The organism is Metalysinibacillus jejuensis (assembly GCF_003057615.1).
Taxonomy (GTDB): Bacteria; Bacillota; Bacilli; order Bacillales_A; family Planococcaceae; genus Metalysinibacillus; species Metalysinibacillus jejuensis.
Window position 1 is genome coordinate 1 of record NZ_QAFW01000013.1, and the last position, 56,321, is coordinate 56,321.

The following is a 56,321-nucleotide window of genomic DNA, read 5'->3' on the forward strand; positions in this document are numbered from 1 at the left end:
GCAATGAGATGCCCTTATCTTGAGGATTGTTCAAAGCAGAAATGAATTGCGAACGGTACATCACTCAAGAATCCCACCCGTACATCGCAAGGTGAAGGGCTTGCGGCTTTAGCCGTGGGAGTCTCAACTATTTTATTTATGATTAACCCTTCCAACAAAAAAAGTGCCAAAACCGTAGTTTTAGCACTTTTTCTTATTCTGCAAAATAAACAAAGCCTATTGCTCCAGGACCTGTATGGGTAGATACAATTGGTGAAGTAAATTGCACTCGCACATTATCATAACCTGTTGCCTCAATTTTTTCCTTTAATGGTGTGCCCATTGTTTTCATGCCATGGGCGTGCGAAATTGAAGCCATTTTTACCGTTTTACCTTCTGTATCTTCAACAAATTGTTTAAACAGATGGTTAACGACTTGTTTATGACTGCGTACTTTTCCGACAGGGTTATAAGCACCGCCTTCTAAGTTGGCAATTACTTTTATGTTAAGTAATGAGCCAATAAAGCCGCGGCCTTTACCTATACGTCCACCTTTTACAAGATTATCTAGCGTGTCTACAATAACATATAAATACGTATTATCACGCACAACTTCAAGACGCTTAATCATTTCATCAAGCGTTGCACCTGCATCACGTAAGCGCGCTGCTTCAAGCAACTGAATACCTAAGCCGCTTGCAATAAAACGTGAGTCAATGACAGTAACGTCTGCTTCTGACATTTGAGCAGCTTGGCGCGCTGACTCAACGGTACCACTCATACCACCTGTCATGTGGATTGAAATAATTTGGTCTCCGTCTTTACCTAGCGCATCATACACCTCTTTAAATTTGCCCGGTGCTGGCTGTGAGCTTTTTGGTAGCTCTTTCGATACCGCCATTTTTTCCATAAATTCTTCTGGCTGAATATCAACGCCGTCCGTATACGTCTGGTTATCAATTTGAATCGATAGCGGTACGACGTGAATGTTATTATCGGCGATTTCTTGTGGCGTTAAGTCGCTCGTAGAATCCGTCACGATATGAATTTGTCCCATTTTCGACACATCCTTTTCCTTACCATTATACCATTTGCCTAGCTAAATGAAATCATGACAATCGTAACTTTTTTTTACGTATCTGTCGATGATATGCTCTAAGTGGAGGTGGTTAGATGTTTAATCCATATCAAGATGGTGATCAACATGAAGAATACTGGAATGCGCTAACACATGGCTTAGGCTTTATTAGTAGTATTCCTGCGCTCGTAGTTTTAATAATAAAAAGCACAACGCTCTTACAAATGACCACAACTATAATTTTCGGTGTCTCTCTCATATTATTATTTTTAGCTTCGACTTTGCTACACAGTATGCCTTTTCGTTATAAATACCTTTTTGCTAAATTTGATCATGCTGCGATTTATATTTTAATTGCAGGCACGTATACGCCGTTTCTCTTACTTGCAGTAGGTGGTAAACTTGGGCTTATCCTACTCGTTACGATTTGGACACTCGCCGTACTGGGCGTCTTTATAAAATTCTTCTTTTTTACTAAGTTCGAAAAACTCTCAACTTTCGCTTATATCGCAATGGGCTGGTTAATTATTTTTGCGGCAAAGCCTGTTTATAGCCATTTAGGTTTTGAAGGCTTTGTGATTCTTGTAAGCGGAGGGCTATGGTTTACAGTAGGTACTATTTTTTACGCTTGGCGTTCGCTACCTTACAATCATGCGATTTGGCATCTGTTTGTTATTATGGGATGTGTGACGATGTATTACTGTGTGCTTGTCTATTTATTATAGGGCTTACTTCACAAATGCCGCGTGAAAACGTATACTACTAACAGAAGGAGGTGAATCATTTGTTGCTGTCATTTTTTACAGACGCACTCTTTACCACAACGGACTTTTATATGTCCATGATGCTGTTATTTATTGTGCTTACGTTAACACTTATATTAACTTCGCATGCCACACAGCTTGTGTATACCCAGCATATCGCTGTGCACAACACGACTACACAACAAGTAGCAAGCAATAGCACCCCGCTGATTTACAATGCTGATGTAAAAAGCTGGCTGGTGTTAACCTTTAAACGTAGTGCACAGCCTGATGATGAAGCCGACAGCTCTTACTCTTAATCCATAATTAAGAGGAGGCTACATCATTGACGAACAAATTATTCACTAAACAAACGGTACTTATGCTGTTATTGCTAAGTACGACGGTAGTATTATCAGGTTGCGGAGAGGCTGGGGTCTTTCATGATTATTTTGTGCACCCCTTCTCTTTTTTAATTGTTAAACTGGCGACCTTTTTTGGCGGTAGCTACGGCTATGCCATCATCGCCATTACACTAGGCGTACGCTTTATTTTATTGCCGCTTGTGATTAAACAAACACGCAGTAATAAAACGATGCAACAAAAAATGAAAGTGCTTAAACCTGAAATGGACGAGGTAATGGCAAAATATAAAGGTGATAAAACGCCTGAATCTCAAATGGCTATGCAAAAGGAATTAAGCGCCCTTTACCAAAAACACGGCACTAGCCCGTTTGCCGCAGTGAGTGGCTGTCTGCCGCTACTCATTCAAATGCCTATTTTTATTGCGCTATTTTATGCCATCCGTCAAACGCCAGAAATTGCGACACACTCATTTTTATGGTTTGAGCTAGGCAGTCGTGACACGCCGCTTGCGGTTATTACGATTATGATGTACTTCATTCAAGCACGTATTAGTCTTATTAATATTGCGCCTGAACAACAAAAACAAATGAAAATGTTAATGTATATTACACCGATTATGATGGGCATGATTGCCTTTACTGCGCCGTCTGCTCTAGCTCTTTATTGGTGTGTAGGTGCTATGTTCCTTGTTATCCAAACACTTATTATTAAACGCTTAACATAAATGGCTGCTCACTGAGGTGAGCGGCTTTTTTTATCAAAAGGAGGTGGCAGCTATGCCATTTTTACAAACTGCCGCGATTGGCACACTCGGCGGCATACTCTTTACCGTACTCCACTTGCCTATCCCGTGGTTGCTCGGCCCTATGCTTGCCGTCATGGTAAGCGCGCGGTTATTGCCGTTTAACTTGCAGTGGGATAAGCGCATACGTAACGCAGGGCTAATTGTTATTGGCTATGTCATTGGGCGCTCGCTTACACCTACCGCCCTAGCCGAAATCTTTAGCCAATTTTGGCTCATGCTCGTCTTTACCGCTTCACTTGTAGCGTTGTGCATTGGTATTGCGTATATGATTACTAAACTCTCAGGACTAGATTTTAAAACGGCACTACTTGGTACGATTCCAGGTGGTATGACGCAAGCGCTTGTCATGGCAGAAGAAACAGAAGGTGTAGACGTTGCCATTGTGACAATGACACAAACCGTGCGCTTACTTATTATTATTTGCAGTGTGCCTATTATTGTAACCGTTATGCCACGTGAGCCACTCACAGTAACAGAAGAAGTATTTCATTTTACACCAAGCTTTGTAGGCTATATGCTAACGGCTACCATTGCGGCACTACTCGCTGCACACTTTCGCTTTCCTACGGCGTACCTCATTGGGCCTGCACTTATTACCGTTATCCTGCAACTCATCTTGCCAAGTGAGCCGATGCCAGCTGCTATCATCCACGTAGCGCAGCTCGCAATGGGCGTAAATGTTGGGCTTATGCTAAAGCCCAGCGACGGCAAACAAAAAGGAGCGCTCCTTTATGCGCTCCTTAGTGGCAGTATTTTATTTGTGGCGGCAAGCTTGCTCGCATTACTGTTTTACCAATTAACCGATGTCTCAGCCGCCACTAGCTTACTTGCCCTTGTCCCAGGTGGGCTTGATCAGATCGGCATGGTAGCACACGCTGTAGGCGCAGACTTACCGCTCGTATCGGGCTACCAAATTTTTCGGTTATTTTTTGTGTTACTTATTGTACCTTTTATTATGCGGGCCATTTTTACCCATATTGATAACAACCACACCTCAACTTGAGATGTGGTTGTATATTTTTCGGGCAAACACTGCAAGCAATACTAACAGTGTAACAAGTTGTAACGCACGAAACAGCCCGCCAACATTTGCTGTCGTTAACACAAACGCTTTGCCGAACACTTGTTGACGTTGAATAGGACCAAAATTGCGTGAATCAATGGAAACGCTACGGTTATCCCCGAGCACGAACCATTCATCACGCTCAACGACATAAGGCAACGCCGTTAACATCGTCTTATCAACATTTCTTTTTTCAGGCAATCCGTCTACATATAGTATACCGTGTTCAAAAGCAACCGCTTGCCCTGTCGTCGCCACTACCCGTTTTAAAAGTGATTCACCACCGAGACAGGCCCCCGTAAAAGTTACACCGTCGTGACAAAAAGCAACTAAATCATCCCGCTCAATCGACGTAAATGGCATGACCCAAATTAAAGAGCCTGACGGAACAGTCGGCAACATCGAATCACCTTTAGTTGGCGTAACGCCCCATGCACTAATGAGCCAAAGTAGCGCGACTACGTATAAAACCTTATTTTTCATATACCGTATACATAAACGTATAGCCTTCTTTTGTGTCAATTGGTGCTTGTTGTGCCACTTGTGTAAATTCATCATAACTCGGGAAGTAGGTGTCGCCTTCAAAGGCATAATCAATTTTAGTAATATAGAGGCGGTCAGCTAGTGGTAAACTCGCAGTGAAAATTTGCTCGCCTCCAATAATCATTACTTCTTCGACGTTCCCTGCTAAGCGCAGTGCTTCTTCAAGTGTAGAAGCTAGCTCAATACCTTCCGCTTCGTATGCTTTGTTGCGTGAAATGACAATATTTCGGCGACCAGGTAGCGCTCGACCAATAGACTCAAACGTTTTACGTCCCATAATCATCGGCTTACCCATTGTTGTTTCTTTAAAATATTGTAAATCTCCTGGTAAATGCCACGGCATTTTGTTATCATTACCTATTACACGATTTTTATCATGTGCCACAATTAACGAAATCATCACGTCACCCCTTAATTTGTTGTACAATGAATATCATACTATAAGAAGGACTGACGAGACATGCATACACTACAAATCCCACAAAAATTTATGGATACCCTTCCGCTGATCACACGCGAAATGGTGAACGGTGAACTACCAACAAAAGAAGGTACACTATTTAAACTCGTAGATAGCCAAGGCAAGTACGTTGCTACAGCTTACTACGGCTTACAAAACAAAGGTGTTGGCTGGGTACTTTCTGAAGAAAACGAAGCAATTGACGAAGACTTCTTTACGCGTAAGTTCCGCGCTGCATTTGCTGAGCGCAGTGAGTTTTACGACAGCTTTGACACAACAGCATTCCGCGTCTTTAATGGCGAGGGCGATGGTATTGGTGGCTTAACGATTGAGTTTTTTGACGGCTACTATGTCATTAACTTTTACAGCGAGGGCATTTACGCTTTCCGCCATTTCATTTATGAGGCCATCGAAAATGTAGCGGACGTTCGTGCCATTTACGAGAAAAAACGTTTCGACACAAACGGGCAGTATATTGAGCAAGACGACTTTGTGCGCGGTGAGCCAGGCGACTTCCCTATTATTATTAAAGAAAACGGCATGAACTTTGCGGTTGATTTAAATGACGGTGCGATGACGGGTATTTTCCTTGACCAACGTAATGTACGCCGTGCGATTCGTGACAACTATGCAGAAGGTAAAGAAGTGCTGAACACGTTTTCTTACACAGGGGCATTTTCCGTAGCTGCAGCACTTGGCGGCGCTGTTAAAACAACGAGTGTCGACGTAGCTAAGCGTAGCCTACCTAAAACGATCGAGCAATTTAGCGTAAACGGCATTGACTACGAAGCACAAGATATTAAAGTGATGGACGTCTTCAGCTACTTTAACTACGCGAAGCGCCATAACTTATTATTTGATTTAGTTATTTTAGACCCACCAAGCTTTGCCCGCACAAAAAAGGTAACCTTCTCATCGGCGAAGGACTACCCTAAGCTACTGGCTGAGGCAATTGCGATTACAGCTAAAAACGGTGTAATTGTCGCATCAACAAATAACGCAAGCTTTGATATGAAAAAATTTAAACAAATGATTGCCAAAGCCTTTGACGGCAAAAAATACCGCATTTTAGAAGAACATCAACTGCCAGAAGACTTCTCGACACTACCTGAGTTTAATTATCTTAAAGTTGTGTTTTTACAAAAGTTAAAGTAAGGAGAGGTAGTTGTGAAAGACAATAAACTAGACATTGACATTATGAAAAGCGTGTGGTTTCATCCCACATTAACGACTCGCCAATTTTTAGATAAAAACTCTTGGTGGACAGCAGCCTTTATTGTAGCGCTTAGTAGCCTATCACAAATGTTTATGACATATTTTAATTCAGCAGATGACCCTAACGTCAAATCAATCTATGAACTCGGCTGGTTTAGCTTTTTGATAGGCCCATTACTCGCACCAATTGCATTTTGGCTATCATCATTTACCATTTGGCTAATTTCTCGTCTATTTCGCGGTAAAGCAACCATTCGTCAAACGTATTTAGCAATGGCTGTCCCTGCGCTACTCTCCATCCCTTTATTACCTATACTCGCTGGATGGTTTGTCGCATCACCTGAGTCCTTCGTTGATCCGTATCATTATGGCAACTTCGACTTATTTGCTAGCATTGTCGCCCTCTTATTAATTACTATTAATATGTGGTCATTTTTCACTAGCATTGCGGCAATTGCAGAAGCTAATAAAATTGGTAAATGGGCCGCATTTTTCGTACTTATTATTCCGATTTCATTATTAATCGTAGTGATTTTAGTCATTTTATCGCTATTTTTTGTAGCAGTTATATAATACACAACAACACCACTGAAAAATCAGTGGTGTTGTTTTTTATGTTATCCGTTTTTTTAGTGAAGGAAAATCGCTAAGCACAGCTTGCGCACCCGCCCACTCCTCTTGGCTACCATAGCCATAACTTGCCGCATAAGCCGTTAAACCATTAACTAAAGCACCTTCAATATCTGAGCGGCGGTCACCCACAACACTCGCCTCTGTAATGCCTTGCTCTGTAAGTAATAAACGCATCAGCTCCCCCTTATCACCAGAAGCCACACGATCAATACTATAAATCGCAGTTATATATGGCGTTAGCTCAAAATGCGTCACAATTTTATCGAGATACGGCGCATTACCATTGCTGACGATATAGAGCGCATGGTGCTCGGCAAGCGTCGCTAAAGTGTCACGCACCCCTGGATACAATGCACCTTGCGTCGTAATCATTTCATGTAAGTGTTGTTGAAACAATGTGTTACTTGCTACATGTTGCGCTGTCGTATGCGCTGGGCATAGCGTTTGCCACACTACCGGAAGCGGTACGCCCATAATTTTAGTGTAGGTATCAAATGGTGTTGCCCCTTGCCAAAGACCCGCCGCACGCAGTTCACTGAATGTTGCGTCTAATGCTGGCGCAAGAACTGTGTTTGTATCAAATAATGTGCCGTCCATATCAAATAAAATTGCCATCATATCCTCCTAAATTAGACGAGGGGCACGCCCTCTGATGTGAGAACGTACCCCTCTAGTATTTTATAGGTGCTACCTGATCTATTATTTGGATTTACTCGTATCAACTCAATCATCTGAGGAAAATAATAACCTAACCGCGGTAATGTTTCACTGTGCCTTCTCGACTTAAGCAACGCAAACCCTACCTGCTTTTGCGTCCTTGCAGCCCCAAAGCTACGCCAGTGTGAATAAGTGTCGTCAAAGACATATGAAAATGCCAATTGATAGCACCTAAAATAGCAATACTCTTAGTATACCACAATTTCGCCAAAATGAAACTTAGAAGTCTCACGAATATGTGGAATAAAACCAAATTGCTCAAAATAAGGTGAGCGGAAGTGCGCCTTTAACACAACGCGCTTGCGTGCCACCCGCTTGGCCTCATCCACCCAGTCTTGCGTCAGCGCTGTATGCTCCCCTGCTTCGCGCAGTGCGCTAAAATTAGTAGACTCCGCAATTAGCCCATCAAACATTGGGTCAAGGTACACCACATCAAAACACTTATTAGGCTGTGTACGTAAATACGCAAGCGCCTCACTCGCCACAACCTTAATATCGCGCATACAAGCAAGAAGTGGGGCATCTTGATAATCATAGTGCTGCATACCTTCACGCACCACAAAAGCAATCGCCGCATTCGCTTCAAGCCCTGTAACGTGTGCACCTGCAAACTGCATTACGAGCGCATCTGCCCCAAGCCCAAGTGTACAATCAAGCACTGTATCCCCTGGCGTTATTTTAGTCGCTTCAAGCAATGTTTCTGTTTCGCCCCGTGCTAGGCGCTTAACTCGAAACGCTGCCGTATTGGGATGAAAGAACAGCGGCTCTGTCGCCCCAAGTGCAAAATACTCATAACGCGCCTTACCCGCTACAAGCACCGCACAGCCATACTCACGTTGTAAACGTGCCACCGAACGCTTTTTTCGCACAACAAAACGCACAGCAAGGGCATTAGCCGCATACTGTGCGTAAGCTGTCGTGACGTCATCAGGACGCCCCGCCGTTGTAACAATTAGTTGCATGTTTGTTCAAGCACGCCAACCAAATGCCCTGTAATTTGCGCTGGGTCAAAGCCCTCAATTTGCTCACGCGGAATAAAGTACGCTAACTGCCCATCTTTTAATACTGCCATAGATGGTGAGCTTGGCGGTACTTCTTCAAAGTAGCTACGCATTGCTGCTGTTGCTTCGCGGTCTTGCCCCGCAAATACGGTAACTAAGTGGTCTGGCTTCACTTGTTCCACTGCCGCGCGTGCTGACGGACGTGCTAAACCTGCCGCACAGCCACAAACGGAGTTAATCACAACAAGCGTTACACCTTTTGCTTCTGGTAAAAATTCGTGTACTTCTTCAGCTGTTGTTAGCTCTGTAAACCCTGCATCCACTAGCTCTTGACGCATTGGCTTTACAACTTCTTTCATATATTCATCGTACGCATTCATGTTTTCGCCTTCTTTCTTTTTCATTCACAAAGCCTAGTATAACAAGGATTACAGGCGATATCTAGTAAGGCGACTTTCGCATTCTTTCATCCTTTTTCGGGCTTTTTGTGACTTTCCCGTGACTTTTTGTGACTTTTATGTGATTTTTCCGCCCAAAAAGTCACATCCAGTTATTTACTTATTTCAGAAATAACAAAAAATACCTTTACTAAATTTCTGCTATTTTTAGGGTAACAAAAAGTTTTGCTTCTACCGTACCATTGACAGGTTATTACTATTCCCCCCAAACTAAAGATGGTAAATTTAAACAACATAGAGAGGAAGTTGAATGATGACCTTAGTACTTTTAGTAATGTGCCCGTTTCTTTTTATTTACCAAAAGGAAACCTTTTATCGCACAAAAAATGTGATAGATTATGCGTTACTGCTTAGCTATTTAGTACTGTTAGCGCTTTATACCATTAACACAGCCTTTTACCACGTGCTATCTGACACTGTAGTTTTTAGCCTAGTACCGCTCCTTACTATGTTAATTTTTAGTCGGTATTTACCGCAAAAAAATAATGCGAGATGAAATTAATCACCTCGCATTACATTTACTTTGTTGGACGGCTTGTATAAAAAGAGAGTAGCGCCACTAAACAAAGTGCTGCTAACAATGTCCAGACATTAAAAAATAAATCATTGGTATAAGGATTAAGATAACCGATTTTTTGTTCAAAATAAGGTTGTGCCATCTTATTAAAGGTACTAATTTTATAGCAAGTGTACCCTAGTAACACAAGAAATAAAGTCGTATACCCCGCAATAAAGCGCTGGCGGTTGACATGATATTTCGTATGCAACTTTTCAAAGACTACTACCATCGCAAATAAAAAATATAAAATAATAGGCATCGCAAATACGATGAAAAATAAAGCGGGATTGCCATTGCTCCACATTTCATTTGTACCTGCAGCGTCAAAAGTTGACGTGAAATGTTGGGTAACCCAAATTGCACCTACTGTGATAATCCCTGATAAAACGACACTAATGGTAAAAAGTAGGCGCATGATTTCCCCCTTTATGGCGTCTTCGTTAGTTGTAAAAACGCCTCAACATCTTTTACGGCTAAGTCTACACCTTTTTGCCAAAACGCAGGCTGTGTAATATCTTCTCCTAAATGCTTCATCACAAGGTCCTCTACGTTCATTTTACCTGTATCACGAAGGAGTGCCATATACTGCTCCTCAAACGCTGGGCCTACTTGTTTTGCTTTCGCATAAATGCTTAAAGAGAATAAATAGCCAAACGTATACGGGAAGTTATAAAACGGTACGCCTGAAATATAAAAGTGCAGTTTTGACGCCCAGAAATGTGGGTGCGTCGTTGCTAGTGCGCCTCCGTATGCTTCTTGCTGGGCTTCGGTCATTAATTCATTTAAACGTTTAGCGGATACAATGCCGTCTTTGCGTTCTTCATAGAAGCGTGTTTCAAATAAAAAGCGTGATTGGATATTCATAAATAAAGCAACTGAACGCTGTACTTTATCTTCAAGCAATGCGATTTTTTCGTCGCCTTGTGCAGCTTCAACTGCGGCATCCGCAATAATCATTTCGGCAAAGGTTGATGCTGTTTCTGCCACATTCATCGCATAGCTCGCATTTAACGGATGCACAGGGCGCAGCGCGTATGAATGAAAAGCATGCCCTAATTCGTGCGCTAGTGTGGATACATTACTCATCGTACCCGCATAGGTCATAAAAATACGTGATTGTTGGTCAAGTGGTGAGGTGGTACAAAAACCTCCAGGACGTTTATTTGGGCGGTCAGCCGCTTCAATCCAAGATTTTTCAAAGGCTTGGCGCGCAAACCCTTCAAGCTCAGGTCCAAATGCGCGGAAGTGTTGTAAAATAAAATCCGCCCCTTGTTGAAAATCAATTTGTGTCGTGGTATCTGCAATAGGTGCTTCTAAATCGGCCCATGTCATTTTTTCTTTACCTAGTAATTGTGCTTTATGCTGTAAAAACTTAACGAACGGTGCACGTGTGTTAGAAATAGCACCCCACATCGCATCAAGTGTAGCACGCTTCATACGGTTAATGCGGAGCGGCTCGGCTAGTACATCATCCCAGCCACGTTTTTTGTATGCGGTTAAACGGAAACCTGCTAAATGATTTAGTGTATGGGCAAAAAATTGCTCCTTGTCCGCAAACGCTTGCTCAATCACTGCGTCTACTTCTGCACGTACTGCCGCATCAGGATGGTTACGTAAATTACTTACTTGACCAAAAGACAGCGACTGCTCTTTACCATCCACTGTCACACAAAATGTCATGTCAGCAATAAGTAAATCATACATTTGACTCCACGCTTGATCCCCATTCGCGCGTAAACTTGTAATAAGGTCTTCCTCTTCTGCAGATAATAATAATTTCGTTTGCGTACGTTTTTCCGTTAAAATAAAGGCAAAGTCAGCTAAAGCAGGTGCTTTACAGTATGCTTCAAATGTCGCATCATCAAGTGTTTCAATCACTTTATCAAAACGGTACGTTAACTTTGCCATTTGCGCGTATAACGGCGCCATGTTGCCATAAGTAATCTTTGCTTGCTCATCTGTCGTATCTTGTGCCGTTAAACAAGATAGCATCACGCTAATTTTACGCATATTCACCATTACTTCTGTAATCGCAGCTAAGCCCTCAGCAATTGTTTCTACCGTTGGCTGTTGCTCTACAGCCTCTACAGCTTGTTGTAATTGCGTAATAAATGTCGGGATTTGCGCAATATGCTCATGAAAAGCAGGCGAATCACTCGTACCTCCCGCATAAAGCGTAGTTAAATCCCAAATGTCTGAATACGTTGTCATGTTATTACCTCCTAATGATGTATCTGTATGTAGTGTACCGCTTCGGCAAATTATTTCATAGTTCTAAATATTCCTCAAAAAATAATACCTTACAAAAAGACTTATTCTCGCTCGCTGGCACCCCAAACGAAAGTAGTAAGATTCTTGTCGCATATAGCGCAAAACAAAAAGACGCTGATTCAAAATAGAGCCAGCGCCTTGTTATCGTAAATCAAGTAGAGATCAATATTTCCGAAGTTAACTACATTTTTGAGAGAAATTTTTCTTTGGCTTACCATCTTTTCAGCATCTCACATTTGGAAAGTTTGCTCGACTAATGCACAGTACTCTTGGTAAGGTTTAGTTTCACTTAATTGTGTAAGTGACGTGGCAATCGCGCTATAATACCAGTGCTGTGATGCCTTATCTGCATTAAATCTGTCCCATAATGCCTCGCCTTGTTGTTCATAATCACTGGCGATAGCTCGCATATTAGATAATTTATCTGCTAATGTCGCAATCTCTACGGATTTGTTTGTATTAGCTTGTAAAAAATCGATGGTCGCTTGTTTGCGTTCACGCCAATTTTTTGTTTTATCCTCACTTTGACTCTGCACTAAATCTGCAATGGTTTCATTGAATACTTCTTTTAATGTGGCGTAGGATACATAGGCATCCTCCATTGTATCGTGCAGTATGGCAGCACATACGACATCACTGTTAACGCGCCCGTCTTCAGTCGCCAAACTTGCGGCAATTACGCCCGCTTCTAGACAGTGTAAAATATAGGGGATGTTTGTCCCCTTCCTTGTTTGGTTGGCATGGCTTACTGTCGCAAAAGTAATGGCTCTATTGATCATAGTGTTCAACTCCCTTTCGCATCATTTAATTCTTTGATGGCCTGCATAATATGCGCTTCCATCATGTCATCGAATGCTAGTGTCGCACCTTCTTTAGTGCCATATGATTTGCTGTGGAAGATGATGTAGCGATTTTAAACGATACAATAGTTACTCATGACTATTTTTTTAGACAGCTACTTCGTCAGATTTACCGAGGATAGCCAGGTGCACTTCCTGCTATTGTAAACGACAATGTATAGTACAATTTTAATAGCTCTTACAGCAAGGTGGGAAAAACAGACGGTAGAAACATTCGGCAATCCTTTCCTCTATACATTTAAAAAACCAGCCTCAGTGCTAGTCATCACTACTTTCGACACATTTTCGAATTAGGTAGCGACTAACTCTCCGATTACTAGGCCTAACAACTTTATCTTAGTAACAGAAAAATCCATGCGCTTGCTCACACAGTTATAGCAGTACGCATGGTCAACTAGCCCTTTCTATGCAGTTAACAACTCCCTTCTTATTAACCATTTATTGTGAATTGCTTTATGTATATACTAGAGAGAGGATAAGAAGGAGGTTGAATAATGTTAGCTCAACGAGTAGGACTACTACTAACTGTCTTAGTATTTCTTGTCGCCTGCCAACCTCAAATGCAACCGATGGTTAAAGAAGAAGAGCCGCTTCCTACACTTCATTTAGAGCGTGAACATTTCGAAAAACGATTAGCGTCTCACACAGAGGCAACGCTTTTAGCATTAACATGTGAGGATCACGTAGACGTTGCATCATACCGTATCGCTGATGATGCATCACTTTCGGTACATTTACAAAAAGGCACGCCAACCATCAAACATATTACACTTTTCACCAACGGTAGTGACCGTAGCTTACATCATGTCGCACTCGCCGTTGACCCTGAACTTACGCTTGTAGCAGCCGCTTCGATTTTACAACAAGCTGCCCTTGCAAGTACCCAACATAATGGCATTACATATCAGTTGCACCGAAGTGAGGAAGGGCTCACACTTACAGTCAACTGAACGAGCAATTTTATACTTATACTTCTCGAAACCTTTCTTCTTCCTACTGCGTATGGTTAAGTAAGGAGGGATTTGATGAAGACATTAACGAAAAAACGAGCGAAAGCATTTGCGATTGATATGGCAATTGCTACAGCTGTTACAGGCGTAGTAGAAGTACTATTACGCAAAAAAGTTAAAAATGAGTTTATTCATGTCGTTGTTACACCTAGCTTAGTAACATATGGGCTTGAATATTTACAACTCAAAAACAGCGGTCAAACAATTGGCTACAAACAGCAAGGACTTAAACTTGTTAGTGAGGACGCCGCACCACTCAAAAGCTGTAATATTATAAAGCGTATGCTGTACCGAGATTATGTAAGTGGCTTTCATTTTTTAGGGGCTGCGCAAAATTTTGCGCAATATGACGGTGCTGTATTACCTCATGACGCTAAAACACACTGCTATGTGCAACAAAAAAACGACTAAACATTTAGTCGTTTTTCCAATGCGTATTAATAAATTCATCTCGCCCTGATTGTGCGCGGTCTGCTTCATAAGCAGCCGCTTCTTTTTTATAAAAATCTTGATGGTAATCTTCTGCGGGATAAAATTTTTCGGCCGCTCGAACCGTTGTCACAATTGGTTTTGTAAAGCGCCCACTTGCAGCAATTTGCTCCTTAGATGCTAAAGCGAGTGCCGCTTGTTCATCGGTGTGTACAAAAATCGCCGTTGTGTATTGTTCACCGCGATCTTGAAACTGCCCACCGGCATCTGTTGGATCTACTTGTGCCCAGTAAATGTCTAATAACGTAGTATACGAAAATATTGTGGGATCAAATTCAATCTGCACAACTTCTAAATGCCCCGTATCGCCACGCTTTACTTGCTCATACGTAGGATTTTTAAGCTCGCCACCCATATAGCCTGACGTTACGCTAAAAATACCTTCATAGCTATCAAATGGCTTTACCATACACCAAAAACAGCCGCCCGCAAATGTTGCTTTTTCTCTCATTTTTTCACACTCCCTTTGTATAACCTGCTCTTTTATTTTACACTTAACGTTGGAGGTGGCGCTATGCCTTATTTACTTGTTGGTACTGGTGGTATGATTGGTGCTGTATTACGTTACGGTATAAGTTTTATCTTATTACCACCATACGCCACAATTGTTGTTAATCTACTCGGTGCTTTTTTACTCGCTTTACTTTTAACACGTACAAAGCGCTCATTATTTTTTGGTACAGGCGTACTCGGTAGCTTCACAACATTTTCTACGTTTAGCTATGAAGTAACACAGTTATCATATATCGGTGCGATAAGCTATATTATGACGACACTCATTGGTGGTCTACTTGCGGCAACGTTAGGACAGAAAGTAGGTGCGCGCCGTGCTTAGTGTAGCAATCGGTGCTTTTTTTGGCGCCATCACTCGTTTTTGGCTAAGCGAACACCTTACTAAAGGTACGTGGCTCGTTAATAGTAGCGGCTCTTTTTTATTAGGTGTGTCATTACTACTTCGCCCAATTTGCTCGCTATCGGCTTTTGTGGGAGTTTCACTACTTTTTCTACGTTTAGTGTGGAAGTCATAACACTTTGGCAACAAAATAAAAAGCAAGCACTATGCTACGTTGCCTTTACGACAATACTCAGCATAATTGCTTGCCTAGTTGGGTTATTGATCAAACCATAAAGGCGTTGTGTCTTCTTCATCGCCATTGTAATTAATCGTAATTTCCTCGCCTGCTATAATATCTTTGCGGGCAAAGAAGTCAAACGAATGGTTGTCAAAATTAATATCATAGCGTGCATTGGCATCATACGCATGATTAAATAACATACCGTAGCCAAGTAGCATCGCTGTATGATTTTGTCCATATTCAAAAGCGTAATCTGCAAGCAAGGTTTTTTCAATATGCTCATGCTCGGCATTAGGGTAAGCAATTACAGGTGCTTGATGTAGCATTGTACCTTTTTTAATAAATTGCGTCGCAAATACACCACGGTTAAATTCGCCATCACTTAGTGTTGATGTTTTAATTTCTATCATTATAGTCTCCATTCGACAGTAAAATAACGTACAGTGTATTGTCTCATGTTTTTTACAAATTGTATAGCAAACAAGCAACCCCGGCACGCGGAGTTGCTTGCGTATTAAATATCTTGAATGTTATCGAAGTTCACCTTTTTCATATCTAGCTCCGGCTCTTCTTCCTCTTCAGGTACATCTTCTTTTGCAATATACTCGATAGCTACCTCACCATAATCACTTACGTCAAGGCCATGCGCAGACAAGTCTTCTGTCACTTCGTCGTCGTCAATACCATCTCCGAACGACTGCGCTTCAATATCCACAATACAATTCGGATCAATTTGACTTAAATCTATCATTGGCTCTTCCTCAGCAATAGCAGGTACATCTTCTTTCGTTAAATATTCAATCGGTACTTCCGTGTAATCACTGACATCTAAACCATGTGCTGATAAATCTTTTGTTGCAACTTCATGAGCTACCCCATCACCAAATGACTTAGCTTCGATATCTGTGAAATCATCACTTTCATACTTTGTATACGTACCGTGATAATCATGCTCTTCTACCGTTTGCATCATATCAGCTGCGAAACTATCATCTGCAAAGTCAGCATAGTTATCCGTGTGGTAAAGATCTTGCTCTAATGATGTAAATAAAATCGTACGCTTGCGTAACACCTTACCATTATCCGTTAACTGAATAACGCATTTACCACCACTCGGTAAAACGGCCAACTTATCAAAGCGCTGTTCAGCTTTATATAATAAATGTGCGCGTGGTACGATAGGTAACATCGCATCAAAATTCAGTTTTGGCGTTTGACGTAACGCTGATGACCAAACTAACTCTTGATCTTTAATCACTTCAAGTACAGCATTGCTTAGTTGCTCACCTGTACGAATGACGAATACAATATTCGCATGATTTGCCTCATCCCCTGGTTGGATGCGATGTAGTAGTAGTTCTTCTTCTTGAATTACGTCACACATATAAATAAATGTAGCCATAATTCTCCCCTCCTCAAAACACTGTCATAAATTTTTTTAATTTTCTACTCAATTCAAGTATAGTGCTTTTATGGCAAAAAATGAAGTAACATCGCCTAGAGCATAAAAAGAACCGTCTGAAGTCCCTAATAATAGGCACAACAGACAGCATTTTTTAACGTAAAGCATCAATGCGCGCTCGGTCAAAACTCCCAGAACGCAACATATCAATTTCAATTTTATACGGTGCTTGCTTTGATTTTGGATTATCAGTAAGGGCAACATAAGGCGTTTCTAGGATTTTAGGTACCGATTCGAAAGCATTATGATGCACAATTTGGTGCAGTGTGTCAAAGCCAATATAACCAAAACCAATATTTTCGTGACGGTCTTTACGTGCACCACGCTCATTTTTAGAGTCGTTAATGTGTAATACTTTAATGCGCGCTAACCCTACTGTTTTATCAAACTCAGTCAAGACACCGTCTAAGTCACCAACTAAATCATAACCTGCATCATGCGTATGACACGTATCAAAACATACCGACAAACGCTCATTATGCGTAACGCCATCAATGATTTTAGCTAGCTCATCAAATGAACGACCACACTCTGTTCCTTTACCTGCCATTGTTTCTAGCGCAATTTGTACAGGAAAATCTTGTGAGAGCACTTCGTTTAAGCCCTCAATAATTTTAGCAATCCCCGCTTCCGCACCAGCACCTACGTGCGCACCTGGGTGCAACACAATTTGGTCGATGCCTAGTGCTGCGGTACGTTCGATTTCGCTTTGTAAAAAATCAACGCCTAAGCGAAACGTTGCAGGCTTTGTTGTATTGGCAATATTAATAATATACGGGGCATGCACGACAGCTTTTTGCATGCCATGCTCTTGCATATGAAGCAGCCCTGCTGGGATATTAAGCTCCTCAATCGGCTTGCGTCGTGTGTTTTGAGGCGCACCTGTATAAATCATAAATGTGTTAGCACCGTAAGAAAGAGCTTCCTCACTTGCACCTAACAACATCTCTTTACCACTCATCGAAACATGAGAACCTATTAACAATTCACTCGCTCCTTATTTACCGCGCGCACGTTTGCGGCGTTCCTTACGTTTAATTTCATCCATTTTCCAGCCCATTTTCTTTTTATACGCTGGCTTCACCTTTTTCGGTTTGCGCACTTTTGCTTTAGCAATTTGGTCAATTTCATTCACTTGACGCACACGGTTTTTACGTGCATGACGGTCCTTAAGCTCCACAAATTCACCGTTAACGATATCTTTGTGTTGAAGCGGAATACCCATTTTATCTAAGCGTGCTACTGCATCCTCATCTGATGGCTCAAACAATGTAATGGCTGTACCTTTGTTACCAGCACGCGCCGTACGACCAACGCGGTGAACAAAGAACTCTAAGTCGTCTGGAATTTCGTAGTTAATGACATGTGAAATCCCTTGAATATCAATACCACGTGCAGCAAGGTCTGTCGCTACAATATATTGGAATTCAAGATCACGAATTTGCTTCATTACTTTACGACGATCACGCGGGCTTAAATCACCATGAATTTGGCCTGCGCGTATCCCGTTTGAATTTAAGAAGTGTGCTACACTCTCTGCCGTTTTACGCGTATTTGTAAAAATAACGGCTAAATACGGATTAATCGTTTGTGCAACTTCTAATAAACGTGCATTCCGTGATTTTGAGCGTGTTGGCACAAGATAAAAATCGATATTTTCAGCGACAGGGCGCTTGTCCTTCATATTAATATGTGTTGGTGCTTCCATATATTTTTTAAGGAAAGGTTGTAATTTCTCAGGGATTGTTGCTGAGAATACATACATTTCAAGATTTTCTGGCATGCTTGACGCAAAGCCGTCAATTTCTTCGATGAAGCCCATATCAAACGCAAGGTCTGCTTCATCTACAACTAAAATATTCGCGGTATGCACATGAAGTGCGTCTTCTTTTACTAAATCGCGAATACGACCTGGTGTCCCTACAACGATTTGAGGTTGCACTGTTAATTTTTCGATATCACGTTTTTTGTCCGTACCACCGATATATAGTTTAGTACGAATGTCCGTGTGCGCTACTAATTGGTTAAGCGCCTCGTAAATTTGTTGAGCTAACTCACGGGTTGGCGATGTGATAACCGCTTGTACCGTTTGCTCATCTTCGTTAATACGCTGCACAATAGGTAATAGGAAACTATGCGTTTTACCTGTACCTGTATGTGCTTGTCCGATTGCACTCTTACCTTTTAAGATAAGCGGGATAATTTCCTTTTGAATTGGTGTTGGCTCTGTAAAGCCTAACTCAGCGATAGCCTCTTGTAAAAAAGGCTTGAACTGGTAATCTGTGTATTTTGACATTGTAATGCCTCCTGACTGTTTCATTATTGTAACACGTTTATACGCATTCGCCTATTATACATCATATGTCAAGCATTGCTTTCTTTGTACTATTAACTAGGGTCCGTTATAATAAGGGCATGTAACTATGAAAGGGGCACCATCATGCAAGTAATTAAAATTAATCCTCGTGGCTATTGCTACGGTGTTGTTGATGCAATGGTTATTGCACGCAACGCAGCACTCGACAAAAGCTTACCTCGTCCAATTTATATTTTAGGGATGATCGTCCACAACAAACATGTTACGGATGCATTTGAGGCGGATGGCATTATTACGCTAGACGGCGAAAATCGCTTAGATATTATTCGTCAAGTAGATAAAGGCACTGTTATTTATACAGCACACGGTGTTTCACCTGAAATTCGTAAAATCGCGAAAGAAAAAGGCTTAGTAGCTATCGACGCTACGTGCCCGGATGTAACGGTAACACATGACTTAATTGCCGAAAAATCAGCAGAAGGTTATGACATTATTTACATCGGCAAAAAAAATCATCCTGAGCCAGAAGGTGCAATTGGCGTAGCGCCTGAACATGTTCACCTTGTACAAAATCCGGAAGATGTAGCCGCACTTCAACTTGCGAACGATAAATTGCTCGTAACGAATCAAACGACAATGAGTCAATGGGACGTGGCCCACATTATGGAACTCCTAAAAGAAAAATATCCGCATATTGAAGTACACCAAGAAATTTGCTTAGCGACACAAGTACGTCAAGAAGCGGTAGCTAATCAAGCAGGGGTTGCTGACCTTTTAATCGTCGTAGGTGATCCGATGTCTAATAACTCGAATCGTTTAACTCAAGTATCAGAAGAAATCGCACATACTAAATCGTACCGCATTGCAGATGTAGGTGAGTTAAAGTTAGAATGGTTACAAGGTGTAAATACAATTGCTGTCACAGCAGGTGCTTCTACACCAACACCTATTGTTAAAGAAGTGATTACTTTCCTAGAACAATATGACCCAACAAATCCAGCAACACATAACATTGAACGTACGGTTGCACTTGACCGCATTTTACCAAAAATTAAAACGCCAAAACCGGTTGAAAAAATCTTACCAACCGACTAATACCAACTAGGTGAGCCCCTGCGCTCACCTCTTTTTTTATTTTTATCGCTCTTCTACTGCTAGGCCTTGTACTTAATTCCATGTTTTCACCACACCTAAATAATGGATACGATTCTAAAAATTTTAGTATAAATTATTATTACTTCCCCATTATAGGAAATTACACTACACAAAAAGTAGTAGCTTATGTAGGTCAACGAGATATTAACTATCATTTCAAATCGGATAGAAAGTTTATAGCATTTAAGCAAAGTGGTAGCACTAATTCCGCCTATAATTTTTCATATTTAACAATTAAAGAGCTCATTCCTGCTCTTTGGGCATGCGTATTATCTGTATTTATTGCCGTTAAAAATATTTTCTTTTGGTAAGCAAAAGCCGCTACGGTCATTTCCGTAACGGCTTTTGTGTTATTTATTTTTGACGCCATAACTTGCTTGGCCAATAAGCAATTTTTCCAAACGCTGCTAACAGCGCCGGTACAAGTAATGGACGTACAATAAATGTATCAAGCAAAATACCGAGTGCCGTTACAATACCAAACTGCACGAGCAATTGAATTGGCAATGAAGCTAATACTAAGAAAGTACCCGCTAAAATAATACCTGCCGATGTAATGACAGCTCCTGTAGAAGCTACACCATTTTCTATCGCTTGATTATGACTAACGCCGCTATGACGATTTTTCCAAACTTCAGAAATCATAAATATATTGTAGTCATTACCTAAAGCTACGATAAATACAAAGCTATAAAGCGGGATAGCACTCGCCATCGCTGACTGTCCAAGTACATAGTGAATAATTAACCAACCTGCGCCAAGTGCAGCGAAGAAAGATACCACAACAGTCGCCATTAAACTTACCGCAGTAATTGGTGCACGTAAATATACAATGAGTAATACTAAAATAATGATAATCATCGTTGGTTGAATAAGCTTTTCATCTGCTTCTTGTACATTTTTAGTGTCCACTTGCTCACTCGTTTCGCCGCCTAACCAAAAAGCTTCTCCTACAAGTTGTTTCATATCTTCTTTCATTTGTACAATATCTTCCATCGCTTTTACAGCGTACGGATTCTCTTTTAAGTCAACGCTGTATAATTGATAGCCTTCAGCAACTTGTGGCTTCGCTACTTTTCCAACGTAAGGTAGTGCCTCTAACTGCTGTGTTAAATCTTTATCTGACTTGACAATTACACTTACCGGAGCAAGCTCACCAGCCGTGAAGTGCTCTTCAATAATACTAAACCCTTCACGCGACGGCATATCTTCTGGGAAGGAAGAGATTAAGTCATAACTGAACTCAATTTTAGGCGACATTGCTGCAAGCCCTGCTAAAATCAACACAGTTACCGCCATTACGAGCCAGTGACGTTTTACAGTAAAACGCCCAATTTTACGCATAATACGATGAGGTGGCGCAAGCGGTTTATAAGGTTTACCTTTTTTCGCTGCGTGTGCACGTGCCATCTCTTCGGTACGAGGGATAAATGGCCAAAACGCATAACGACCTAATAGCCCTAAAATTGCAGGTAGTAAAGTTAATACAGCAATTGCAGTAATTAAAATACCAAAGCTAAACGGGATAGCAAAACGATGAAATGCACCGTAATTTGCTAAAATTAAGGTTAACAAACCAATTACTACAGTTGCTGCACTCATAATAATGGCTCCACCTGCCGAGCGTAATGCGATAGATAAAGCTTTTAATTTATTAGGCTCTTCTAGCAATGTATCACGGTATTTTGTAATTAAAAATAAACAGTAATCCGTACCAGCACCGAATAATAATACAATCATAATGGATACAGCTTGCGCGTCTTTCGTAAGCCAACCCGCTTCGGTCATCGCGCCCAGCAATGGACTTACGACTAAAAAGGCAATACTTACTACTAAAATCGGGATAATAGCGAGTAAGGGTGAACGATAAATCACGAGTAATATGACTAAAATGATAATAACAGTTGCTGCCATTAGCTGAAAGTCTGCTGATTTAAACAAGTCCGTCGCATCAATCGAAATACCAACAGGCCCTGAATGACGCGCGTGTAACCCCTCATCTGTTAATGGCGTATCAAAAGGATTAACGTCTAATGTATCACTAACTTGTTTAGTAATTGCACTAACACTTTCTTTTAAGTTAGCTGTACTCGTATTTTCATCAAAAAATATAGGTGTTACGAGCGCTTTACCATCTTCAGAGACCGAACCCATCAATGCTTGTGGTGGAATGGTACCAAGTGGTGGAATAAATTTTTGACCTGCTACAGGATTTTCGTCTAACGTATTGTATAAGGTTTGGATAATTTGAATATCTTCTAGCGTCAAACCTTCCTCACGTTGCCACGTAATTAATAACGGAATACCTGTATTGCTTGAAAAATACGTGTCTTTTAAAGCCGCTGCTTGCATGGACATTTCTTCTTCTGGTAAATTTACCAACGCTACATCTTCTATACTATTAATTTGTGGAAAAAGTTTACCGAGTAATAAAGCTAATGCGATCCATAGACCGAGTAAAACAATACGCATCGGTTTACGTTCAAATAATTTTGTCACAGGCGGTGCCTCCTTTTTTCTATCTATCAACATTGTACAAAAGTTATACAACGTTTGACAAGTAAAGATTTTTTTTGTTGAATAGAGAGACAGATCTATAAAGGTGAGGAGATACGATGCACAAAGAAGTCACATATACAATACAACAAGTAGCACAAAAAACGGGACTCTCTAAGCAAGTAATACGCAAATGGGAGACACGCTACAACGTTATACAACCCGCACGTCTTGCCAATGGTTACCGCACTTATACCGAAGCAGAGCTGACAATTTTACAACGTACCCAACAATTTGTGAAAGATGGCTATACGATTGCAGAAGCAGCTGAGCGTGCTAAACAGACGATGTTAAGTGCTTCTCAACCGTTTTCCACACTTACTGCACATGATTTTTTGCAAGCGCTTGAGAGCGTCGGCGCGCGCGCAGATGAGCAACAACTTATGCAACTTTTGCATAAAGCACACCATACGCTCGGTTTGCTAACGATGATTGACACAGTAATCGTTCCCTTTTTATTACGCGTCGGTCAACTTTGGTGTGACAGAACATGGACAGAATACCAAGAAGCGATTAGCAGCCAAACCATTCGTGATTTTTTAGCGAATGCTCGTAGGCAAATTTTTGTAGCTGAAGATGCACCACTTATTATCGGTAGTTGCTTACCGGAAGAGCGCCATGAAATTCCTATGCAACTTTTGCTTTTACGCTGTGCACTTACCGGTTATAAAACATTAATGCTCGGACCTGCCCCTGCGCCGCGCGCGATTGAACAAGCTGTACAACAAAAACTACCTATAGCTATACTACTTAGCGTGTCTACACCTACTAGCGAGGCGATACTCGCACCACTTGAACGCTTTGCACGCACAACGGATGTCCCTTTCTTTTTAGGTGGACATGGCACCGATCACTTACCTATATCGTTAACGCATATTCACGTTAATAACCATCTACACTCTATTCTTAGTAAAATAGCAACGGTATCGTGAACTACTCGTCACTTAGCTAAACCTAACGATTATTAACGCTTGAAGTGGAAGCTTCTTGGGAATAGAGCATGCGTATGAGCGTATTTTTTCACTCATAGCCGTGTCTTTTATGGTTTTTTAACATATCTTTAGGGTTCACGTCTTCGATACAGATACTATCGTGATTTTTGATAAGTGCTGTACTTATTCAGAAAGTCCGTACGCTGATTGGCCACTTTAGGTTTTTGTTTTTGATAATTTTTCGCTTCAAACAGCTTCATTATCAATTACTGGTCTTCTATATTTTGTAACCAGTACAAGATGATAATAAAGGAGGCGTACTGAATGGTTATTTGCCTCTAGCGCCATGTTATATCAGCTCTTTTCTTATATAAACTGATTATAAATAAAACAGCACTTTGCTTTAATTTTCGGCTTTCGAATTGCCAAAGATAACCCTCATACGAACCGGCATTCATCACCACCTGTAGAGGATGGGCGACTTCTGCCTAAATCAGTTAAAAAAAGTTGGGGCGACCGTAACAATCGCCCCAACTTTTTATGTTAAATCGTTTCATGGTAAGGATTAAGGTGGATAATAGCATCATGTACATCTGGATGCGCTTCAATTAATGCATGCTTCACTTCTTTTGTAATTGTATGCCCTTGTTCTACTGTTAAATTTGCATCTACACTCAAACGCACATCAAGCACGACGTAACGACCATGTGTACGCGCATAAATTCTATCAACTTTACGTACATTAGGATTTTGATAAATCGTCGCCTCAAACTGTGCTACATGCGTTGGGTCTAGCACTTGCTCCATCATTACGACTGATGATTCCTTCGCTAGTGAGTAACCCATCTTAATCACAATAAACGCTACAGCGATACTAGCGATGGCATCTGAATATACCAAAAAGCCAATATCAAAGCGATTACCAATAATCGAAGCTGCGATACCAATTAATGCTGCAATGGAAGAAAAAGCATCTGAACGATGGTGCCATGCTTCACTAACCAACGCAATACTATTAACACGTTTACCAAGACGATATTTGTATTGGAATAGCGCCTCCTTTATTACAATCGAAATAACAATAATAACGAGTGCAGTAGGTTTAGGAATAACAACCTCTCCTGAAATAATTGACTTCACTGCCGAAATCGAAATTTCGACACCTACTAAAATTAATAGGAATGCCACAATAATCGAAGCAATTGTTTCAGCCTTACCGTGACCGTATGGGTGCTCCTCATCTGGTGGCTTTACAGCAACTTTTACGCCAAATAAAATTACGATAGAGCCGACAATATCCGAAGCAGAGTGCAAAGCATCCGCTAACAGCGCCTTACTATTTGCTAAAAAACCAAAAACACCTTTTAGTACGGTTAAAAAGATATTTGCAATAATACCGATCCACGTTGCGCGTACAATTTGTTTATTTACGTCCATATGCTCGCCCTCTTTCTTTTGGTGAATGTATCGTAACAAATGACACCCGTGTAGGTACATAGAAAAAATGTTTCCCTCAGACCAAGAAATTTACACATTCACATATAGATGTAAAAAAAGCCTTTTATACACTACTTAAAACTTAACCTAGTAGTTATAAAAGACTAATTAAAGAAACCTTTTTTTTCCTTAAAATTAAGGCTATTCACTTATTTTTGTTGCTACATTAACGACTTTAAAAAATGAAGGTGCTTCAGGACTGCCTTCTACATAGTCATAAAACAGCGAATACGTGCGTTCATACGTAATATTTTGCACTTTCCCGTCCTTAACATGTTCTACGCGTTCTACCGCATGTGCCTCATAGTCTGTATCGCCAATCTTTTTCATTAGGGAAACTTCTAAAGATACAGGATTTTCCGCAATACCTTGTCCGTGTAAAGCTAGTACATCTTGCTCTACTTGAATGTTATAATCTGTACCATGCATAATAATACCATTCATCAACGGCTGAATCGTACCCGTATTAACAGACTCAGCATAAGCAGTAGAAAAATTATTGACCGTCTCTACAATCAAAGTCTGTTCCCTTTCTTCGACACCTTCTATTGTGGTATCTACTTGTTGCTGTGATGTTTCATTGTCTGCAGGTTGTTCAGTTGTTGGTGTTTCTGACGTTTCTGGTGTTGCAGGCTCCTCAATAGGTGTTTCGGGCTCCTCTTGCTCTGGCGCTACAGGTGTAGCTTGGTCATTACATGCTGCTAGCAAGAGTGCTAAACTAGATAATGCGATTAATTTTTTCATTTTTTATCACCTCACGCCTAGTATAACATGCGAAACTTTTTTCGTATTGTGACGTATACCTATTAAAGGAAGTGACATATTATGTACCATATTTACAAACATCAAATCACTGACGCACAAGGCGCTACAGTTGGCTTTATTAAGCCTATACCTTTCACTAAACTGCAATTGCTTGGTAATGTTGCCTCGCTTATTAGTACACAACTATTGCTACCACGTAGCTATGCAAGCTATGATGCTACTGGCAATGAAGTAAGTCGTACGGTTGCACCTGCTAACTTTTGGTCATCCAAACGCACACTTATTGTACAAGATACCCTATTACCCATCACTAGTGAGGTAGATACACTCGGACGTGTAACGCATCACTTTATGCTGCAAGGTGTTAATTGCCATATTGACAGCAATTACAAGGAGGAGTACCACCTCTATATAGGTGAACAATGCGTGGTACAATTTAAAAAAGCGAGCAGCGGGCTCGATGTCACATGTTACACAGAAGACGAGACGTTACTTCTATTATTTGCGAGCCTGTACTTCACCATTTATCAAGGAGGAATTCAATGACAACGTTTACTGCACCTTATAGCACTACGAATCCCGCAAGACAGCTATACGACGACCAAGGGCAATGTGTTGTACATATTAAGCCTACACCGCTCCCTTTGTCTAAACAAATTGTCAGTATCGCCGCATCATTACTACAAATGCCCTTACTAACATCCTTTACAAGCTATGATGCTGAGGCAAACCCTATTTTTACGTTGCGTCATAAGTTACTATCTTATGAATTATTTGTGCATGCGACAAATGAGTTAGTCGTCGTTACCGATTATCAAATACAACTCATGGAGTCAGGGCGTAAATTTACGATGGCAGACGTGCCATTTAAGGTAGAGCTTGATCTTGCCTATAACGCAACTCTATATTGCCGCGATAGTGCGCTCGTACGCTTGCAGACGTTTGATAACGGCTGGCAACGCGAGCGTGATACGTATACGCTTGAACCTGAAGCGGATATGGTATTTGTTCATCTTTTAGCACTACTTGCTACAACTTTTAAAAGATAAAAAGGGAAACCGCAAACGATGCGATTTCCCTGTAGTTTATTTTTTACATTGGATATCATAACTACGTGTAAAATAGTTACCCTTTTCTTTAACGATCAGCTCGCCACCCTCACCGGCACAACGCTCTTTCATTTGTTCGATTTGTTTTTCATAATTACTATTACGATAAATGGTCATGACTAAACCTACAATAATAAATATTGCACCGATTACCATCCAACCTTTACCTACGTTTGGATTTCTTTTCATTATCCTACCCCTCACACAAATTGAAACGGCTCAGTGTTTACTGCCGATTCAATAAATTGTACGTCGAGCTTTTTGGCTTCAACTAACGTGGTCATTTTTTGTGCCACACCTTTAATCATAACTTTCTCTACATGATGCCCTGGGTCAATAATATTTAAGCCAATCGCTTCGGCATCTTGTGCGGTATGGAAGTACATATCCCCCGTCATAAAGACATCCGCTCCTGCAAATTTCGCTGCGTTAATATATTTATTACCGTCACCGCCAACAAGTGCCACCTTGTGCACTTGCACCTCTGCGTCACCTACCATACGAACACACGGCACATCAAGTGACTGTTTAACATGCTCCGCAAAGTCACGCAAGGTCATCGGTGCTTCGAGTTTACCTACACGTCCGATACCTTGTACGTTCATTTCACGTGCCATTTCAAATAAATCATAAACCGGTTCTTCATAAGGGTGAGCATTTAACATCGCCTTTACTACACGATTTGTCATACTTTTAGGAAACACTACTTCAATGCGTTGTTCCGCTTCAGTATGTAGCTCACCAACCTCACCGACATGGGGGTTAGCCCCTGCTAATGCACGGTAGCGCCCCTCACCTTGTGTCGTATAGCTACACGAGTCGTAATCGCCTAATTGCCCTGCTCCTACCTTTGCTAACACCTCACGTAAGTCAGCTGCTTGTGCAAAAGGAATGAAAACGGCAAGTTTCATCATTGGCTCGCTATACGTTTTTTCGAGGAATGTAGTATCCGTTAAACCGAGCGCCTCCGCTAATAAATCATTAACGCCACCTGCTGCCACATCTAAATTAGTATGCGCCGCATAAACGGCAATATCATTTTTAATCAATTTTTCGTAAAGCTTACCTGCTGGTGTATCTGTGCGAATGTGTGCAAGCTTACGGAAAATTGGTGGGTGATGCGCAATAATAAGCTCACAGCCTTCTGCAATGGCTTCGTTAACAACAGCGTCATTAACATCTAGCGTCACTAAAACACGCGATACTGGTTTATTTAAAGTACCAATAGCTAAACCTATCGGATCATTATCCATACACGCTAATTTTTTAGGTGCCCACTGTTCAAATAATTGAATAACTTCATGTCCATTTGTTGCCTTCATTGTAAAACCTCCTCAGCTAATGCTATTTTTTGCTGAATGTCAGCTCTCTTAGCAACAATCATTGGCGTTTGTTCTACATTAGCCGTACTTTGTAAAATTTTTTGCCATTGTGCAAGTTCACGTAGCCACTTTTTTCGGAATGGCGCTTCTTTTGCTTGCAATAAATGCGGCCCGAACAATAATTCAGCTTCATTCAGTTGCATATCTCCACGCTGCAATACTAACACTTCATAAATTTTACTATCCTCTTCTAAAATGGCTTCTTCTAAAAGCGCGAAGCCATTTTTAATTGCCCATTGACGCACCGCTTTAGCGTGAATATTCGGCTGTAAAATCAAGCGTGTTACACGCGTTAAACTCTCAGGATTTTTTGTTAAAATATCAGCAATTAAAGGTCCACCCATACCAGCAATCGTTACAGTATCTACACCATCTGTCGGTTGCACAGCCGCTAGCCCGTCCGCTAACCGAACCGTAACTTTGTCCGTTAACCCTTCTTGACGCACTTGTTTAACAGCTGATTCATAAGGCCCTTTTACTACTTCTCCTGCCACTGCTCGCTTCGCAATCCCCTCATGCACTAAATAGCATGGTAGGTACGCATGGTCACTGCCAATATCGGCAACTACTGCGCCTGTTGGTACATAAGAAGCGACTTTCGCTAGACGCTCTGATAGTTTTTGTGCATTCATTTTTTTACCCTCACTTACATTGTTATGCCTCTACTTTACCATAAAAAAAGCGTTGCCTCACGAGGAGACAACGCTTTTTGTTAATTATTTAAGTGAAGATACGTATTCAGCTACAGCTTCAATTTCAGCTGGATCTTGTAAAAGACCTGCTGGCATTGCGCCTTGACCGTTTTTAACAACGTCTTGAATGTGCTCAGCATCTAAACCTGCAATTTTAGGGTTTGTGCCTTGACCAGCTAAGTCACCACCGTGACAGCCGATACAGCTTTGCTTAGCAAGTGCTTCGCCGTCCACTTCAGTTGTTTCTGCGCCGCCCTCATCACCTTTAGCAGCTTCTTGTTTTTTACCAGCGCCATCTAAAGATAAGAAGAAAATAATTGCGATACCCATAGCCATAATTAATAAATAAGGTACGATTGGACTGTTTTTCATTGTGTTAACCTCCCTCTATCAGTTCATAAAGATATCTATAAAAATTATAGAATCATTCAACACTTCATATTGTACTTCATTCATAGGAAAACGAAAAGCCCTATTCGTGAAGTTTTGTTGATACTGTAACAAAGTTGTCATTAATTGCGAATAATTTGTGAAGTTTTATAGTACTAAATATACCCAATATCCTATTACAATAATCCCCGCAAGTGCACCAGATAATGTGAAATAAAGTAATTTGCGCTGAATACCCGCTAGTAACCATAGCGCACAGTTAAATAATAGGGCGATAAATAACAACGTATCGTTTTTAGGAAAATACGTTACACTTAAATAAATCGTAATCGCAAAGATGAGCAAGGCTGCCATAATATGATAAACAACCGCTAACGAAGGATGCTTTAACGCAATAACGCTAGCTCGAATAAATAAAAAGGCCGTAATAGCGGCCGCTATAATCGCGTATATCGCTGTATATGTAGTTAATGCAAACATTGCTATAATGGAGAAGATAGAAAGAATGGCTAAAAAGAAAGTCATAATACCATTGGTGCGCTTTTCTTTAGCGAGAATCGCTTGTTTTGCTTTCTTTTCTTTCTCCGTCTCTTCATGTTCTCCTTCTGTATAAAGCGTTGCTAAAAAATCACAGTAATGCTCAGGCAGTAGTTTATTTTGTTTCCAAAATAAAATTTCATTTAAAATAATTTGTTTTCTCGGCTTTGACATACTATCAATCTCCAAACGTCCTACACTCTTTTTCTATACTATTACTATTTTATGCGATTTCACATCTTCTATCATGTTCCAAAAGCATTATATAAACATGAGCATTAAGTCCCTCTCTTTACAATTGGTTAGAAGCGGTGTACTGTGTGGAAGAGATTGTTTAAAGGTAGGTTTTTTTGTGAAACAAATAGTATTTTGGCGTATCGGCTTCTTTTTACTCGGTATCATCATTTTAGCACTAGGCGTGACCTTAACGATACGTGGGCAAACTTTCGGTGTTGGCTCTTGGGATGTGCTACATATCGGATTGTTTAAAACGGTGGGGCTAACGATTGGTTCATGGTCAATTATTTTAGGCATTGCGATTTTAATTAGTATTGGCATAATCACTAAACGTTTTCCTAAGATTGGCACGTGGGTAGATATGGTGCTAACAGGCGTTTTTATCGACATCTTTAACTGGTTACTACCTGTCGCTACGACAACGGCGATACAACTCCTCGCCTTTATTCTTGGGTTAATAGCAATCGGCTTCGGCGCTGGCATGTATATTGCAGCTGATCTTGGTGTCGGCCCTCGAGACGCGCTTATGATGCTGCTTACAGAGTATACACCGCTAAGTGTAAGTACGGCGCGCACCATTATGGAAGTAAGCGTTGCCCTTATTGGCGTAATGCTTGGCGGTCCACTCGGCATCGGCACAGTTATTATGGCCTTTGGGCTTGGACCTATCGTGCAATGGGCACTAAAATTTAATGAACGTCTTTTCGAACGTATTACAGGCCAACCTGCATTGCAAAAAAAAGGAGTCGCATCATAGCGGCTCCTTTTACTTATTCTAGGAAATCTTTCAAACGTTTGCTGCGAGACGGGTGGCGTAATTTACGAAGCGCTTTTGCTTCGATTTGACGAATACGCTCACGTGTTACACCAAATACCTTGCCTACTTCTTCAAGCGTACGTGTACGGCCATCATCTAATCCAAAACGTAAGCGTAATACGTTTTCTTCACGGTCTGTTAATGTATCAAGCACATCTTCTAACTGCTCTTTTAACAGCTCATACGCTGCATGATCTGATGGCGATTGTGCTTCAGAGTCCTCAATGAAGTCGCCTAAGTGCGAGTCATCTTCTTCACCAATCGGTGTTTCAAGTGATACAGGCTCCTGTGCGATTTTTAGGATCTCACGTACTTTTTCAGGCGTGATGTCCATTTCTTCACCGATTTCTTCTGGTGTTGGTTCGCGTCCTAAATCTTGTAGTAATTGACGTTGCACACGAATTAATTTATTAATCGTTTCGACCATGTGTACAGGGATACGAATCGTACGCGCTTGGTCAGCAATCGCTCGTGTAATCGCTTGACGAATCCACCATGTAGCATACGTTGAAAACTTAAACCCTTTACTGTGGTCAAATTTTTCCACCGCTTTAATTAAGCCCATATTACCTTCTTGAATTAAGTCAAGGAAGAGCATACCGCGACCAACGTAACGCTTGGCGATAGAAACGACAAGTCGTAAGTTTGCTTCTGCTAAACGTTTACGTGCCTCATCATCACCTTGTTCAATACGTTCAGCAAGCGCTACTTCTTCCTCTGCAGAAAGTAAGTCAACGCGCCCAATTTCTTTTAAATACATACGAACAGGGTCATTAATTTTGACGCCTGGGGGCACACTTAAATCGTTTAAGTCAAACTTTTCTTCACTAGATTCTTCTTTTTGCAAGCTTTCTTCTTCAAATTTCTCTTTCCCGATAATTTGAATGTCTTGGTTTTTTTCTAAATCCTCCGCAAAATGAAAAATATCCTCGTTTTCCAATTCATAAGGCGCTAAACCTTTAGCTAACTCATTCATTGAAATTTCGCCGATTGATTTTGCCTTTTTTGCGATAATTTTCTTCGCTTCATCTAATGAAATTTCTACTTCTACCTCTTTTGAACGTTCAGACTTGTTCGCCATAAACCTTCCTCCTTCTAAAAATCGCTCCGCCTACAGCTCACGGAGTTGTTTTTGCAATGCTACATACTGCTTAGCCAGCTCAATGGTTTGCGCGAAATCTTGCATTCTTTCCGCTTCTACAGATGCTTGCTTTACTTCCTCAAGCTCCCATTTTATGCGCTCTTTACGCAAGCAACGCAAACTGTCAGCCACCTCTTCTTGCCTGCGATCTTCGTTTGTATCAAACGTCGCTGCTTCTACTACAATCTTACGTAATTCACCTTCATCAAGTTGCATTAAAAAACGTTGGTAATCGGGCGCGTTTTTTTCATAAAAGGCGAGTAAATGAACAAATACCGCATTATACGCATCGCGTAAAAAAGGCGCATTTGTATTTTCACCTGTCCGCACATCATAAACCACCGTAGCATCTGCTAACATATGTGCTAAAATAATACGCTCTGCTACATCGCCGCTCGAAGTAATCTTCGTGGCTGGCGGTGTGAAGTTTGGCACTGCTTTCACTTCTGTAGCAGTTTGCTCTGCATCACGTGCTAACTTTTGATAGTCTGCATAAATTGCTTCTTGTGAAATATTCGTCTCTTGCGCTAATTGCCGAATATATAAATCTCGTTCCATAGGCGACGAACCTTTCGCTAACACAGCTAGCACTTCGTGAATATACTGTAAGATGTCGTTTTCATAAGCGAAATTTTTACCTTTACGTGCAGCGTACTTAACAAAGGCTAGGTATGCTTGCGGTCGCTCAATGATTTGTTCTACAAAGGCCGCAGTACCATACTTTGTAATATAATCATCTGGATCTAAACTATCAGGTAAAATCGCAACTTCTACTGCTAATTTTTTTTGTTGTAAAAGCACCGCCGCGCGCTTCGTTGCTTCTAAACCAGCTTGGTCACCATCATAACAAATCGTGATTTGTTCAGCTAACCGCTTCAATTTGTGACAATGCTGATCTGTTAGCGACGTGCCCATCGTAGCTACTGCATTTGTAACGCCTGCCTTAGCTGCCGCGAGAACGTCCATAAAGCCTTCCATTAAAATAACACGACGCGCCTTACGAATACTAGGTCGTGCACGGTCTAAATTGTACAAAACCTCACTTTTATAGAAAATGGGTGAGTCTGGACTATTTAAATACTTTGCTTCTTCATCACTCGTAGGTAACACACGACCTGAGAAACCGACAACTTTACCTGTGTCGTTACGAAGCGGAAACATAATCCGCTCACGAAAACGGTCGAAATAGCTACCGTCATCACGCGCAATTACTAACCCACCTACTGCCATTTCTGCTAAATCAAAACCTTGTCGTTCCAGTAAAATGACTAACGCTTCCCAGTTAGGTAATGCATAGCCAATTTGGTACTCTTTAATCATCTCATCGGAAAAGCCGCGTTCATGTAAATAATGTAATGCCGCTTCGCCGTCTTCTGTATTGATTAATAAGTGATGGAAAAAAGAAGCCGCAAATTCATGCGCCTCTAACATGCGCGTTTCTTCAGCTGAAACTTGCTTAACTGGCGTAATGCTTAGTTCGCTACTATCAATCGCAATGCCCGCACGTTCTCCAAGCTTTACTACTGCTTCAGGAAACGTAATGCCTTCAATATCCATCACGAAGGTAATCGCGTTACCCCCTGCACCGCAACCGAAACAACGGTAAATTTGCTTATCTACAGAAACAGAAAAAGACGGCGTTTGCTCCCCGTGGAATGGACATAAGCCAAACCAGTTACGACCACGTTTTGTTAGCTGCATATACTCGCTAATCACATCGACAATATCCGATTGATTGCGTACATCTTCAATCACATGTTCTGGTATTTTTGCCACAGCACTCACCTTCATATTTACTAATTTCGCGATAAATTTAAAAAAACCTTTATTTTTTCAAAAAAATAAGGAGAAATTTTAACTTATCTATTATACGAGATAACCACTTTTTACGCCACTAAAAAAAACGACCTAGCCTTGGCTAAGTACGTTTAATCGTTTGCAAATGACGTATAATGCGATTGGCAGTTTCCTCTACTGCTTTATTGGTAACATCAATGACATGACAGCCAATGCGTGCTGTTATTTTTTCGAAAAAAGCGAGCTCTTGTTCAATGCGCGAATGTTTGGCATACATGGCGTCATTATTTAAACCGAGCGCCATCAATCTTTCTTGTCGAATATAGTTTAATTTCTCCGGAGAGATGACAAGTCCTACACATTTGGCAGGGTCAATTTCAAACAGCTCTTTCGGCGGCTCTACTTCAGGTACAAGTGGTACGTTCGCCACTTTATACCGCTGATGCGCCAAATACTGTGAGAGCGGCGTTTTAGACGTGCGCGATACACCAATTAATACGATGTCGGCTTGTAATAATCCGCGTGGATCACGACCATCATCATACTTTACCGCAAATTCAATCGCTTCAATTTTTTTAAAGTAATCATCATCTAATTGATGTAAAATACCAGGTTTTTCAAGGGGAGCCTCGTCAACTACAATGTCCATTGCATCGATAACAGGACCGAGGACATCTACAGCTGTTACACCTTGCGCTTCACATAGTTGTGTAGCAAGCAAGCGCATATTGGCATGTACGAGTGTAAAAATAACGAGTGCACCTTTTAAACTGGCAAAATGAACAATTTTGCGCAATCCTTCCTCTGTACGTGTATAAGGAAAACGACGAATTACGGCATCTTCATAATTTGGACGAAATTGCGTAACGACAGCTTTTGCTACTTGTTCTCCGGTTTCCCCGACAGAATCTGAAATAATAAACACTTGTAATTGCTTCATACGACTACCTCCTACTCCGCTGGTTCAATTAATGAAATAAATGCGCGCGTAATCGTCGTTTTAGTTAAACGTCCAATTACTTCTAAACCACCTTTACGTTCAATGACTACAGGTAGCGAGTCCACTTCACGCTCAATTAATTTTTGCGCTGCTACCATCAACGTATCATTTTTACTACAGTGCGAAATGTTTGGCATGCGCGTCATAATGATGTGTAGGGGGATATTGTTTAAATCTTGCGAGCCAATACTTGTACGGAGTAAATCTTTACGTGATAATACACCTGTTAAAAAACCTTGCTCATCTACTACAAACAACGTGCCTACATCTTCCGCAAACATATGACAAATGGCATCATATACCGTCATATTTTCTTGTACTTTTACAGGTGTAGAATAAAAGTCTTTTACTTTTAATTTCGTTACTGTTTCATAAACAGATGCTGATGTTTTTTTCCCTGAATAAAAATACCCAACTCGCGGACGTGCATCTAAAAAACCTGACATGGTCAGTATAGCTAAGTCAGGTCGCAGCGTCGCTCTCGTTAAATTAAGTTGGTCGGCAATATGTTCGCCTGTAATTGGACCGTTTTCTTTGACAATCCGCAAAATCTCTTCCTGACGTTGATTGAGTTCGATTACACTCACCGCCTCAAATAGTGTTATACTTATTGCGTAATTATTATATACTATTTTATGTTTGATTGCTAAGAAAAGAATTAATAGTTGACACACCTACTAAATTTTGATAATATTCATCGCATATAGTAGGCAATGACAAGCATATAAGTAGTTTTTTATTTGATTAGCGAGTAGAGATAGTGAAAGTCTACACTAAAAAACGAAACGGCAGCTTCGAGCCATGTTTTCTTAAAGAGGTTTACATTTGTAAACAATCAGGGTGGAACCGCGGGTAATGCACTCGTCCCTGGGCAGATTTTGTGCCCGGAGACGGGTGCTTTTATTATTTTAGAGGAGGTCATTTATATGACAAAGTCAATGGAAACAATCGTTAGCCTAGCGAAACATCGTGGTTTCGTCTTCCCAGGCTCAGAAATTTATGGTGGTTTAGCTAACACTTGGGATTACGGTCCCCTTGGTGTGGAGCTAAAAAACAACGTAAAAAAAGCATGGTGGCAAAAATTCGTTCAAGAGTCAGCGTATAACGTAGGTCTTGACGCAGCGATTTTAATGAACCCAAAAACATGGGAAGCTTCTGGTCATATCGGTAACTTTAACGACCCAATGATTGACTGTAAAGCATGTAAAGCGCGTCACCGTGCAGATAAATTAATCGAAGATGCATCACTTACGAAAACAGGCAAGGAAATCATCGTTGATGGTATGAGCTTTGACCAAATGAAAGAAAAAATGGACGAGCTAGACGTTGTGTGCCCTGACTGCGGTAAGCAAGACTTTACAGACATCCGTCAATTTAACCTTATGTTTAAAACATTCCAAGGTGTAACAGAGTCTTCTCGTAATGAGATTTTCCTACGCCCTGAAACAGCACAAGGTATTTTCGTTAACTTTAAAAACGTACAACGCTCAATGCGTAAACGCGTACCATTTGGTATCGCACAAGTAGGTAAAAGTTTCCGTAACGAAATCACACCAGGTAACTTCACATTCCGTACGCGTGAATTTGAACAATTAGAGCTTGAGTTCTTCTGTAAACCAGGTGAAGATTTAGAGTGGCATAAATACTGGAAAGACTTCTGTGAAAAATGGCTATTAGACTTAGGTGTTAATGCTGAAAACATGCGTCTACGTGACCATGAAGATGACGAGCTTTCTCACTACTCTAACGCTACAACGGACATCGAGTACTTATTCCCATTCGGTTGGGGCGAGCTTTGGGGTATTGCTGACCGTACAGACTATGATTTAAAACAACATATGGAGCACTCAGGTGAAGACTTTACGTATATTGATCCAGTCTCAAATGAACGCTATGTACCTTACTGCATCGAGCCTTCATTAGGTGCTGACCGCGTAACACTTGCTTTCTTATGTGAGGCATATGACGAGGAGCAGTTAGAAGGCGATGACAAACGTACCGTTATGCGTTTCCACCCTGCGCTTGCACCATTTAAAGCAGCGGTATTACCACTATCTAAAAAATTATCAGACGAAGCAAGCGATGTTTGGGCAGAGCTACGTAAACATTTCCCAGTAGACTTTGATGAATCACAATCTATCGGTAAACGTTACCGTCGTCAAGACGAAATCGGTACACCATTCTGTATCACTTATGACTTCGATACAAAAGAAGACAACCAAGTTACTGTGCGCCACCGCGACACAATGGAACAAAAACGTATGCCGATTTCAGAAGTTAAAGACTATATTCAATCATTTTTAACTTTCTAAGCTTCTACCCTTACTTTAGGCTATATTCAGGCATACGTTTTCTGTGAGGAGCCTCCCGGGCGACGAAACAAAGGGTTTTTCTCTTTCTTCTGTGAGGAGCCTCCCGGGCGACGAAACAAAGGGTTTTTCTCTTTCTTCTGCGAGGAGCCTCTCGGGCGACGAAACAAAGGGTTTTTCTCTTTCTTCTGTGAGGAGCCTCCCGGGCGACGAAATTTTGCCACTCTATTATTTATCTATTAAGATTAAACGCACATGGCTAGCAGTCATGTGCGTTTTTTTAGTATACTGAAAAAGCGAGGTGTTAGTATGGTTTTTCATTCCAAAATTGATAATGCTTATCGGGCTATTTTAGGTTGTGTATGCGTCATTATGGCACTCTCTTTCTTGTTACCTATGACGTTAGATGATAGCTTTACGAAGCAAGACGGCATTCTGTTAGGTAGTATTTTACTACTTACTACGCTATTCATTGTTTGGGTGATGGTTGATATTCGCTACGAGTTGCGGGAAGATGAACTCTATGTGCGCGGTGGACCCATTTTTGCCCGCATCCCATATACTACTATCCGAGAAGTACGAAAGTTTGATGGATTCACCGGTGGCTTTACCATTGCCTCTTCAAAGAAGGGGGTAGAAATTATCTACCAAAAAGGACTGGGCTATATGGTTATTTCACCAACAGAACGTGAACATTTTATAGTAGCATTAGAAGCAAAAATAACAAAAGCACGAGCCCATTAGCTCGTGCTTACCTTTACTTATCATTATACGTATTTTCTGGCTTCGGATCGATATCGTTTGTGCCGCCTTTAACATTCGTAGCTTTTTTCATAAATAGTAGTACGGGTCCTACAACAAATACGACACAAATTATAACACCAAGCGTTATGTATAACATATTAAAACTCCTAACGGCATATGACATTACCCTTATTCTACGCCTATTTCATATACCCTACTAGGCAAATTTTTGTGAACTTTTATCATCCTTTCCGATAGAAGACGCCCTCTTCAATTGTGTGGAGGGAAAAGCTCAGGATACGAGGGAGATGAATGGCGGTTGGCGAGAGCCAAAAAGTTTTTATGATCAAATTCAGAACTTAGTGGTAATATTAATCTAACCAGATAAAAACGTTTGTTCCTGTTTCTTGCTAGTACAGTTTCCAATTAAAAGAAAATGTGGTTCAGTATAGATGAGAAACGCCATTTGCCCGTCTCCCAAGTAAAAAAGCTCCGGCCAACTAACGTCGTAAAAATCAGCAGGTGGTTGCTATCTAGTCAATCAGGGTCATCAAGGTGGCAAGAAATCACTTGCAATAAGGGATTGGATTTGCCCTGTTTGCCACCAACATCACGATAGAAATAGCAATGCGAGTAAAACATTCTAGCCGAAGAATTAAGGATACTAGCTTCGGCTTAACAGTAAGAAAGAACCGTAAGAACTACAGGGATAGCTCGGTTAATAAGAGACGCCGCTGACGGTAAAGAAATACACCGATAAGTATGCTCTGTTCCCAAAAATCTCCCACTTTCCACCACCTGAAAGAGTGTTAAGTAGCAAGTAGTTCAAAAGGAGGAATAGCATGACTAAAACGTATTGGATGATTATTAATTTGATTATTTGGGCTACAATTTTAGGTTGGTTTGGCGAAAAAATCGCCTTACTCACGCCACTTCCCACGTATATTTTAGCTTTTTGTACCATTTTAAGTGTTGTTTTCTTTTTAGCTAGCTGGCTATGGTTAGTTGCACGCATTAGTAAAAATGCGAATAGCCTCGAACGTATTACAGCAGTAGCCATCATACCGCTTGGTGTAATTACTTCGTTATATGCTATTTTTGTTACAGCAATGTATTTCGGTTAACGAAGGAGCGCAGTTCGCGCTTCTTTTATTTTTGCTTGACGCGCTAATAACACGTCCTCCATACTAGCTAACTTAGTTTTAATCACATTAACTTCCCCTAGTACTCGCTGAAGTTGTGCCTTAGCGTTCGTAATCTTACTATGCACAGACAACGCCGAAAAGAAATCATCAAATACATAATCAGCAAAATGTACAAAGCCGTCTATACTTACTTGAATAGCATCCGTCTGCATTTCTTTAATGTCAATCAATTCATTATGTAACAAATTTAATGCGTACTGTGCTTCACTTAATGCTTGTTTTGAAGCGTCGAGCTTACTATGCTTTACATACGTTACAAACATACCACCACCAAATAAATCCCACGTACTCCATCCATGTGCTGCGTCTAATGCTTTCGCAACAGCATGTAACGCTTGTTCTGCGCGATAGCTTGCGTCCAACGCCTCCCCAACTTCAATTTTTAGCGCGATAACTTGGTACGCTTCATCTTCTAGCACATCAAACTGTTTAGCTTTATTTGGATCATGTTGCATAAGCCATAAGCGCTGTTTAGCTACAAGCGCCGTACTATGTTCAAGCAGTACATCTGTATTTTTCGTAGCTTCACGTTCCGCTACAATCGTCGCTAACTGCATAGCTAATTTTTCATGTTGTTGCTCCGCTTCATGTATCTTTACTAGTAAGGTAGCTAACTGCTCTTCACTACGCAGTAGCTTAGCATCACTTGTCATTAAACGCTTTATAAATGACGGCGCTACTACCTTCTCTAGCTTTTGACGAGCGCTACGTTGTTCCTGCAAGGTTTGTTGTAACGCTTGAAGTTGTTGTTCAATATAGGTTTGTTGCTGAAATAAGTGATCACGACGTAGCAACAAATGTTGCAGACGTTCTTGTTCCTCAACGAGTTGGTTCCATTCCATAAAAAAATCACCTCTCTACTACTACGTGTGAGAGGTGAAGAAGTTACGATTTTTTATGACGATTGCCAAAGCCCGCTTTGTGCTGTAAATAGTAAATACCTAGCACAAAAAATAGCAAGCCAGCTAAACGCAATAACACAACTTGTATTACTATTCCTTCAATGGTCGTCGTCATTAATATGGCACCCACCGCAATTATACTGATGCCAATTAACGTTTGAAGTCGTTTACCCACTGCAAGCTCCTTAATGACATTGTGGACATTTGCCGTAAATTTCAAATTTGTGATTTTCAACTTGATAATCTTGTAAATTAGGCCCTAGCATATCCATCGGACAAATTTCTAACGCCTTGACATTGCCACAATCCATACATATAAAGTGATGGTGGTGCTCTGTTGCGTCACATTGCATGCGGAAATGACGTTCGCCTGAAAGCTCGGTTTCATCTAAAATACCTAACGCTACAAATGTTGATAAATTACGATAAATCGTATCATAGCTCATCCCTGGATACTCTACGGTTAAGACGTCTAATAATTGACGTGCTGTCACATATTTATCATTCGCCTCAAACATTTGAAGCAAGCGCTCTCGTTTATTGGTACGCTTATACCCATTATTTTTTAAAATTTCCCACGCTTTTACACTATTCATTACACTTCAACTCCTGTACGTTGCAACGTATAATACAACTTTTTTAGCCAAATTACGAGTAATAAAATAACGATAGACGTTACAACAATTGTACCGCCTGGTGCTAAGTCTAAATAAAAAGCACTTACTAACCCTATTATAACTGCGCCTTCGCCAAATAGTATCGCATAAATCATCGTTTGTTTAAAGCCTTTTGCAATACGCATAGCAGCAGCTACAGGGAGCGTCATTAACGAAGATACGAGCAAAATACCAACGATACGCATACTCGCGGCAATAACGAGTGCTGTAACAATCATAAATAAAATATGAATAGCTTTTGAAGGCAAGCCGCTCGCTTTACTATATTCTTCGTCAAAAGATAGTACGAACAATTCCTTATAAAAAATACGTAAAAATACTAACACCACAAAGGCAATAGCGATGACAACATATAAGTCAGCGCGTGATACCGCAGAAACAGAACCAAATAAGTAGCTCATTAAATCCGTCGTAAAGCCATGAGCTAAAGAAATGAATATTGCACTAATCCCAATGCCACCTGACATAATAATAGGAATTGCGAGCTCTTCATAATGTTTATAAACACGGCGCAAGCGCTCGATAAATAAAGAGCCTGTGACAGAAGCTACAATACCTAAATAAATCGGATTAAGTAAAGCTAATGCAGGCACCATTTGGCTAATATATAAACTCCCTGCAATCCCCGCTAATGTAACATGTGATAAAGCATCAGCAATGAGTGATAATCGCCTCACCACAATAAAGACACCGAGTAGTGGTGCAATAATACCGATGATAAGACCTGCTACTACAGCATTTTGTAAAAATTCATATTGAAAAATAGCTTCGATCATAGTGCCGCTCCTTTAATGTACTTTGCGTACAGCATGTCCATACCACGCATCCCGCGCTTCTTGAGTCATGTCGTCAAATTCATTTTTATAGCCATGGAAATGAATGGTTTTATTTAAGCAAGCTACATGTGTAATATGATTAGATACGACATCCACATCATGCGTGACGAGCAACATCGTAATACCACGTTCGCGATTTAATGTAGCTAATAAATCATAAAACGCTTGTACATTTTCATGGTCAATACCAACTGTAGGTTCATCAAGTACGAGCACTTCAGGATCACTAATTAAAGCGCGTGCAATGAAGACGCGCTGTTGTTGCCCCCCTGATAATGCACCGATAGTACGATTGCTAAACCCTTGCATGCCGACCGCTTCAAGTGCAGCCTCAATACGACGGTTTGTATCTTTTGGTAATCGTTTAAACAAGCCTACTCTTTTAGTGAGGCCACTACGTACAACTTCATAAACTGTCGCAGGAAATCCTGAATTAAACGCATTGGATTTTTGTGACACATATCCGATACGCTCTCTCTCTTTAAACTGCTTCGCGGGTGTATCAAATAAAATCACTTCGCCACTATCCGGCTTTAATAAACCTAAGATGATTTTTAATAAGGTCGATTTCCCCGAGCCATTTGGCCCAAGTAACGCCACAAACTCTCCTTCATGGATGGAGAGCGAAATATCTTGTAACACTTGTGTATGCTCGTAAGCAAACGAAATATGTTGGAGTTCAATGAGTGTTTTGGTCATCAGCTTCGCTTCTTTCTAATCCATAATCGTTACGATTTATAACAATTAATTATACCGTACTCTATTTTGTTTGTAAATATTAAAAGCAGAGGCAAGCTCGCCTCTGCTCTGTTATTTTACCGTCCCACTCATAAAGCGGTGTTCAGGATAATACATATTCTTCACTAAAATATTTGGTCCTAAACATTTCGCTGCTGGGCAGTGACAGTTAATACTTTCTGAAATATGCGTCTCTAACCAATCCTCATAAATTTTAGGCAATGACTGCGTTAAAATATTACCAAGTGCTGCGCCGTCATCCGCGAAGTCAGATACAGACACATCGCCTGTAAAAATATTAACGTTCATTCGTGAGCGCCCGTCCACATCATTACGAATTGTTGTGTTATGAGCTGCCTTAATACGCGCAAGTACCGCTCGGTCACGTTCATCCGTACTACATGGGTAAAATGGTAACGTACCAAACAGCATCCACACTTCCTCATTGCGAATATCCAATAAATGATTGACGACATCACGATACTCATCTAGCGTAATCGTCGATAAATCACTTGCAAAATCACTCGGATACATCGGGTGAATTTCATGGCGACGACATAGCATTTCGTTCGCCACTTCATTATGGATTTTAGCTAAATGTGGAACAGTATTACGATTTAACATCGTCTCTGCCGATACAAACATCCCGCCATTTGCTAAAGCACGCGCATTGTCTAAAATGTTGCGATACAATGTTGCGCGCTGTGCCACACTCGGCTTTTTATCCATCATCGCAAAGCCTGTCTCTACAAACTCGCGTTCATCGCTCCAGTTATGTGAAATATGCATCACATCTAAATACGGTGCAACAATTTCATAATGGTCCATTGGTAGCGTCAAATTCGAATTAATTTGTGTTCGAATACCACGAGACTTTGCATATTGTAATAGCGGTAAAATATTAGTGCGAATGCCTCGTTTAGTCATGAGTGGCTCTCCGCCTGTAAAACTCATCACACGTAAGGTTTCAACCTCATCAAGCGCTTTAATAATTTGATCCATCGGTAGCGCTGGGTCCTCTTTCGTTTGAAGGGTGTACCCCACCGCACAGTGCGCACAGCGCATATTACATAAATTTGTTGTGGTAAATTCAATATTAGATAGCGTTAACTTACCGTATTTTGTAATATCCTCATACGGCTCCCACGCATCTATTGGTCTTACTACAGTTTGCATAAAACGATACTTCCTTTCTACTGCTATCCATTTTCGCATAACTACGCTCATTTTGAAAGCAAAAAAACAGGAGTACCCTAGTGGATACTCCCCCCTCTTATTAATACGGCTTTGGTCGATTTTCGTATGCACTAATTGCATCTTCATATTGAATCGTTAAACCGATTTCGTCTAAACCTTCTAACAGCATATTACGTGAGTACTCATCAATTGTGAAGTTAACAATTGCTCCATCGCTGTCTGTTATCGTTTGGCTTACTAAATCAACAGCTAATGTCAAGCCGTCTTTACCACGCGTTAAATAGTCGTTAATCACGTCTTGTGGCAATTTAATCGGTAAAATACCATTTTTAAAGCAGTTATTATAAAAAATATCCGCAAATGATGGGGCCATTACTACACGGAATCCGTAGTCTAAAATTGCCCATGGTGCGTGTTCACGTGAAGAACCGCAACCGAAATTTTCATCTGACACTAAAATGCTAGCGCCCGCAAATTTCGGGTCATTTAATACGAAGTCTTCATTTAACGTACCGTCCTCATTATAGCGCCAGTGGTAAAATAAATATTGCCCAAAACCTGTACGCTCAATGCGCTTTAAAAATTCTTTCGAAATAATTTGGTCCGTATCAACGTTTTTGTTATCAAGCGGCACGATAATACTTTCTACATGTTTAATTGGCTCCATTATTGTACCTCCTGCTTTACAAATTGACGTACATCTACAAAATGACCTGCAATTGCTGCTGCAGCGGCCATTGGAGGGCTTACTAAGTGCGTGCGTGAACCTGTACCTTGACGCCCTTCAAAGTTACGGTTAGATGTAGAAGCACAGCGCTCGCCTGTAGGCACCACATCATCATTCATTGCTAAACACATCGAACAACCCGCTTCACGCCACTCAAATCCAGCGGCTTTAAAAATTTGATCTAAGCCTTCTTCTTCGGCTTGACGCTTTGTTGAAACCGATCCCGGTACGACGATAGCAGTTACGTTATCATGTACTTTGCGACCTTCAATTACTTTAGCAGCTGCACGTAAATCACTTAAACGTGAATTTGTACATGAACCGATAAAGACGTGTTGAATGGCAATATCCGTTAACGCTTGCCCTTCCTCTAAGCCCATATAAGTTAGCGCTTTTTCTAACGCCGCTTTATCTGCTTCTGTTGAGTAGTCTGCTTTTGTTGGTACATTTTGTGAAATACCAGCCCCCATCGCTGGGTTTGTACCCCATGTTACAACAGGTTCAATTGCAGTACCGTCAATTTCTAACACGGCATCATATGTTGCGCCTTCATCTGACGCTAAGCTTAGCCAATAAGCGGCTGCACGTTCAAATGCTTCGCCTTGTGGTGCATAACGACGACCTCGTAAGTAAGCAACTGTCGTTTCGTCTGGTGCAATTAATCCAGCCTTTGCCCCTGCTTCAATTGACATATTACAAATTGTCATACGCTCTTCCATAGATAGCTTTTTAATTGCGTCACCCGTAAACTCAATGATGTGGCCTGTACCTACATCAATACCGAATTTCGCAATAATAGCTAAAATAATATCTTTAGCTTCCACACCTGCACCAAGTTCACCCGACACATTTACCTTCATTGTACGTGGTTTGCTTTGCCAAAGTGTTTGCGTAGATAGTACGTGCTCTACTTCAGAAGTCCCGATACCAAAGGCAATTGCCCCAAAAGCACCGTGCGTAGACGTATGTGAGTCACCGCATACAATAGTTTTACCAGGCTGCGTTAAGCCAAGCTCTGGCCCAATAACGTGAACAATTCCTTGGTCAGGATGTCCCATATCCGCTAACTCAATACCAAACTCTTTTGCATTCTCAGCAAGTGTTTCGATTTGTTTGCGTGCAATTGGGTCATTGATTGTTGGTAAATTTTTCGTAGGGACGTTATGGTCCATCGTCGCATAGCACAGATCAGGACGTCGCACCTTGCGATTAGCAAGGCGCAGTCCTTCAAAGGCTTGTGGTGACGTTACTTCATGAATTAAATGAAGGTCAATATATAATAAGTCAGGCTTTCCGTCCTCTTGATATACGACGTGATTATCCCAAACTTTTTCAATAATATTTTTCGCCATCCTACACACCCTCTTCTTAAATATATGAAGTCATAATGCTATCTGATACAAAGCTTGTATCAATCTCATTAATTACTTTATTTGTCCATTCCGTTGTCGTTAATACACGGTCACCATCTTTAGCAAGGTCTGCTGTAAAGTAACCATCTTCAAATACGGCATTTACCGCACGCTCTACTTCTGCAGCTTCTTCTTTTAAGCCGAAAGAATATTTGAGTAACATCGCTACAGATAAAATGGTTGCTGCTGGGTTAGCTACACCTTGTCCTGCAATTTCTGGCGCGGACCCGTGTACTGGCTCGTACAACCCGAAACTATCGCCACGAATGGATGCTGATGGTAATACACCAAGTGAACCTGTAATAACAGAAGCTTCGTCACTTAAAATGTCACCAAACATATTTTCTGTTACGACAACATCAAAATGTCCTGGATTTGTAATCAGTTTCATCGCGACAGAATCTACTAAATGATGTTCTACTTCAACATCTGGGAAATCTTTTTTCTTTTCTTCTACTACTTCACGCCATAAGCGACTTGTCTCTAATACGTTTGCCTTGTCTACTGAACATAATTTACCACTGCGTAAACGAGCGAGATGGAAAGCATTTTCTACAATGCGCTCTACTTCCATTTTTGAATAGACCGTCGTATCAATCGCGCCGTCTGCTGTGCGCATACGTGGTTCGCCAAAGTATACGCCGCCTGTTAACTCGCGCACAATCATTAAGTCAACATTTTCGGCTACTTCGCGTTTTAATGGCGAAGCGTCAAGAAGGCTTGAGATAGCTGTTACAGGACGTAAGTTTGCAAATAAATCAAAGTGCTTACGAATGCGTAATAAACCTTTTTCTGGGCGTAGCTCTGGTGGGTTTTGATCCCACTTTGGACCGCCTACTGCCCCTAATAAAATTGCATCACTTTCTTCACATAGCGCAATCGTTTCATCTGGTAATGGATTGTTATATTGATCAATTGCTGCGCCTCCAATGGCACCATAAGCTAAATGAAATGTATGATTAAAACGTTTTGCAATCACTTGTAAAATCTCCACTGCTGACGCAATTACTTCTGGACCAATGCCGTCCCCTGGTAGGACCGTAATTTTCTTTTCCATCGTTACACCCTTCTTTCTTTATTGTGTCACTTGTGCACGCATACTCGCTTGAATTAATTGGCGATTCATCGCATTTAAGTACGCTTTTGCACTTGCTTCTAACACGTCTTGTGCTGCATCGCGACCTGTCGTCGTCATATCTTTATAACGTAGGTTAATTACCGCTTCACCTAAAGCGTCACGTCCTTTACCTACAGAAGATACACGATAGTCTAAAATATTAATTTCACCGTCAAAAAATTGCTCTAACGTATTAAAAATAGCTTCTACCGATCCTGAGCCTGTCGATGCTAATGTTTTTAGCTCGCCCTGTGGTGTAATAGCTGATACGGTAGCTGTTGGAATATTTTCCGTACCGTACTGTACTTGTACACTCTTTAACTCAAATAACGGCACATCATCAATTAACACTTGCTGTTCTGTTAATAACGTGATTAAATCCGCTTCTGTAATTTCTTTTTTGCGATCGGCTAATTTTTTAAATTCGTCAAACGCTTTATTTAAGCGCTCGTCAGATAAATCAAAGCCCATTTTTTCAGCACGGTCACGGAAAGCTGCACGGCCTGAGTGCTTACCAAGTACAAGTGGTACTTCTCCTTCACCAATAAGTGATGGCGACATAATTTCATACGTCTCTGGATGCTTTAACATACCATCTTGGTGAATACCTGACTCATGTGCAAAAGCATTTTTACCTACAATTGCTTTATTAGGTTGAATGACAACGTTCGTTAATTTACTTACCATTTGCGACGTGCGTTTAATTTCACTTAAATTTATCGTTGTCTCATAAGGGTAAAAGTCACCACGCACTTTTAATGCGACTGCCACTTCTTCTAGCGCAACATTTCCTGCACGTTCGCCGATACCATTAATCGTACCTTCTACTTGTAGCGCACCATTTTCAATTGCTGCAATCGTATTCGCTGTTGCCATACCTAAGTCGTTGTGACAGTGTGCAGAGAATTTTACTTTTTCCGCACCTTTCACGTTTTCTAGTAAAAACTTAAATAAAGCACCGTATTCTGCTGGAGTTGCATACCCTACTGTGTCTGGCACGTTAATTGTCGTTGCACCTGCGGCAATGACCTCATTCATAATTTTTACTAAAAACTCACGGTCCGAACGGAAAGCATCTTCTGCTGACCATTGCACGAGTGAGAAGCGAGACTTTGCATACTTTACAGCTTCTACTGCCTGCTCGACGACTTGCTCTGGTGATTTTTTTAGTTTGTATTCCATATGAATTGGAGATGTCGCAAGGAACACGTGAATATGGGGTTGTGCTGCGCCTTTAATCGCTTCCCACGTTACATCAATATCTTTTTGTACACAGCGCGCAAGGCCTGTTACAATAGAGCCCTTTACTGTGTTTGCGATGCGTTGTACAGCATCAAAGTCACCAGGTGACGAAGCGGGAAAACCCGCTTCAATAATTGTGACACCTAGTCGTTCTAATTGCTTTGCAATTTCGATTTTTTCGCCTGTGTTTAAGTTAATGCCGGCTGATTGTTCACCGTCACGTAATGTTGTATCAAAGATGTCAATTTTTTGCACTAGCGCTCACTTCCCTAACGACTGTTTTTTTATTTTCATTGATGAATGGCATCATCGCACGTAGCTTTTTACCAACCTCTTCAATTTGGTGGTTAGCTCCCGCTTCTTTATATTTCGTGTAATTTGGACGACCTGTTTCGTTTTCATTGATCCAGTCTTTCGCAAATTTACCTGATTGAATGTCTGTTAATACATCTTTCATGCGTGCTTTTACTGAAGCATCGATAATACGAGGACCCGCTACATAGTCGCCCCACTCTGCTGTATCTGATACTGAGTAGCGCATTGTTTCCATACCGCCTTCAAACATTAAGTCAACGATTAATTTAAGCTCGTGTAATGTTTCAAAGTAAGCAAGTTCTGGTTGGTAGCCCGCTTCTACTAGTGTTTCGAAACCAGCTTGTACTAATGCTGTAGCGCCACCACAAAGCACCGCTTGCTCACCGAATAAATCTGTTTCTGTTTCTTCTTTAAATGTTGTTTCTAGTAAACCACCGCGTGCAGAACCGATACCTTTACCGTAAGCAAGTGCTAACTCTTTTGCTTGACCTGTCGCATCTTGATGGATAGCGAATAAACCTGGTACGCCAGCACCTTGTTCGAATTGACGACGCACTAAGTGACCTGGGCCTTTAGGTGCCACTAAAAATACATCAACATCAGCTGGTGGTGTAATTTGACCGAAATGAATATTGAAACCGTGTGCGAACATTAATGCATCGCCCGCTTTTAAGTTTGGTGCAATTTCTGCTTCATAAACTGCTTTTTGACGCTCATCCGGTAATAAAATTTGGATGATATCAGCTTCAGCTGCTGCTTCTGCTACAGTTTTTACGTCTACACCGTCAGCTTTAGCTGCGTCGAATGAACCGCCTGGGCGTACGCCTACTACTACATCAAAACCTGAATCTTTTAAGTTAAGCGCATGTGCATGACCTTGTGAGCCATACCCGATGATTGCGATTTTTTTACCTTTTAAAATTTCGTCGTTAATATTTTGTTCATAATACATTGTTGCCATGATTAAATTCCTCCTAATATGTGTGGTTTATATAGTTAAGGCGTTAGCCGTCACTTCAAAATAGATAATTGTGGTGCTTGTGTCTTTTGCGTTTCACGTACCGAAGCTGTAACACCTGTACGTGTGAGCTCTTTAATACCATAAGGGCGAATGAGCTCAATAAATGCATCGATTTTATCAGGATCCCCTACCACTTGGTAAGTTACCATACTTTTTGATGTATCAACGATTTGTGGTCGGAAAGGCTCTACAATGCTGTTCATTTCCAAGCGCATCGCTGGTGGCGAAATTACTTTCACTAATGCGAGCTCTCTTAGCACGATTGAATTATCCGTAATATCATTTACTTTTAACACATCAATTTGCTTAGAAAGCTGTTTGATAAGTTGCTCGATTTTTTGAGCATCATCGACATTTACAATAAACGTCATTTTAGAAATCGTTGGTTGATCAGTATGACCTACTGTAATGCTTTCTATATTGAACTGGCGCTTCATGAGCAAGCCAGTTACACGGTTTAATACACCGCTTTGGTTGATAACTGTAATCGTAATTACGCGTCTCATTGTGGCTTCACTCCAATCATTTCATGTAATCCCGCACCTGGTGCTACCATCGGTGTTACATTTTCAATTTGTTTTACGCGGCAATCAATTAACGCTGGCTCGTCTGAACGCAGTGCTTCTTCAAATATAGCGTCCATTTCTTGTAGCGTATCAATACGGTAACCTTTAATGCCATAAGCTTCAGCAAGCTTTACAAAGTCAGGCTGTACAGGCATTAATGATGATGAATAACGCTTTTCATAGAAGGCTTGTTGCCACTGACGTACCATACCTAAACAACTATTATTTAAAATAACGATTTTTACAGGTAGGTTAAATTCTTTTAGTAGCGCAAGCTCCTGTGCTGTCATTTGGAAGCCAGCATCGCCGCAAACTGCCACAACACGACGATCAGGCTCTGCAAACTGTGCCCCAATAGCTGCTGGGAAACCGAACCCCATCGTTCCTAAACCGCCTGATGTTACCCAACTATGGTCATTGTTAAGTGGGTAATACTGCGCTGTCCACATTTGATGTTGACCAACGTCAGTCGTAACAATTGCTTCACCTTCTGTTACACGGTGAATTGTTTGTAGCGCTTGCTGCGGTAAAATTTCTTGCTCATTTTCTGGCAATGTATACCATAAAGGGTATTCTTGTTGCATCGCTTGTAAACGTTCGTGCCAAGCGCCTACTTCAGGTTTATCAAACGGCTTCTTTAATAATGCTTGTAGCGCTTGCTTAGCATCACCAACAATTGGAACTTCTGTCGGCACATTCTTGCCAATTTCAGCTGGGTCAATATCGATATGAATCACTGTAGCGTTTGGTGCGAATGTTGCTAAATTACCCGTTAGGCGGTCATCAAAGCGAGCGCCGATATTCAGTAGTACATCGCATTCCGTAATAGCATAGTTAGCCGTTGCTGTACCGTGCATACCTGCCATACCTAGATTAAGTTCATGTTCGCCGTGCACCGAGCCTAACCCTAATAGCGTTGTAGTAATTGGCAATTCATAACGTTCGATAAATTCAGTTAATTCTTTTTTGGCATCTGCGAATAATACGCCAGCTCCTGCTAAAACGATTGGTTTTTTTGCTTGGCTTAACGCTTTAATTGCCTTTTGAATTTGTAAGTAATTTGGCTTATACGTTGGTTGGTAGCCTGGTAAATCGATTGGCGCATCCGGACTTGGCAGATCTTCGACATTGAATAAGTCCATCGATACGTTTTTAGGGAAATCGACTACTACTGGTCCTTTACGGCCTGTATTGGCAATATGAAACGCCTCTTTTACGATGCGTGGGATATCTTTTGGGTCTTGCACTTGATAGTTATGTTTAGTAATCGGTGTAGTAATCCCCATAATATCTGCCTCTTGGAAAGCATCTGTTCCAATAACGGCTGTTGATACTTGACCGGTAAACACAACGAGTGGGATAGAGTCAATCATCGCATCTGCAATGCCTGTCACAAGGTTTGTTGCTCCTGGACCGCTCGTCGCAATTACGACACCTGGCTTATTCGATACACGTGCATATCCCTCTGCAGCATGGATTGCACCTTGCTCATGCCTTGCTAAAATATGGCGGATTGGGTTGCGATACATCGCATCATAAATTTGTAACACGGCCCCACCTGGATAACCAAAAATAATTTCAACACCTTGATCGTGTAGCGCTTTGACTAGTAAATCGGCTCCGTCCTTAGGTTGTTGTTGTTCGCTTTGTTGCATCATCGGTTGTTTTTCGTCCACTGAAGTATTTGCACACATATCAATTACTCCTCCCTCATAATTCCAATTTTTTTATAAAATAAAAAAGACTCTTTTTCTCCACACACAAAGAAACCTTTGTGCGAGGGATGAAAAAAGCCTTTTCATGGTACCACCCTTGTTCATAGCAATTTAATGCTATCTCAGGAATAAATACGGCAAGCGCATTTATTCATTTGTAACAGGCACTCTGTTGTGCCCGAAGCTATCTAATGGCTGACGCGTTTAATAGCTCACTCCGAGGGGATGTCGGATATAGTTGTATTACTGGCTTTCAGCACGACCAGCTCTCTGTGAATACAATTATCTATACCCTTTAACCTCATCAACGTTTTAAATATTAAATTTTCATCACGCCGCCTGTAGATGCACTTGTTACTAACGCTGAGTAACGTGCTAACCAGCCACGCTTAATTTTAGGTTCAAATGGTTGTAGCTTTGTACGACGCTCTGCTAAAACTTCTTCAGCCACTTCTAATTCAATCGTACGGTTTGGTAAATCAATCGTTATGATATCACCATCTTCAACGAGTGCGATAGGCCCGCCTTCTGCAGCTTCTGGGGAAATATGCCCAATTGAAATACCACGTGAAGCACCAGAGAAACGACCATCTGTGATGAGCGCTACCTTTGTACCTAGCCCACGTCCTTGAATGGCTGACGTCGGCGCAAGCATTTCTGGCATCCCCGGACCACCTTTAGGTCCCTCGTAACGAATGACGACTACGTGGCCTTCACGCACCGTGCCATTATCAATATTTTCTTGCGCGGCCTCTTGCGAATCAAAAACAATAGCTTCGCCTTTAAACACTTTAATTGATGGGTCAACTGCGCCTACTTTAATAACGCCGCCTTGTGGTGCGATATTGCCAAATAGTACAGATAAACCACCTACAGGGCTATACGGATTATCTTTTGTACGAATGACTTGGTCATTTGTAATATGGAAATCCTTAACGTCTTCGCCAATCGTTTTACCTGTAACTGTAATGCGATTCGGGTGAATACTACCCGGAATTTTAGTTAACTCATTAATGATAGAGCTAACTCCACCTGCTTTTTCAATGTCATCCATTGAAATATCAGAAGCTGGCATAATTTTTGCTAAGTAAGGCACGCGTTCTGCTACCTTATTAATATCTTCTACGTTATAGTCAATTTCAGCTTCGTTAGCAATCGCTAATGTGTGAAGTACAGTATTTGTCGATCCACCCATCGCCATATCTAATGCGAATGCATCATCAATCGCTTCTTTTGTAATAATGTCACGCGGTTTGATGTCTTCTTTAATCATACGCACTAATTGCTTTGCAGCTTCTTTAATTAATTTATGTCGTTCATTAGATGTCGCTACAATCGTACCATTACCCGGTAGTGTAACGCCTAGCATTTCCATTAGGCAGTTCATCGAGTTTGCTGTAAACATACCTGAACATGAGCCACACGTCGGACATGCATTGTTTTCAATGTCCAGTAGCTCTGCTTCACTCATCTTACCTGACTTTAATGCACCTACACCTTCGAAAACAGAAGTTAATGAAAGTTGCTTACCTGTAGAAGATACGCCTGCTTCCATCGGGCCCCCTGAAACAAAAATAGAAGGTACATTTGTACGAACAGCTGCCATTAACATACCTGGCGTGATTTTATCACAGTTAGGAATGTAAAACACACCGTCGAACCAGTGAGCATTAATTACGGTTTCTGCTGAGTCGGCAATTAACTCTCGGCTCGGTAGCGAATAGCGCATACCAATATGCCCCATTGCAATACCGTCGTCAACACCGATTGTATTAAACTCAAACGGAATGCCGCCTGCTTCGATAATTGCTTCTTTTACAACGTCTGCGAACTGTCGTAAATGTACGTGACCAGGAATAATATCGATGTACGAGTTACATACGCCAATAAACGGCTTATCTAAATCCTTTGCCTTCACCTTACCAGTTGCATATAGCAAGCTACGGTGTGGTGCACGGTCAATACCTTTTTTAATCATGTCACTTCTCATTTACAACGACTCCTACTCTTTAAACATTTCTTGTTGCAATGCATTTGCATTACGTAATTGAAATTGTTGTTATCATAGTACGAAATGTAACACCTCGTCAACAGTATTTTTTGAATTGTTTAGACAATTCACTTAATTATGACAAAATGAAATCGTTTTCTTGCTTGATACACTCACTTTCTTGTCGCTAAGACTATATTTTCAATTATTTTAAAAATTAACTGAATATTTTACAAATAGACAAAAAACTGATGCTTATCGCTAGTTATGTATGTCGGCTACATTATTGGTCTAGCCTTTAGTATGCTATTTAAAAAGCAACTAGTCACCATTCCACTAGTTGCTTCACTTCATCTTATTCATTATTTTTCTCCTTTACTTAATCAACCAGAAATCAAGTGCTAAGTTAACAAAAACTAACGTATGCACACCTGCAAACCATAAACCATACTTATCAAGCTTCTTCATCATTACTAGATCCATATCACTCACCCTTTCTGTCGTTTCGATAATTATATATTCGCAAAGTACAGAAATCAAGTTTTTTCGACAGAAAACAGACGTAAAGACAGATGTGTACTTTTTACGTATAATAGAAAGAAAGGAGTGGTTATAATGAAGAAAGCGTTACTCGTGGTTGATTATACCGTAGATTTTGTAGCAGAAGATGGTTTATTAACTTGCGGATTGCCTGGACAAAAGCTTGAACAAGCAATCACTGCATTAACGAAGCAATTTTTAGCACAGGGCGATGCCGTATTTTTCATTAATGATTTGCATGAAAAAGATGATACGTTACACCCAGAAAGCAAACTTTTCCCCCCACATAATATTCGTGGAACGAAAGGGCGCAATATGTATGGTGAATTGCACTCACTATATGAAGCAAATCCTGAAATTATTTGGTTAGATAAAACACGCTACAGCGCTTTTGCTGGTACTAACTTATTTTTATTGCTGCGTGAGCGCGGGATTGAAGAATTGCACATTGTAGGCGTTTGTACAGACATTTGCATCCTGCATACATGTGTAGATGCCTATAATTTAGGCTACCCTACGATTGTGCATAAAGCGGGGGTGGCAAGCTTTAACGAGCAGGCGCATGAGTTTGCGCTCGCTCACATTCAAAACTCACTCGGTTTCACAATTATTTAATTTTTTTGTTTAACTCTTTGTGAAGTAGGAAATATAGTTACTAAGCAAGCAGAACAATAAACTTTCTACACAAAGAGGAGATGAAGTATTATGTTTAGCTTTTTATGGTTTTTAATTATCGGTGGTATTTTAGGATGGTTAGCAGGTCTTATTTTAGGTAAAGATATCCCAGGTGGCATTATTGGTAATATTATAGCTGGTATTGTTGGTTCTTGGTTAGGTGGCACTTTGCTTGGTGCATGGGGTCCAAAAGTAAGTGATTTCTATATCGTACCTGCTTTAATCGGTGCCATCGTCTTAATCTTTATTGTAAGCTTAGTATTAAAAGCATTGAGCGGCAATCGTGCTTAATATCACAAAAGAGGAGGGACTAGCCCTCCTCTTTTGCTGTGTGAATTAAACTAACTAACGCATCCTTATGCTCACTGTATAATTGGTAAAAATGCATAACGTCGCGTACGTATTTATCACTATGATTATAGTTGAAAACGGCTTTTTCGATTTCACCGCTCGCTGCCCCAGCGTGTGCTAAATAATTGGCAGCGCTAAAAATAGCGTCTTCTATATCATAAGGATCTGCAATACCGTCGCCATTCGCATCAACACCGTAGCCGCCATATTGTGCAATGACAGCTAAACTTGTCAACTCATTTGTTGGTATTTTACCTTTACCGAGCCCTTCACATGTGGGGTGTTGCCAACCTACAAAAGTACAGGGCATAAATTGCATATGTCCTACAGCGCCTGCAGGTGATACAAGTGTACTCATAGTAGAAAAGCGTGTTTCAATACGATGATGGGCTGCAAGCAATGTCCATGGCACATGATAAGCTTCTTCGGCAGCCATATAAATCGGAATGTACTCTTCTGGTATCGGGATATCAAATAACGCTTGAACGGTCGATGTCTCTTCTTGCGTAAATTGCTGGACGATAGGCAATTCTTTTAGCCCTTGCCATACAAAAAAGAGCATTGTATAAACCGCTATAGCAGTCGGTATAAGTAAAAAAATAAGACCTAATTTAATTTTTTGCATTCATTATCAACTCCATCCCTAAAACTAGCATAATTCTTCATTCTTTTCCATTGAAAAAAAGCTATTGTACTATTGTCATATCAAATATTTACTAGTAAAATTATAACTTATCATCACGAGGAGGTTACATATTATGTGGAAAGACTGTGAACTACCCACCACTTATTGACCTTGCGGTCTAATTGAAGTGGGGGCTTCTCGACTTATCGTTGCTTTTACTAGCCAACGAAAACTGACCGAGCTAACCCTCTTGTTCCAAGAGTTTTTGTTTCTATGCTAATGCCAATAGGCGAATGCCTTCATTT

At 40.9% G+C, this 56,321-nt stretch carries 62 protein-coding genes and 2 pseudogenes; 20 read left to right on the top strand and 44 right to left on the bottom strand.

Annotated features, from left to right (window positions below):
* Positions 1-193: 193 nt before the first annotated feature.
* Positions 194-1,036: a DegV family protein gene (locus tag DDE80_RS06170; RefSeq protein ID WP_108306803.1), complete on the bottom strand. Its 843-nt coding sequence runs from the start codon at positions 1,034-1,036 to the stop codon at positions 194-196.
* 116 nt (positions 1,037-1,152) lie between these two features.
* Between DDE80_RS06170 and trhA the strand changes: the two genes are divergently transcribed.
* Genes trhA through DDE80_RS06190 form a run of 4 tightly spaced genes read left to right on the top strand, consistent with a single transcriptional unit; the run spans position 1,153 to position 3,974 of the window.
* A complete protein-coding gene (trhA, locus tag DDE80_RS06175; protein WP_108306804.1) occupies positions 1,153-1,782 on the top strand; it encodes a PAQR family membrane homeostasis protein TrhA in 630 nt (209 codons plus the stop codon).
* 59 nt (positions 1,783-1,841) lie between these two features.
* Entirely contained in the window at positions 1,842-2,120 is a 279-nt protein-coding gene (locus DDE80_RS06180; protein ID WP_108306805.1) for a hypothetical protein, read from the top strand.
* 26 nt (positions 2,121-2,146) lie between these two features.
* Positions 2,147-2,890, top strand: coding sequence for a membrane protein insertase YidC (gene yidC / locus DDE80_RS06185; RefSeq protein WP_235612289.1), 744 nt, complete (start codon positions 2,147-2,149; stop codon positions 2,888-2,890).
* A gap of 52 nt (positions 2,891-2,942) precedes the next feature.
* The gene (locus DDE80_RS06190) at positions 2,943-3,974 is read left to right on the top strand and encodes an AbrB family transcriptional regulator (protein ID WP_108306806.1); all 1,032 of its coding nucleotides are present in this window, start codon (positions 2,943-2,945) and stop codon (positions 3,972-3,974) included.
* Here the strand turns inward: DDE80_RS06190 and lepB are convergent.
* Together lepB and DDE80_RS06200 are read right to left on the bottom strand one after the other, a co-directional pair.
* A complete protein-coding gene (lepB, locus tag DDE80_RS06195) occupies positions 3,966-4,517 on the bottom strand; it encodes a signal peptidase I (RefSeq protein WP_161952281.1) in 552 nt (183 codons plus the stop codon). The two genes, DDE80_RS06190 and lepB, sit on opposite strands and share 9 nt — an antisense overlap.
* Positions 4,507-4,977: a dihydrofolate reductase gene (locus DDE80_RS06200; protein ID WP_108306808.1), complete on the bottom strand. Its 471-nt coding sequence runs from the start codon at positions 4,975-4,977 to the stop codon at positions 4,507-4,509. Before DDE80_RS06200 ends, lepB begins: the two co-directional genes overlap by 11 nt.
* Positions 4,978-5,037: 60 nt before the next feature.
* Here DDE80_RS06200 and DDE80_RS06205 point away from each other — a divergent pair, with 60 nt between their 5' ends.
* Entirely contained in the window at positions 5,038-6,192 is a 1,155-nt protein-coding gene (locus DDE80_RS06205) for a class I SAM-dependent rRNA methyltransferase (protein ID WP_108306809.1), read from the top strand.
* Positions 6,193-6,204: 12 nt separating this feature from the next.
* Positions 6,205-6,825, top strand: a complete 621-nt coding sequence (locus DDE80_RS06210; protein WP_108306810.1) for a YIP1 family protein — start codon at positions 6,205-6,207, stop codon at positions 6,823-6,825.
* Between the two features lie 39 nt (positions 6,826-6,864).
* Here DDE80_RS06210 and DDE80_RS06215 read toward each other — a convergent pair whose 3' ends face one another.
* The 6 genes from DDE80_RS06215 to DDE80_RS06245 all read right to left on the bottom strand — a co-directional run bounded on the left by DDE80_RS06215 (position 6,865) and on the right by DDE80_RS06245 (position 12,670).
* On the bottom strand, positions 6,865-7,500 hold the full coding sequence (locus tag DDE80_RS06215; RefSeq protein ID WP_161952282.1) for an HAD hydrolase-like protein: 636 nt from the start codon (positions 7,498-7,500) through the stop codon (positions 6,865-6,867).
* 290 nt (positions 7,501-7,790) lie between these two features.
* A complete protein-coding gene (locus DDE80_RS06220) occupies positions 7,791-8,564 on the bottom strand; it encodes a class I SAM-dependent methyltransferase (RefSeq protein ID WP_108306812.1) in 774 nt (257 codons plus the stop codon).
* Positions 8,555-8,983, bottom strand: coding sequence for a BrxA/BrxB family bacilliredoxin (locus DDE80_RS06225; RefSeq protein ID WP_036147261.1), 429 nt, complete (start codon positions 8,981-8,983; stop codon positions 8,555-8,557). Before DDE80_RS06225 ends, DDE80_RS06220 begins: the two co-directional genes overlap by 10 nt.
* Positions 8,984-9,579: 596 nt before the next feature.
* Positions 9,580-10,035 (bottom strand): hypothetical protein, encoded by a 456-nt coding sequence (locus tag DDE80_RS06235; protein ID WP_108306814.1) that lies wholly within the window; start codon positions 10,033-10,035, stop codon positions 9,580-9,582.
* 11 nt (positions 10,036-10,046) lie between these two features.
* Positions 10,047-11,831, bottom strand: a complete 1,785-nt coding sequence (locus DDE80_RS06240) for a M3 family oligoendopeptidase (RefSeq protein WP_108306815.1) — start codon at positions 11,829-11,831, stop codon at positions 10,047-10,049.
* Between the two features lie 290 nt (positions 11,832-12,121).
* Positions 12,122-12,670 carry an HD domain-containing protein gene (locus DDE80_RS06245; protein WP_108306816.1) on the bottom strand — a complete coding sequence of 183 codons (549 nt, stop codon included), beginning with the start codon at positions 12,668-12,670 and terminating at the stop codon, positions 12,122-12,124.
* Between the two features lie 575 nt (positions 12,671-13,245).
* Here DDE80_RS06245 and DDE80_RS06250 point away from each other — a divergent pair.
* Both DDE80_RS06250 and DDE80_RS06255 read left to right on the top strand, forming a co-directional pair.
* Positions 13,246-13,701: a hypothetical protein gene (locus DDE80_RS06250; RefSeq protein WP_108306817.1), complete on the top strand. Its 456-nt coding sequence runs from the start codon at positions 13,246-13,248 to the stop codon at positions 13,699-13,701.
* A 75-nt stretch (positions 13,702-13,776) separates the two neighbouring features.
* Positions 13,777-14,172, top strand: a complete 396-nt coding sequence (locus tag DDE80_RS06255) for an RDD family protein (RefSeq protein ID WP_108306818.1) — start codon at positions 13,777-13,779, stop codon at positions 14,170-14,172.
* A 4-nt stretch (positions 14,173-14,176) separates the two neighbouring features.
* Here DDE80_RS06255 and msrA read toward each other — a convergent pair whose 3' ends face one another.
* Entirely contained in the window at positions 14,177-14,701 is a 525-nt protein-coding gene (gene msrA, locus DDE80_RS06260) for a peptide-methionine (S)-S-oxide reductase MsrA (protein WP_108306819.1), read from the bottom strand.
* Between the two features lie 63 nt (positions 14,702-14,764).
* Between msrA and DDE80_RS06265 the strand changes: the two genes are divergently transcribed.
* Positions 14,765-15,085, top strand: coding sequence for a fluoride efflux transporter FluC (locus DDE80_RS06265; protein WP_108306820.1), 321 nt, complete (start codon positions 14,765-14,767; stop codon positions 15,083-15,085).
* A 129-nt stretch (positions 15,086-15,214) separates the two neighbouring features.
* The gene (locus DDE80_RS15740) at positions 15,215-15,379 is read left to right on the top strand and encodes a fluoride efflux transporter FluC (protein ID WP_161952283.1); all 165 of its coding nucleotides are present in this window, start codon (positions 15,215-15,217) and stop codon (positions 15,377-15,379) included.
* On the opposite strand, the gene DDE80_RS06280 is transcribed toward DDE80_RS15740, so the two are convergent.
* The 4 genes from DDE80_RS06280 to DDE80_RS06295 all read right to left on the bottom strand — a co-directional run bounded on the left by DDE80_RS06280 (position 15,362) and on the right by DDE80_RS06295 (position 19,084).
* Positions 15,362-15,736, bottom strand: coding sequence for an SET domain-containing protein (locus tag DDE80_RS06280; protein ID WP_108306823.1), 375 nt, complete (start codon positions 15,734-15,736; stop codon positions 15,362-15,364). The genes DDE80_RS15740 and DDE80_RS06280 overlap by 18 nt on opposite strands.
* A 104-nt stretch (positions 15,737-15,840) precedes the next feature.
* Positions 15,841-16,728, bottom strand: a complete 888-nt coding sequence (locus DDE80_RS06285) for a hypothetical protein (RefSeq protein ID WP_108306824.1) — start codon at positions 16,726-16,728, stop codon at positions 15,841-15,843.
* 154 nt (positions 16,729-16,882) lie between these two features.
* On the bottom strand, positions 16,883-17,773 hold the full coding sequence (locus DDE80_RS06290; protein WP_108306825.1) for a deoxyribonuclease IV: 891 nt from the start codon (positions 17,771-17,773) through the stop codon (positions 16,883-16,885).
* 12 nt (positions 17,774-17,785) lie between these two features.
* The gene (locus tag DDE80_RS06295) at positions 17,786-19,084 is read right to left on the bottom strand and encodes a DEAD/DEAH box helicase (protein WP_108306826.1); all 1,299 of its coding nucleotides are present in this window, start codon (positions 19,082-19,084) and stop codon (positions 17,786-17,788) included.
* Between the two features lie 144 nt (positions 19,085-19,228).
* Between DDE80_RS06295 and DDE80_RS06300 the strand changes: the two genes are divergently transcribed.
* On the top strand, positions 19,229-20,200 hold the full coding sequence (locus DDE80_RS06300; protein ID WP_108306827.1) for a 4-hydroxy-3-methylbut-2-enyl diphosphate reductase: 972 nt from the start codon (positions 19,229-19,231) through the stop codon (positions 20,198-20,200).
* A 414-nt stretch (positions 20,201-20,614) separates the two neighbouring features.
* Here DDE80_RS06300 and DDE80_RS06305 read toward each other — a convergent pair whose 3' ends face one another.
* Complete coding sequence (locus DDE80_RS06305; RefSeq protein ID WP_427901797.1) at positions 20,615-22,792, bottom strand: MMPL family transporter; 2,178 nt, start codon at positions 22,790-22,792, stop codon at positions 20,615-20,617.
* Positions 22,793-22,875: 83 nt separating this feature from the next.
* On the opposite strand from DDE80_RS06305, the gene DDE80_RS06310 reads away from it, so the two are divergent.
* Entirely contained in the window at positions 22,876-23,748 is an 873-nt protein-coding gene (locus tag DDE80_RS06310; protein ID WP_108306828.1) for a MerR family transcriptional regulator, read from the top strand.
* A gap of 106 nt (positions 23,749-23,854) precedes the next feature.
* Here the strand turns inward: DDE80_RS06310 and DDE80_RS15385 are convergent.
* The 4 genes and pseudogenes from DDE80_RS15385 to DDE80_RS06330 form a co-directional block, all read right to left on the bottom strand.
* Positions 23,855-24,002, bottom strand: a pseudogene (locus tag DDE80_RS15385) (IS200/IS605 family element RNA-guided endonuclease TnpB); the annotation flags it as partial.
* Between the two features lies 1 nt (position 24,003).
* A pseudogene (locus DDE80_RS06320) lies at positions 24,004-24,096 on the bottom strand (IS200/IS605 family transposase); the annotation flags it as partial.
* 195 nt (positions 24,097-24,291) lie between these two features.
* Positions 24,292-25,185: a cation diffusion facilitator family transporter gene (locus DDE80_RS06325; RefSeq protein ID WP_108306829.1), complete on the bottom strand. Its 894-nt coding sequence runs from the start codon at positions 25,183-25,185 to the stop codon at positions 24,292-24,294.
* A gap of 201 nt (positions 25,186-25,386) precedes the next feature.
* The gene (locus DDE80_RS06330; protein WP_108306830.1) at positions 25,387-25,989 is read right to left on the bottom strand and encodes a hypothetical protein; all 603 of its coding nucleotides are present in this window, start codon (positions 25,987-25,989) and stop codon (positions 25,387-25,389) included.
* 81 nt (positions 25,990-26,070) lie between these two features.
* Here DDE80_RS06330 and DDE80_RS06335 point away from each other — a divergent pair, with 81 nt between their 5' ends.
* Both DDE80_RS06335 and DDE80_RS06340 read left to right on the top strand, forming a co-directional pair.
* Complete coding sequence (locus DDE80_RS06335; RefSeq protein WP_108306831.1) at positions 26,071-26,556, top strand: hypothetical protein; 486 nt, start codon at positions 26,071-26,073, stop codon at positions 26,554-26,556.
* Entirely contained in the window at positions 26,553-27,059 is a 507-nt protein-coding gene (locus tag DDE80_RS06340) for a hypothetical protein (protein ID WP_108306832.1), read from the top strand. The genes DDE80_RS06335 and DDE80_RS06340 overlap by 4 nt, the downstream gene beginning before the upstream one ends.
* Before the next feature lie 36 nt (positions 27,060-27,095).
* Here the strand turns inward: DDE80_RS06340 and DDE80_RS06345 are convergent, their stop codons facing one another.
* The 5 genes from DDE80_RS06345 to DDE80_RS06365 form a co-directional block, all read right to left on the bottom strand.
* The gene (locus tag DDE80_RS06345) at positions 27,096-27,308 is read right to left on the bottom strand and encodes a hypothetical protein (RefSeq protein WP_108306833.1); all 213 of its coding nucleotides are present in this window, start codon (positions 27,306-27,308) and stop codon (positions 27,096-27,098) included.
* Between the two features lie 11 nt (positions 27,309-27,319).
* Entirely contained in the window at positions 27,320-28,441 is a 1,122-nt protein-coding gene (locus DDE80_RS06350) for a Nif3-like dinuclear metal center hexameric protein (RefSeq protein ID WP_108306834.1), read from the bottom strand.
* Entirely contained in the window at positions 28,438-29,133 is a 696-nt protein-coding gene (locus DDE80_RS06355) for a tRNA (adenine(22)-N(1))-methyltransferase (RefSeq protein ID WP_108306835.1), read from the bottom strand. Before DDE80_RS06355 ends, DDE80_RS06350 begins: the two co-directional genes overlap by 4 nt.
* A gap of 84 nt (positions 29,134-29,217) precedes the next feature.
* Complete coding sequence (locus DDE80_RS06360; protein ID WP_108306836.1) at positions 29,218-29,565, bottom strand: c-type cytochrome; 348 nt, start codon at positions 29,563-29,565, stop codon at positions 29,218-29,220.
* 165 nt (positions 29,566-29,730) lie between these two features.
* Positions 29,731-30,294, bottom strand: coding sequence for a hypothetical protein (locus DDE80_RS06365; RefSeq protein WP_108306837.1), 564 nt, complete (start codon positions 30,292-30,294; stop codon positions 29,731-29,733).
* A gap of 178 nt (positions 30,295-30,472) precedes the next feature.
* Here DDE80_RS06365 and DDE80_RS06370 point away from each other — a divergent pair, with 178 nt between their 5' ends.
* A complete protein-coding gene (locus DDE80_RS06370) occupies positions 30,473-31,114 on the top strand; it encodes a YczE/YyaS/YitT family protein (protein WP_201261503.1) in 642 nt (213 codons plus the stop codon).
* 13 nt (positions 31,115-31,127) lie between these two features.
* On the opposite strand, the gene rpoD is transcribed toward DDE80_RS06370, so the two are convergent.
* The 4 genes from rpoD to ccpN form a co-directional block, all read right to left on the bottom strand.
* Positions 31,128-32,255, bottom strand: coding sequence for an RNA polymerase sigma factor RpoD (rpoD, locus tag DDE80_RS06375; protein WP_108306839.1), 1,128 nt, complete (start codon positions 32,253-32,255; stop codon positions 31,128-31,130).
* A gap of 30 nt (positions 32,256-32,285) precedes the next feature.
* Positions 32,286-34,106 carry a DNA primase gene (dnaG, locus tag DDE80_RS06380; protein ID WP_108306840.1) on the bottom strand — a complete coding sequence of 607 codons (1,821 nt, stop codon included), beginning with the start codon at positions 34,104-34,106 and terminating at the stop codon, positions 32,286-32,288.
* Between the two features lie 127 nt (positions 34,107-34,233).
* Entirely contained in the window at positions 34,234-35,052 is an 819-nt protein-coding gene (locus tag DDE80_RS06385; RefSeq protein ID WP_108306841.1) for a pyruvate, water dikinase regulatory protein, read from the bottom strand.
* A gap of 11 nt (positions 35,053-35,063) precedes the next feature.
* Positions 35,064-35,699 carry a transcriptional regulator CcpN gene (gene ccpN, locus DDE80_RS06390; protein WP_108306842.1) on the bottom strand — a complete coding sequence of 212 codons (636 nt, stop codon included), beginning with the start codon at positions 35,697-35,699 and terminating at the stop codon, positions 35,064-35,066.
* A 339-nt stretch (positions 35,700-36,038) separates the two neighbouring features.
* Here ccpN and DDE80_RS06395 point away from each other — a divergent pair, with 339 nt between their 5' ends.
* Entirely contained in the window at positions 36,039-37,424 is a 1,386-nt protein-coding gene (locus DDE80_RS06395; protein WP_108306843.1) for a glycine--tRNA ligase, read from the top strand.
* Positions 37,425-37,730: 306 nt separating this feature from the next.
* Entirely contained in the window at positions 37,731-38,165 is a 435-nt protein-coding gene (locus tag DDE80_RS06400; RefSeq protein WP_161952284.1) for a PH domain-containing protein, read from the top strand.
* 13 nt (positions 38,166-38,178) lie between these two features.
* Here the strand turns inward: DDE80_RS06400 and DDE80_RS15120 are convergent, their stop codons facing one another.
* Complete coding sequence (locus tag DDE80_RS15120; RefSeq protein ID WP_161952285.1) at positions 38,179-38,322, bottom strand: hypothetical protein; 144 nt, start codon at positions 38,320-38,322, stop codon at positions 38,179-38,181.
* Between the two features lie 685 nt (positions 38,323-39,007).
* Between DDE80_RS15120 and DDE80_RS06405 the strand changes: the two genes are divergently transcribed.
* On the top strand, positions 39,008-39,289 hold the full coding sequence (locus DDE80_RS06405) for a hypothetical protein (protein ID WP_108306845.1): 282 nt from the start codon (positions 39,008-39,010) through the stop codon (positions 39,287-39,289).
* Here the strand turns inward: DDE80_RS06405 and DDE80_RS06410 are convergent.
* From DDE80_RS06410 to ilvD, 14 genes are all read right to left on the bottom strand, one after another.
* A complete protein-coding gene (locus DDE80_RS06410) occupies positions 39,286-40,212 on the bottom strand; it encodes a hypothetical protein (protein ID WP_108306846.1) in 927 nt (308 codons plus the stop codon). The two genes, DDE80_RS06405 and DDE80_RS06410, sit on opposite strands and share 4 nt — an antisense overlap.
* 43 nt (positions 40,213-40,255) lie before the next feature.
* Positions 40,256-40,447 (bottom strand): hypothetical protein, encoded by a 192-nt coding sequence (locus DDE80_RS06415; protein WP_108306847.1) that lies wholly within the window; start codon positions 40,445-40,447, stop codon positions 40,256-40,258.
* A 10-nt stretch (positions 40,448-40,457) separates the two neighbouring features.
* Positions 40,458-40,868 carry a Fur family transcriptional regulator gene (locus DDE80_RS06420; RefSeq protein WP_108306848.1) on the bottom strand — a complete coding sequence of 137 codons (411 nt, stop codon included), beginning with the start codon at positions 40,866-40,868 and terminating at the stop codon, positions 40,458-40,460.
* On the bottom strand, positions 40,868-41,725 hold the full coding sequence (locus tag DDE80_RS06425) for a metal ABC transporter permease (protein ID WP_108306849.1): 858 nt from the start codon (positions 41,723-41,725) through the stop codon (positions 40,868-40,870). Before DDE80_RS06425 ends, DDE80_RS06420 begins: the two co-directional genes overlap by 1 nt.
* Before the next feature lie 12 nt (positions 41,726-41,737).
* Positions 41,738-42,484, bottom strand: a complete 747-nt coding sequence (locus DDE80_RS06430; protein WP_108306850.1) for a metal ABC transporter ATP-binding protein — start codon at positions 42,482-42,484, stop codon at positions 41,738-41,740.
* A 111-nt stretch (positions 42,485-42,595) separates the two neighbouring features.
* Positions 42,596-43,738 carry a radical SAM/CxCxxxxC motif protein YfkAB gene (yfkAB, locus tag DDE80_RS06435; protein WP_427901798.1) on the bottom strand — a complete coding sequence of 381 codons (1,143 nt, stop codon included), beginning with the start codon at positions 43,736-43,738 and terminating at the stop codon, positions 42,596-42,598.
* A 61-nt stretch (positions 43,739-43,799) separates the two neighbouring features.
* On the bottom strand, positions 43,800-44,387 hold the full coding sequence (gene leuD / locus DDE80_RS06440; RefSeq protein WP_108306852.1) for a 3-isopropylmalate dehydratase small subunit: 588 nt from the start codon (positions 44,385-44,387) through the stop codon (positions 43,800-43,802).
* Complete coding sequence (gene leuC / locus DDE80_RS06445; protein WP_108306853.1) at positions 44,387-45,799, bottom strand: 3-isopropylmalate dehydratase large subunit; 1,413 nt, start codon at positions 45,797-45,799, stop codon at positions 44,387-44,389. Before leuC ends, leuD begins: the two co-directional genes overlap by 1 nt.
* A gap of 16 nt (positions 45,800-45,815) precedes the next feature.
* Positions 45,816-46,916, bottom strand: coding sequence for a 3-isopropylmalate dehydrogenase (gene leuB / locus DDE80_RS06450; protein WP_108306854.1), 1,101 nt, complete (start codon positions 46,914-46,916; stop codon positions 45,816-45,818).
* 18 nt (positions 46,917-46,934) lie between these two features.
* Complete coding sequence (locus DDE80_RS06455) at positions 46,935-48,473, bottom strand: 2-isopropylmalate synthase (protein ID WP_108306855.1); 1,539 nt, start codon at positions 48,471-48,473, stop codon at positions 46,935-46,937.
* Positions 48,460-49,494 (bottom strand): ketol-acid reductoisomerase, encoded by a 1,035-nt coding sequence (gene ilvC, locus DDE80_RS06460; RefSeq protein WP_108306856.1) that lies wholly within the window; start codon positions 49,492-49,494, stop codon positions 48,460-48,462. The genes DDE80_RS06455 and ilvC overlap by 14 nt, the downstream gene beginning before the upstream one ends.
* 50 nt (positions 49,495-49,544) lie before the next feature.
* On the bottom strand, positions 49,545-50,060 hold the full coding sequence (ilvN, locus tag DDE80_RS06465; protein ID WP_108306857.1) for an acetolactate synthase small subunit: 516 nt from the start codon (positions 50,058-50,060) through the stop codon (positions 49,545-49,547).
* Entirely contained in the window at positions 50,057-51,814 is a 1,758-nt protein-coding gene (gene ilvB / locus DDE80_RS06470; protein WP_108306858.1) for a biosynthetic-type acetolactate synthase large subunit, read from the bottom strand. Before ilvB ends, ilvN begins: the two co-directional genes overlap by 4 nt.
* Before the next feature lie 340 nt (positions 51,815-52,154).
* Positions 52,155-53,825, bottom strand: coding sequence for a dihydroxy-acid dehydratase (ilvD, locus tag DDE80_RS06475; protein WP_108306859.1), 1,671 nt, complete (start codon positions 53,823-53,825; stop codon positions 52,155-52,157).
* A 615-nt stretch (positions 53,826-54,440) separates the two neighbouring features.
* Here ilvD and DDE80_RS06480 point away from each other — a divergent pair.
* Together DDE80_RS06480 and DDE80_RS06485 are read left to right on the top strand one after the other, a co-directional pair.
* Positions 54,441-54,980 (top strand): cysteine hydrolase family protein, encoded by a 540-nt coding sequence (locus DDE80_RS06480; protein ID WP_108306860.1) that lies wholly within the window; start codon positions 54,441-54,443, stop codon positions 54,978-54,980.
* A 90-nt stretch (positions 54,981-55,070) separates the two neighbouring features.
* Complete coding sequence (locus DDE80_RS06485; RefSeq protein WP_108306861.1) at positions 55,071-55,331, top strand: GlsB/YeaQ/YmgE family stress response membrane protein; 261 nt, start codon at positions 55,071-55,073, stop codon at positions 55,329-55,331.
* Between the two features lie 19 nt (positions 55,332-55,350).
* Here DDE80_RS06485 and DDE80_RS06490 read toward each other — a convergent pair whose 3' ends face one another.
* Positions 55,351-56,016 (bottom strand): lytic transglycosylase domain-containing protein, encoded by a 666-nt coding sequence (locus tag DDE80_RS06490; RefSeq protein ID WP_108306862.1) that lies wholly within the window; start codon positions 56,014-56,016, stop codon positions 55,351-55,353.
* Positions 56,017-56,321: the final 305 nt, after the last annotated feature.

Coding starts and splice junctions, on each gene's coding strand:
- DDE80_RS06280 (WP_108306823.1), bottom strand. CDS start 15,736: ATGATAGAAATTAAAACATCAACACTAAGTGATGGCGAATTTAACCGT.
- DDE80_RS15120 (WP_161952285.1), bottom strand. CDS start 38,322: ATGTTATACATAACGCTTGGTGTTATAATTTGTGTCGTATTTGTTGTA.
- leuC (WP_108306853.1), bottom strand. CDS start 45,799: ATGGCGAAAAATATTATTGAAAAAGTTTGGGATAATCACGTCGTATAT.
- DDE80_RS06215 (WP_161952282.1), bottom strand. CDS start 7,500: ATGGCAATTTTATTTGATATGGACGGCACATTATTTGATACAAACACA.
- msrA (WP_108306819.1), bottom strand. CDS start 14,701: ATGAGAGAAAAAGCAACATTTGCGGGCGGCTGTTTTTGGTGTATGGTA.
- ilvD (WP_108306859.1), bottom strand. CDS start 53,825: ATGAGAAGTGACATGATTAAAAAAGGTATTGACCGTGCACCACACCGT.
- DDE80_RS06190 (WP_108306806.1), top strand. CDS start 2,943: ATGCCATTTTTACAAACTGCCGCGATTGGCACACTCGGCGGCATACTC.
- trhA (WP_108306804.1), top strand. CDS start 1,153: ATGTTTAATCCATATCAAGATGGTGATCAACATGAAGAATACTGGAAT.
- DDE80_RS06205 (WP_108306809.1), top strand. CDS start 5,038: ATGCATACACTACAAATCCCACAAAAATTTATGGATACCCTTCCGCTG.
- DDE80_RS06240 (WP_108306815.1), bottom strand. CDS start 11,831: ATGACAACGTATTCAGACATTTGGGATTTAACTACGCTTTATGCGGGA.
- lepB (WP_161952281.1), bottom strand. CDS start 4,517: ATGAAAAATAAGGTTTTATACGTAGTCGCGCTACTTTGGCTCATTAGT.
- DDE80_RS06325 (WP_108306829.1), bottom strand. CDS start 25,185: ATGGACGTAAATAAACAAATTGTACGCGCAACGTGGATCGGTATTATT.
- ilvN (WP_108306857.1), bottom strand. CDS start 50,060: ATGAGACGCGTAATTACGATTACAGTTATCAACCAAAGCGGTGTATTA.
- DDE80_RS06490 (WP_108306862.1), bottom strand. CDS start 56,016: ATGCAAAAAATTAAATTAGGTCTTATTTTTTTACTTATACCGACTGCT.
- DDE80_RS06350 (WP_108306834.1), bottom strand. CDS start 28,441: ATGAAGGCAACAAATGGACATGAAGTTATTCAATTATTTGAACAGTGG.
- DDE80_RS06330 (WP_108306830.1), bottom strand. CDS start 25,989: ATGAAAAAATTAATCGCATTATCTAGTTTAGCACTCTTGCTAGCAGCA.
- DDE80_RS06365 (WP_108306837.1), bottom strand. CDS start 30,294: ATGTCAAAGCCGAGAAAACAAATTATTTTAAATGAAATTTTATTTTGG.
- DDE80_RS06425 (WP_108306849.1), bottom strand. CDS start 41,725: ATGATCGAAGCTATTTTTCAATATGAATTTTTACAAAATGCTGTAGTA.
- leuB (WP_108306854.1), bottom strand. CDS start 46,916: ATGGAAAAGAAAATTACGGTCCTACCAGGGGACGGCATTGGTCCAGAA.
- DDE80_RS06310 (WP_108306828.1), top strand. CDS start 22,876: ATGCACAAAGAAGTCACATATACAATACAACAAGTAGCACAAAAAACG.
- DDE80_RS06170 (WP_108306803.1), bottom strand. CDS start 1,036: ATGGGACAAATTCATATCGTGACGGATTCTACGAGCGACTTAACGCCA.
- DDE80_RS06420 (WP_108306848.1), bottom strand. CDS start 40,868: ATGAATAGTGTAAAAGCGTGGGAAATTTTAAAAAATAATGGGTATAAG.
- rpoD (WP_108306839.1), bottom strand. CDS start 32,255: ATGGCGAACAAGTCTGAACGTTCAAAAGAGGTAGAAGTAGAAATTTCA.
- DDE80_RS06200 (WP_108306808.1), bottom strand. CDS start 4,977: ATGATTTCGTTAATTGTGGCACATGATAAAAATCGTGTAATAGGTAAT.
- DDE80_RS06335 (WP_108306831.1), top strand. CDS start 26,071: ATGTACCATATTTACAAACATCAAATCACTGACGCACAAGGCGCTACA.
- DDE80_RS06400 (WP_161952284.1), top strand. CDS start 37,731: ATGGTTTTTCATTCCAAAATTGATAATGCTTATCGGGCTATTTTAGGT.
- DDE80_RS06305 (WP_427901797.1), bottom strand. CDS start 22,792: ATGTTGATAGATAGAAAAAAGGAGGCACCGCCTGTGACAAAATTATTT.
- DDE80_RS06410 (WP_108306846.1), bottom strand. CDS start 40,212: ATGGAATGGAACCAACTCGTTGAGGAACAAGAACGTCTGCAACATTTG.
- DDE80_RS06340 (WP_108306832.1), top strand. CDS start 26,553: ATGACAACGTTTACTGCACCTTATAGCACTACGAATCCCGCAAGACAG.
- DDE80_RS06235 (WP_108306814.1), bottom strand. CDS start 10,035: ATGCGCCTACTTTTTACCATTAGTGTCGTTTTATCAGGGATTATCACA.
- DDE80_RS06395 (WP_108306843.1), top strand. CDS start 36,039: ATGACAAAGTCAATGGAAACAATCGTTAGCCTAGCGAAACATCGTGGT.
- DDE80_RS06255 (WP_108306818.1), top strand. CDS start 13,777: ATGAAGACATTAACGAAAAAACGAGCGAAAGCATTTGCGATTGATATG.
- ilvB (WP_108306858.1), bottom strand. CDS start 51,814: ATGTGTGCAAATACTTCAGTGGACGAAAAACAACCGATGATGCAACAA.
- DDE80_RS06285 (WP_108306824.1), bottom strand. CDS start 16,728: ATGGCTACATTTATTTATATGTGTGACGTAATTCAAGAAGAAGAACTA.
- DDE80_RS06250 (WP_108306817.1), top strand. CDS start 13,246: ATGTTAGCTCAACGAGTAGGACTACTACTAACTGTCTTAGTATTTCTT.
- DDE80_RS06225 (WP_036147261.1), bottom strand. CDS start 8,983: ATGAATGCGTACGATGAATATATGAAAGAAGTTGTAAAGCCAATGCGT.
- DDE80_RS06355 (WP_108306835.1), bottom strand. CDS start 29,133: ATGAATGCACAAAAACTATCAGAGCGTCTAGCGAAAGTCGCTTCTTAT.
- dnaG (WP_108306840.1), bottom strand. CDS start 34,106: ATGAAGGTGAGTGCTGTGGCAAAAATACCAGAACATGTGATTGAAGAT.
- ilvC (WP_108306856.1), bottom strand. CDS start 49,494: ATGGCAACAATGTATTATGAACAAAATATTAACGACGAAATTTTAAAA.
- DDE80_RS06265 (WP_108306820.1), top strand. CDS start 14,765: ATGCCTTATTTACTTGTTGGTACTGGTGGTATGATTGGTGCTGTATTA.
- DDE80_RS06345 (WP_108306833.1), bottom strand. CDS start 27,308: ATGAAAAGAAATCCAAACGTAGGTAAAGGTTGGATGGTAATCGGTGCA.
- DDE80_RS06295 (WP_108306826.1), bottom strand. CDS start 19,084: ATGTCAAAATACACAGATTACCAGTTCAAGCCTTTTTTACAAGAGGCT.
- DDE80_RS06245 (WP_108306816.1), bottom strand. CDS start 12,670: ATGATCAATAGAGCCATTACTTTTGCGACAGTAAGCCATGCCAACCAA.
- DDE80_RS06385 (WP_108306841.1), bottom strand. CDS start 35,052: ATGAAGCAATTACAAGTGTTTATTATTTCAGATTCTGTCGGGGAAACC.
- DDE80_RS06485 (WP_108306861.1), top strand. CDS start 55,071: ATGTTTAGCTTTTTATGGTTTTTAATTATCGGTGGTATTTTAGGATGG.
- DDE80_RS06430 (WP_108306850.1), bottom strand. CDS start 42,484: ATGACCAAAACACTCATTGAACTCCAACATATTTCGTTTGCTTACGAG.
- DDE80_RS06405 (WP_108306845.1), top strand. CDS start 39,008: ATGACTAAAACGTATTGGATGATTATTAATTTGATTATTTGGGCTACA.
- leuD (WP_108306852.1), bottom strand. CDS start 44,387: ATGGAGCCAATTAAACATGTAGAAAGTATTATCGTGCCGCTTGATAAC.
- DDE80_RS06360 (WP_108306836.1), bottom strand. CDS start 29,565: ATGAAAAACAGTCCAATCGTACCTTATTTATTAATTATGGCTATGGGT.
- yfkAB (WP_427901798.1), bottom strand. CDS start 43,738: ATGCGAAAATGGATAGCAGTAGAAAGGAAGTATCGTTTTATGCAAACT.
- DDE80_RS06480 (WP_108306860.1), top strand. CDS start 54,441: ATGAAGAAAGCGTTACTCGTGGTTGATTATACCGTAGATTTTGTAGCA.
- DDE80_RS06220 (WP_108306812.1), bottom strand. CDS start 8,564: ATGCAACTAATTGTTACAACGGCGGGGCGTCCTGATGACGTCACGACA.
- DDE80_RS06300 (WP_108306827.1), top strand. CDS start 19,229: ATGCAAGTAATTAAAATTAATCCTCGTGGCTATTGCTACGGTGTTGTT.